This window comes from Levilactobacillus fuyuanensis, assembly GCF_003946395.1.
GTDB classification, from domain to species: domain Bacteria; phylum Bacillota; class Bacilli; order Lactobacillales; family Lactobacillaceae; genus Levilactobacillus; species Levilactobacillus fuyuanensis.
The window spans coordinates 1-57671 of the sequence record NZ_RHNZ01000001.1 but is presented as its reverse complement, the minus strand read 5'-3'; the positions used below and the strand labels follow the sequence as shown (position 1 = coordinate 57671).

Genomic DNA, 57671 nt, shown 5'->3' with positions numbered 1-57671 from the left:
AATCACGAGCCGCTTCTAGAATTTCTTGGCTGGTATCGCGGAGACTTTTGATTACGGCTGCGTAGCCACCACCCAGGCCTTGCGCGGAGAACTGGGTAATGTCAATGACGTGCAGGAGAATCAGTTTGGCATGCCAGTCCTGAGCCAAGTCAATCGCGGTCTTGAGCGCTTCATTAGCGTTACTGGAGCCATCGAGTGGAACGAGTAGGCGTTTATACATGGGTGTTACCTCCTTCGATATGGTTGGGGGCAGCAGGCAATATGTGGTGACACTAGTCGATTAACGCTAATTCACTGACGATGGAAATACCTGGGAGTTACGTCAGTGAATTAATTAACTAATGGATTAGATTAGTTAATGGTTATATTATGCATTAAAATGATTAACTTAGCAAGTAAAAAACAACCAAAAAATAAAAAAAGTCATTCCTGATAAGAAATGACTGGGTCGGTAAACAGCCGAACTTATTGATCGCGGCGGGAAAGGAAGTAACTGTAGAGTGCGATTCCTAGGGCAACGACGACAAGAATCAAGCCGATGAGTTTGAACATGGAAAGACTTCTTTCTAATTAGAAATATTACATTCAGTATAATATATTTTTTAAAATTACGCCTTACTCGATGCAGTTACTGCTGGATTCCTGAAATTTCTGTACGAGACTGTTGGAGAAGCTAGTTTGCAACAGCGCTTTTAGTTAGAGATCGCAACTGGTGCCAACAATTGTTGGAAATCATTGTAGGAAATTAGTTTGATTTTACCGCCGTCCTTTGCCAATGACAGAGCCTTAAGTTCACTGGTACTATGAATACCATCGGTCAGGCGACTGGATGTCTGAGTACCACAGATAAGATAATCGGTTAATCCGGAAACACTTGTAGTGTAGCGGCCACCATGGGTGGTGATGTCTTCAATCACTTCATCACGGTCGGCTTCCATAAACTCACCGGTAATACAGAATCGCTGTCCCACAAGTGTCTGCGGAAATTTCCGATTATCGGTAATAGCTGTGAGGTGGTTATCACGGAGATGTTGATAAACAATGGCGTTCGTCTCACAGTCATTGAGCGAGTTATGAGAACGGTTATGGATGGCAAAATACGATTTCAATGTTGGCAATTTATGGTTAGGCAAGTCAGGCAGCTTTTTTCGGGCCAGTGGCAGAGTATCCAGGGCAAAAATGTCTGGTCGGTAAAATCCTTTAGCCATTAAAAAGGGCAAATCAAATCCAAAAATGTAATGGCCAATCATAGGCAGGTCTTCGATGAAGGTCGTGAAGTTCGCGATAACTTCATCATTTTCAGGAGCATCAACAAGGTCGGTATCTGTGATGCCTGTCAGGAGTGAGATTTTTTGTGAAAGCGCCGTGTGGGGATTGATGAAACTATTAAAGGTCGCGACCTGCTGATCATTGCGGTACTTGATAGCTGAAAGTTGGATGATGTGGTCATCGATACGACTAAAGCCAGTCGTTTCGATATCGAAGACGACAAAGTCAGTAAGATTACGGCGAAGGTGGTGTAGCCGTGGTTGTGGCCGTGGGGAGGCGGGGGCAATTGGCGTCACGTCTGATAACGTGGTGGGGGTATGTTCTGCTTGAGAATCCTGTGACGTGACTTCGGATGTATCGGCAGAGGGTGCAGGCAAATCACTGACGGCGATTTCAGTCGAATCGTCGGTAGAAGTGATTTTACTTAGCTGTTCGGCGCCTGTGTCAGATGGTATTGCCGGTTTCTCTGATGTTCTTTTTCCGAGCCGGTATAGGACATAAATGATACCGGCAATGATGAGTGCCCCCAAAACAAAGGGCCAAAATTCAATAACTAGGGCAACAATAAAAATCAGAAATAAAATAACAAAAATGATTTCCAAAACGAATTCCTCCAAAGAATAATTAATTTTTGGCAGAAAAAAGAACTTCGGTTACATATCGAAGTTCCAAAGAAACGCCGTTCAATTAAGGAGAGTACAGGAATTGAACCTGCGCGCCGGTATTAGCCGGTTCGACGGATTTCGAGTCCGTTGCATTACCACTCTGCCAACTCTCCAAGTCACTACTCATATATTTTACCAATAATGACTATAATTGCAAGCGTATTTTTAAATTATACCATCTGTCAAAATCTTAGGATCAAATGGGTCAATCCATGCGGGGGCAATCTCTAATAGACTTAGCGGGGAGATATTAGTACTGTCCAGCTTGGCGGCCAAGACTTGCTTATCTTCTTGGCGAGCCGTAGCAATTTCCCAATCGGTCCATTCCGATTGCCAGGTTTCGCGACTAATGATGACGAGGAGCCGATGGGAATGTTTAATTTCTTTTCGGAGACGCCGCCTGATAGTCGTTGCGTGAAAGCCAGTGAATTTGATGGGCAAGCGCTGCTCATGAAAGCTGATTGTGGGGAAGTCCCAGTCACGCGCTGCCCATTCGCGGAGTTGCTCTTGAAATGAATGGGCTAAGGGATCGGCTGACTGGTAGCTGATAAATAGATCACTCATATGGCTAACTCCCTTTCTGATTACCAACAGTTTAGTCCGTTAAGAAGTCAAAACCATTACAGGTATGTTTATTTCTTATGAATCCTATATAACAATACTAATTTATGCCTAGTGGGGCTGTATCGGTTGAGGTGAAATTAAGTATAACTGGCTGAGGACAACAAGTTGGAAGGAAACACTTCGAAAGTTAATGTTCGTAAAGGCGGGTAGCAAATAGGCAAAGAAAAACGCTTGGCAAATTTTACCAAGCGTTTACATTAATCATTTAATTTTGAGTGCCTATTTAGCCCCAACTTTTTCCTTAGTCGCTACCTTTTGGTGAGCAGCGACGGCGAGTTCTGGGAACCAGATAGCAATCTCGTGGTGTGCGTTTTCTCGGCTATCAGCGGTATGCACGATGTTTCTCAGGATACCATCTGGATATTCGTGAGCGAAGTCGCCCCGAATCGTTCCAGGTTGGGCGTCATTAGGCCGCGTCTTACCCGCTAAATTGTGAACAGCTTTAACCACGTCAGTTCCGGTCACAATGATTGCAACGAGGGGACCTTCCTGCATGTAGGTCTCGATTTCTTTGAAGTAAGGCTTTTCAACTTGCTCCCTGTAGTGACGCTTTAATTGGTCAGTCGTTGCGTTGACCACCTTAAGCGCAGTAATTTGGTAGCGCTTACCTTCGAGCCGTGAAATAATATCTCCGATATGTCCTTCCGCAACACCATCCGGTTTAACTAAGACTAAAGTTTTTTCTGAATTTGCCATGGTAGAGAACCTCCTTGAGTTTTTAAAGCGTCCGTTATAACGGGTATAACGAGTTGTTAATTCAAATTGTAGACTAACCTTTCCGCAACGTCAATCGAATTGTGAATATTTTGATAGCGTTTTCATTATTTTATTTTTAAGCATGAAAAAAGTCCGATTTTACTCGGACTTGGGGCCGATTATTCGGGATCTCCCATGACCATCCACAGAATCAAGTAAACAATGATTCCGGGGAAGGGAGTGAGTGACAGTAAGAAGAAAATTAGACGGGCAATGCCGGGATTCCAGTCAAAGTGATCAGCAATTCCGCCAATAACCCCAGCGAAGACCCGATTATTTGTGGAACGATGGATATTTTTCATAGCGTAGTCCTCCTCCAGTTAATTTAGGATTGAAAATCAGTTTTGTTGAAGAAATCAACGTGAATATCATCATCGGTGATTTCTAGCTTGGTAATACTCCCGTTGATGGTGGCAATCCCTTCATCCAGATCAGGAGCGTAGCGGTCGATGATCGAGCGAATCGTCATCCCATGGGAAACGACCATGACCTGGTCGCCATCCTTGGTATTTTCCCGAAGCTTATTGAAGCCGCGGTCCAACCGTTCCCAGAACATGTCGTTGCTCTCAGCTTCGCCGTACAGGTCGGCTTGGTGAATCAGGTCTCGTGCTTTTTCCAAACCATAGGTGCCGAGCACCTTTGACTCAGAAGTTAGGCCAACCTGGGCCCCGACGAATTGCCACATTTGGTTCAAGTCATTACCTTCGAAGTAGCCGTGACACTGTTCGCGGAATTCGGGGTACTGGTAGGTCACAATATTCATATTATCCGGGTTTTCCTTGAGTGCGATTCGTGCTGTCTCAATAGCCCGGCCGGAGTCACTGCTATACGCAGCGGCGAGGGGAATGTTACTGAGCTGTTGACCAGCCCGCTTGGCATCGGCACGACCCTTTGCCGTGAGGGGAGAATCAATCCAGCCTTGGACCTTGTTATAGTGATTCAACATCGTTTGACCATGACGCACAAAATATGCCGTAAATTTCTTCATTTTTTTCGAGGCCTCCGTTGATCAAGTAAGTGTTTACATCCTCAGTATATCAAGCTTGAAAATAGAACGCGAAGATTTTGCCGCAACTTTTGTAAAAAGTGTGTATGTTCGCTGGAATCCGACTGGCAAGCATGCTATGGTGAAAGATATTAGGAGATGGTGTGCATGAGTACTGAGAGCAGTTATCGTTATACGGGTGAAAAATCAATTGATTTAGCACAGTTGGCAACGCGTGTTGAAAAAGGGCCGGACCAGGCCGTCATCAACAGTGCACTGGATGCCAACGTGGCAACCTTGAGCGACTTGCAGTCCCGACTATATTCCCAGAAGCAGCACGGGGTCATTGTAATCTTGCAGGGGATGGATACCGCCGGCAAGGATGGTCTGATTCGGCACGTCTTTAGTGGACTGAATCCATCTGGGACGAGTGTGGTCAGCTTTAAGGAACCGACGCACGTGCAATTAGCCCACGACTTTCTGTGGCGTGTCAATCAAGCCTTACCTTCACGAGGGGAGATTCGAATCTTTAACCGCTCCCAGTACGAGGACGTCTTGATCAGTCATGTCCATCCAGAAATGTTGACGACGCAAAATCTACCAGGAATCAATTCGGTGGCGGACGTCGATGATGAATTCTGGGATCACCGTTACCATGACTTGAAAAACTACGAAAAGTACTTGCGACACCAAGGCTTTGAAGTGGTTAAGATCTTCCTGCATCTGTCCAAAGATGAACAGACACATCGGTTCGAACGACGCATCGAAGTGCCTAGCAAAAACTGGAAGTTTGTGCCAAGCGATATGCAGGAGCGGGCCTTCTGGGACGACTACCTGGACGCGTACACCCAGATGCTGGAAAATACGGCAACCAAGAAGAGTCCATGGTATTTGATTCCAGCAGACGACAAGGGTGTGGCTCGGTTGATTGTCTCCAATATTATGATTGATCGATTACAGGCCTTGAACCCACAGTATCCTAAAGTGAGCTCGGAAACGAAGCAAAAGTTACGGTCTGTATTGCAAGAGTTGAAAGATCATAAATTGTAAGACATTGCTAGATACAAAAAGCTGCTTATAAAGGATTGTCGGACTACCGATGTCTCATGAATTGTAGCATACAAATACTGATATTTACTCTGGAGAACACCTGCATCTAGGTGGACACCAAGGTGAATATCAGTTTTTTTGGATTGGATAAATTAAGACTTTTTAGAGATTCAGTTGTCAACGGGTGACGGGCAAATGTAATGTAGTACAATGGTTAATAGTGAAATAACGGGATTGGTTTATTGCCCTGATGGTGTATGCAATGGGCACTTTGAAAAAATGAAGTCACACTAGAGTTGTACAATACATAAAGCCTAACGTAGGAGGAAGTAACTGATGACTGTAAGTGTTGGTATTGATAAAATCGGGTTCTATACGCCGAGTCTCTATTTAGATATGGCCGAGTTGGCCACTGCACGGGGAGAGGACCCCAACAAGTATTTGATTGGAATCGGGCAATCGAAACAAGCTGTGATCCCACCGACACAGGACATCGTGACAATGGCTGCCAATGCCGCTAGCCAGATCCTGACACCGGCATTGAAAGCCGAGGTAGCGATGGTTCTGTTTGGGACGGAATCTGGAATTGATAATTCTAAGGCCAGCGCCGTTTATCTCGCCCATCTGCTAGGCTTGTCCCCCAAAACACGGGCGATTGAGGTGAAGCAGGCTTGCTACGGGGCCACGGCTGGTCTTCAGTTGGCCGCTGATTATGTCCGCGTTCATCCGCAGGCTAAAGTGTTGGTCATTGGGGCAGATGTGGCTCGGTACGGTCTTCGGACGGCTGGGGAGGTTACCCAAGGCGGCGGCGCGGTTGCCATGTTAGTGACGGCTGATCCTCAAATCTTGACGTTGGATATGGTCAGCAGTTACCACACGGAAGACGTGATGGACTTCTGGCGGCCAACTTATCGGACTGAAGCCCTGGTTGATGGCAAGTACTCCACCAACGTTTACCTCGATTTCTTTAAGACTGTCTGGGCCGATTATCAGCAACAAACCAACCGCACCATTGTGGACTTTGACGCCTTCGTCTTCCATTTACCATTTACTAAGATGGGACGCAAGGGGCTTCGACAGATTCTACCAGAGGCCCAACCGGACCAACAGAAAAGCTTGAAAGCAGCTTTTGAGGCCAGCCAAGAGGATAACCGGAACGTGGGTAACCTCTATACGGGATCGCTGTACCTTAGTTTGCTGTCACTGCTCCGGCATGGACAACTGACTGCGGGTGCTCGCCTGGGCTTCTTCAGTTATGGTTCCGGTGCGGAAGGGGAGTTCTTTAGTGGCATACTCCAACCTAACTACCAACGCGGATTCGATGGCGCTGCTCTGACGACATTACTTGCACAACGCAAACGTGTGAGTGTAGCAGAGTATGAGGATATTTATCGTGCCCAGTTGAGCAACGACAGCCGCGATGTGCAATTACCCGTGGGTGAGGAGGTCGCCCAGTACTACCTCGCTGGTCGGCAAAACCAGCAACGCCAATACCGCGAACAATAACATTTTGTATAAGACAATTAAAAAACGCTCCCTACCTTTCCTGAGGTGGGAGCGTTTGGTCTATTCAAATTGATTTTTGACGACGTAACCATCCTTGAATACCAGGACGGGGGACTGCTTGCCCACTCTGATCTGTAGGGTGTAGCCTTTGCCGAGTGATTTTTCTAGCGAGCCACTGGTCTTGGTGAAGTTCGTGACGAAACGGGGCCACTTGGCTTGTTTGGCCAAGCTGGGCTTCTTGTTTAGCGCTGCGATAGTTTGTTTCAGATCACTGTTGGTGACCGTCAGCGTGTAAGTTTTGCTGGATTTGTCAAAAGTGACGTCCCCCAACTTTGTCAGTGCCTTGGCTAACTGCTGTTTGACGCTCTGCTCGTTGTCGGCCTGGGTCACGCCACTCGAACTGGCTGAGAAGGCTTGGCCGGATTGCGAACTAATCTGACTCTGCTTGGCCGTATGGCTTGCTGGCGTATTGTCCTGAGACCAGTAGGGTAACTTCCAAATAGCAAAGATGGTTCCCAACAGCGCCAGTGTCATGAGAACAATCGAGCCGACCTTTGAGTCACCGTGTTGAATCGCTGTGGCAAGTGAAAATGCTGCAATTATTGTGATTAGACCGCCCATGATGGCAAATCCAAGAATCATAGTGAATCCCCCCAAAAAATTCTGTTGTTTTCAGTATAGCATGAAATAATTATATCGTGAAAGGGGTTACCTGGAACCGTTAAACTCGAATAATATTAACAAATTGATTAAATTAGGAACCCACAACGTTTTATAACCGAATATTAATTAAAATAGTGTCGCTAAAAGTTAACGTTTCCGGTATAATATAAAACACATAAGAGAGAAATGAGGAGATTAGTGTGACGAACGTTTATTTAGCAGGACCATTCTTTGATGATGAGCAAATTTCACGGATTGAACGGGTGGAACGTGCCTTAACCGCTAACCCCCGCGTGACAAATTTTTTTAGCCCCCGAAAGAGTGAAATTCCTGGGTTAACGATGGGTACGCCTGAATGGGCAACACAAACGTTCCAGATGGACGTGAGTCAAATCGACCAAGCAGACGTTGTGGTTGGCATGGTCGACTTTGTTGATGATCAGGTTGATTCTGGGACAGCTTTCGAAATTGGTTATGCCTTTCACAGTAAGAAACCCGTTGTTGTTCTTCACGAGAAGGATACAACGTTGAACTTGATGATTGCTGAGGGCCTGCACGCCTACGTTCAGGAAGCCGAAGCTCTAGCAGCTTACGACTTCTCAACGTTGCCTGAAAGTCATTATCACGGTAAAGTTATCTAAAATGCGTACAAAAAATTAGTCAATCAAAAACGGCTCCTCGTCAGTGACGGGGAGCCGTTTTAGGTCCAAGACTAGTGAACGTCATCGCGGAACAGGCCAACGACCTTACCTAAGATACTGACGTTGTTGAGGATGATTGGTGCCATGGTGTCGTTTTCCGGTTGCAGTCGGAAATGATCGGCTTCCTTGAAGAAACGTTTGCAGGTTGCTTCATTTTCTTCCGTCATTGCGATGACGATATCACCGTTATCGGCATTTTGTTGCCGGCGGACGATGACTTGGTCGCCATTAAGGATACCAATGTTAATCATACTTTCACCGCGAATCGTCAACATGAAGAGTTGATCATCATCGCGTTCAAATTCAGGTGGGACTGGGAAGTAGTCGGTTGCTTCCTGAACGGCTAAGATAGGTTCTCCGGCTGTAACGGTTCCCAAAACGGGAATTCGCGTCTGTTGTTCGTGGACGCCTAGTTCTTCTAAACCGGCAGGAGTGACTTCCAAAGCTCGTGGCTTGGTTGGGTCCTTCGTCAGCAGGCCCTTCTTTTCTAGGCGGGCGATGTGGCCGTGCACCGTAGAGGTTGAGGAGAGAGAGACGGCTTCGCCAATCTCACGGACAGTCGGCGGATACCCTTTTTCGTTGACCCGTTCCCAAATGAAGCGTAGGACGGCTAACTGTTTACTTTCTGAAGCTTTGCTCATTTTTTCTGCCACCTCGTTCGTCATTCGTAGTATAGTTTAGTCATAGTGTAGCATAGGTTTCCAGCGTTTTCAAACAGATGTTCGGTTAAATCTAGACATTAATATATTTATGATGGGCTGGGTTTGCAAGACAGACGATATAATTGTCCCGTAAACGTTGTTAATTCAGGATTCATAACCGGTTGACAGTCACTGGCGACCCGGCGAACAGAAGTGCTGGCTAGCGCTAATTATTTTAGCTGTCAGTCAATCTTGTGACGTAATCGGTCGAAAGACACTAAAATTAGGTCATTTACGGTCTGATAATTGAAATTTGAAATTAACCCTGATATGATAGGGCTTGTCTTGAAATGGCGATGGCAGTAGTTGTCAAAGTTTCATTTGGAATGTGACGTGGGCGTCACGCGACCGTTCGGTGTTAAAACTGCGGGCGTGTGATGACTCAAATTCAAAAATAAACTTAAAGGAGGATTGTTCATGGCTGAAGAAACGATGGACACCTTATTAGTTCGTATCAACGAACTGGCCCACAAGGCCAAAACAAGTGAAGGCCTCACCCCTGCTGAAACGGCAGAACGGGCAACCTTACGGAAGAAGTACCTCAAGTTATTCCGGGCCAGCTTTAAGAGCCAGGTCGAAATGATGCAGGTTTACGACAAAAGCGGTAAGGAAGTTACGCCAGAAAAAGTCCGTGATATCCAGCGTGAAAAGGGTTTACGGGACAATTAATTGCGAGGGCGGGTCTTTTTAATGGATTCGCTCTTTTATTTTGCGTTAAATTTGTGTAAAATTGTAAACTGAATGACTTTATAAAGGAGGGGAATACCTTGTCAACTTGGATCTGGATCATTATCGTCATCGTTGTCGGCCTTGGCTGTGCTGCTGGAGGCTTCTTCGGTGCCCGTAAGTACATGGAAAACTACCTGAAAGACAATCCGCCAATTAACGAAGATCAACTGCGTGCTATGATGTTGCAAATGGGACAAAAACCATCTCAACGGAAGTTACATCAAATGATGAATGCGATGCAACAACAATCACACAACAAAAAGTAGATCTGGTTTTACTGACGACTCGCTTCCAGTTTCCGTGGGGGCGAGTTTTTTTGTTTGCATTTTTATTTAATTTCTGTAAAATTGGAAAGTCTGTTACAATTTAATCATATTTTAATCTTAAAGGAGGGACGTTCGTGAGTATCTTTCGTAAATTGGCTTGGTATTTTCGCCTGGAGTGGCGGACTTACCTGGCCGGCATCATTGGTCTGATCTTAACGGCCATCATTGCTATTATTCCGCCGCGAATCATTGGGAACATGGTTGACGGCATTCACGGGCAGACCATGACCGGACGGCTCTTAGCCATCGACTTGGGTTTGGTCACCCTGGCGGCTTTGGGGCAATATGCCACGCGTTATATGTGGCGTAACGCCATCTGGGGGGGCGCTGCTCACCTAGAACAACTTTTGCGGAATCGGCTATTCAGTCACTTCATGGTGATGGATCGCGAATTCTACCAACATTATCGGACCGGTGACTTGATGGCCCACGCGACCAATGACTTGGAAGCCGTACAACGGGTGGCCGGCGGGGGGATTCTCCAGTTTGCCGATGCCATCATCACTGGGGGGACGACCCTGATCGCCATGATGACGTTGATTGACTGGCGGCTTACGCTGATTGCAATTATTCCCTTTCCGTTTCTCGCCGTCATCTCGTGGTTTCTTGGTCAACGGATTCACCAGGCCTTCGGGGCATCACAGGCGGCCTTCTCACGCCTGAATAATAAGGCGCAGGAAAGTATCAGCGGGATCAAAGTCATCAAAGCACTCGGCCAAGAAGACGCCGATGTGGCCGACTTCGACAGCCAGGTTGCACGGACGATTAAGATCAACCGGCGTGTGAACCGGCTAGATTCGTTGTTTGATCCGGCGATTACGCTGGTTATCTCGCTGTCCTACGTGGCAACCATCGTGCTCGGGGGTCTGTTCGTGACCCACAACGTCATCACCATTGGGAACCTGGTCTCTTTTATCAGCTACTTAGCGATGATGGTTTGGCCAATGTTTGCCGTGGGAATGCTGTTCAACACCATGGAACGGGGGAATGCCAGTTATGACCGGGTCATGGAACTGTTGAATCAGAAGACCCACATCATCGACCGGGTTAATGGGTTGAAGACGCGTCCAACTGGGACCTTGAGCTATCACATTAACCGCTTCGACTATCCCGATGACGCCGGAGCCAGCCTCCAACGGATCGATTTTGATCTGCAGGCGGGCAAGACCCTCGGTATCGTTGGTCGCGTCGGTGCTGGGAAATCTACCATTATGAAATTAATTCTGCGGGAGTTTGACGCCTACGATGGTGAGATTCAATTCGGTGGACATCCCATTAAGGATTATGCACTGGACAGTTATTTACCAGCTATCGGTTACGTACCACAGGAGAGCTTCCTGTTCTCCTCAAATATTTTCGAAAACATTCGCTTTGCGCGACCAGAAGCAACGCAAGCTGAGGTCGAAGCAGCCGCGGCTAAGAGTGATCTGTCTGGGCAAATTGCGCAGTTGCCCGAGGGTTATGATACCCAAGTGGGTGAGGAAGGGATTTCCTTGTCCGGTGGGCAACGGCAACGGATGGCCATTGCACGGGCCCTTCTGATCAACCCTGAACTGTTGATCTTGGATGATGCCTTATCTGCCGTCGATGCCGAGACCGAGGCCGAAATCCTGGCCAACCTGAAGGCCGAACGGGCCAACAAGACAACTATTATTTCTGCACACCGGTTGAGCTCCGTGATGGGGGCCGATGAAATCCTGGTACTCGATCACGGTGAGGTCGTCGAACGGGGGACCCACGCCCAATTGATGGCTGCTCACGGCTGGTACCAACGAATGTTTGATCAACAACAATTAGAGACGCAAGTGAAGGGAGGCGTTAGTGATGACTGATAAGCACGAATCCGCATGGGCGCATAGCATGACGACCAAGGAACAGTGGACGGTCATCAAACGCCTGCTGAAGTTTGCGGCACCGTACAAGTGGTTCTTCATTGGCTCGATTATTCTGTCGGCGGTCATCAGTGGGATCAACGTGTTCCTGCCATGGTTGTTGCAGACCTATATGGACCGTTACCTACGGACCAGTAATGCGACAATCGCCATCATGTGGATGTTCGCCGGGCTATACTTCTTTGGTATGGTGACGCGGGCCCTCATGCAGTTCTGGCAGAACTATACCAGTACCATGGGTGCGGAGTACATGCTGGAAAATGTTCGGCGAAAACTCTTTAGTCAGCTACACCAAAAGGGGATGCGTTACTTCGACCAGACGCCGGGGGGCTCGATTCTCTCACGGTTGATGAATGATACGATGACGTTCTCCAACTTCTGGGCGTTGCTCAACACGCTGATCTTAGCCATCTTTGCGGTCATTTCGTCCTTTACGGCGATGTACTTCACGGATGTGACGGTTGCGTTATGGACGCTGGTGTTGGTGCCATTCCTGGGCGTGACGATCTGGTATTACCAGCGTTACAGTTCCAAAGTGTATCGGCGGATGCGGGAACGGCTGAGTGAGCTGAACACCAAGCTGGCCGAGGCCATCACGGGGATCAGCGTTATTCAGGAATTCCGGCAAGAGCGGCGGACATCGGCTAACTTTGAGACGACCAACCAAGCCTATTACGACACGCGTAAGGCCATGATTCGGACGAACTCCTTACTGTTGAGTCCCATCATTAATCTGTTCTACGCATTGGGCACCGTCATTGTGTTGGGGATGTTCGGGATGCGTGGACTCCATGAGGTCGTTGCGGCCGGGGTTATTTATGCCTTCATTACGTACCTGAACAACTTCTACAGTCCAATGAGTAATATGATGGATAGCCTGAGTGACTTCCAAAACGGGATGGTTGCCGGTTCACGGGTCTTGCGAGTGGTCGATGACCAAACGTTGGCTCCCGCGCAACATCCCGTGGCGGATGCCAAAATTACTCGTGGTAAGGTTGAATTCCGTCACGTGACCTTTGCTTACGATGAAGAACATCCTGTCCTGAGAGACGTGTCCTTCGTCGTTGAGCCGGGGCAAACGGTGGCATTGGTCGGTCAGACCGGTTCTGGGAAAACATCGACGATCAACGTGTTGATGCGCTTCTACGAGTTCCAATCCGGCCAAGTTCTGATTGATGACCGGGACATTCGTGAGTATCCCGCTGAAGAGTTGCGGACAAAATTGGGGCTGGTGCTCCAGGAACCACAACTATTCTACGGGGATATTCAGACCAATATTCGGATGTTCAATCCGGATATCTCGGACGATCAGGTGCAACGCGCAGCCCACTTTGTGCAGGCCGATGAGTTCATTGATCAGTTGCCACAAGGCTATGCGACGCCGGTATTGGAACGGGGAACGGAATACTCCGCCGGACAACGGCAGTTGATTACCTTTGCGCGTACGGTGGTGACTGATCCGAAAATTCTGATTCTGGATGAGGCCACGGCCAACGTGGATACTGAAACGGAAACCATGATTCAGACTGGACTGTCCCGGATTCAGGAAAACCGGACGACGATTGCGATTGCCCACCGGTTATCGACAATTCAAAATGCCGACCTGATTCTGGTGTTGAACCGCGGTAAGATTGTGGAACGTGGGACCAACGATTCGCTGATGCAACAGCACGGGTACTACTACGATATGATTCAGCTGCAGAACGCGGCACACGTCGACTAGTTTTCGGTAATTTATTGATAAATATTTGATTTTGGCATCCAATTCGATTCTGAGTTGGATGCCTTTTTTTTGCTTATGAGGCTAAAGGGTGAAAGATGAAATACTTGCCTTGTCCCGGTATTGATAAGAATTCACGCCGTTAAATTAGTCAAAATTGGCACTCCGGCTGTCAGAGATTCCGCCTGCTGTGGGGACGCTTCAGACTGGAAGAACACCAGTCTTCTCGCTCGCTTTGAAGCCACGAAGAACACGTGTCTCCGAAGCCGCCCGTGGTCTAAGCTGGCTGAAAAATCGCCAGCTAACCCCACTTTCACGGCTGTCTCCATCCCTGACCTCCTCCGGCTCTAATTGGGTTTATCACGAAAACGGTTGGAAAACTTAGACATTTAGTGTTTTCAGCCTAATTGATAATGATTGTTACAGTCATTATCCAGTCGTCTAAGAACACCGTGTAAGCCGAGAGGTCGGCAGATATGGGCTCAGGCGCGTCGTTCTACTTAGTCAGTAAGTAAATTTCTTACTGGCTTAGTAGAAAACCAAGCTTGTAGACTCGGTTCTTTCGAGGCTTCAAGTTACGTTCGCACTGTTCCAGTCCATATCTTCCGACCGGTAAGGCGAAGAAATCACCAGGTTACCTAACTTTAGTTCCACCGTTGTTGTCAGAACAGTTGTGGCCGGGGCTTCAGAGCTTTTAACCTTTAGCTGTTCGGAATAGACCGATAGAAAAAGGCCCTCACTTAGTACTAATGTAATTTTTCCGGAATTTGTCTCATGATTTTGAGAAATAAGTCAAATATTCGTTTTAACTAGCGATTAGTTTCGTGGATGATTCAAAATTTAGGGCTTGGAGCAGCCTAGCTCTTAAATGGCAGTAGTAAAAGGGCCATCATCACCAGCGGTGTGCTAGTAATGATGGCCTTCAATTTAATCTTGATGGTCTTCTTTTTTCTTCTCGCCGGTGACATCCACGTACTCGAAGCTCGGGTTGATTTGCTTGTCTAGTGCGTTGAAGGCGGCTTGCATCTGTTGTTCGATGTCGGCTTGACCGGCTTCATCCAGCTTTAGCTTGCGGTCAATGGTGATCGGATCACCAAAGGCAACGGTCACGCGCTTTCTGGAGAATAGACGCTTGAAGGTCAGGGGACCTTGATAGACAGCGGGCACCAGTGGCACCTTAGCCATCTTGGCGATGACGGCCGCGCCGCCCTTGAGTTCCTGCGAATGGCGGGAACCCGAGGGAAACATGATTAAGGACAGGTCGCCCTTCCGCAGAATCCGGACTGGCGTTTTGATCGCCGATGGGCCCGGATGATCACGATTTACCGAAAAACCATTGACATGGTAGAGCAGCCATCGGAAAATGGAGTTTTGGAACAACTCTTCCTTGGCCATGAAACTAAACTTCCGGGGACTGGCGGCCAGCGCAAAGTAGACGGGGTCAAACCAAGTCCGGTGAGGCCCCACTAGAACGTAGGGGCCATCTGGTAATTTTTCACGGTTGAGATATTTAGCTTTTCCATTTACGATGAATAAGATAACGCGGATGACGTTCCGCAGAAACGAATAAAACATGAGTCGTGCTCCTCTCGCAGCGAATCTAATGAATCTAGTATGCAAAAAAACTGCCGGGGTTGCAAGTAATCTTAACCAAAAATGAAAGAAGGTGGTGGCCGTGACCACTCCAGATTTACAAGCTGGCGAACGAATCGACCAGCTTTATAGCCAAGATATTCAAATTATCCAGAGCCCAGAGGTCTTTGCCTTTTCGTTGGATGCGGTGCTCCTGGCCGACTTTGCCAAGTTGCCGTCCCGCCAATCCAGCCAGACCGTGGACCTGTGTGCCGGCAACGGGGCCGTGGGGCTGTTCATGAGTAGTAAGACCCGAGGAAAAATTGCCGAGGTCGAGATCCAGCCACGACTTGCGGATATGGCGCGGCGTAGCGTGGCGTTGAACGACCTGACGGAACGGGTTACCGTGTATGAAGGTGATTTGGCCCAGGTCAATCAATGGATTCCTAAGGATTCGGTGGACGTGGTGACCTGCAATCCACCGTATTTTGAAGATCTGCCAGATAGTCAGAAGAATCCCAATCAGTATCTGGCAATCGCCCGCCACGAGATCACCACGGATCTGGCCACGGTGGTCCAGACAACCAGCGGCCTGCTGAAAATGAATGGCAAGGCCTATTTCGTCCATCGACCAGACCGCTTGCTCCAGCTCTTGGACTTGATGACGGCCAACCGGTTGGCGCCGAAGCGGATTCGCCTGGTCCATCCCAAGCCAGGTAAGGAAGCCAACATGGTCTTGGTCGAAGCTATCAAGGATGGTAAGCCAGGGGGGTTACGCTTCTTAGACCCCCTGATCGTGTATGACGGGCACGGCGAATATTCTCCAGAAGTGAAGGCGTTACTCTATGGAAACAGCTAAGGAATCAATTGAAGAACCGACAAAAAAATATTACTTTTACGTGCTGCTCTGTGCCGATAATTCTCTGTATGGTGGGTTTACCACCGACGTTGCCAAACGCTTCGCCACTCACGTTGCTGGTAAGGGAGCTAAGTATACAAAGGTCCACCGACCAGTGAAGGTGTTATTCAGCCAATCTTTCGACAACAAGCACGATGCGCTCCACGCTGAGTGGGCCTTCAAACACCAGTCCCGACAACGGAAGTTAACGTTCTTAAAGGCACAGGGAGTTTCCGTCGAAAAGTAGGCGTATTCGTCCTTTAATGATAAGGACTATGGTACACTTGTGGCGGGTAGTAGATGTTATTTTTCAGACAAGCGAAGGAGGAACTTACTGTGAAAATTATTGCTTATGGCATCCGTGACGATGAACGACCTTACTTAGAAGAATGGTCTCAGGACCAGGGTATCGAAGTTAAAGCCGTGAGTGAATTACTTGATGAATCAACGGTTGATTTAGCCAAGGGTTATGACGGGGCAGTGGTTTATCAACAAAAGCCTTACACGGCGACGGTCTTGGATCAATTAGCCGCCGATGGGATCACAAACTTATCTTTGCGAAATGTCGGAGTCGACAACGTCGATGCCGATGCTGTTAAACGCAACGGGTTCAAGGTGACCAACGTGCCGGCATACTCACCAGAAGCCATTGCTGAATTTACCGTATCACAACTGATGCAGTTATTGCGGCGGACACCAACGTTTGCGCGGAAGCAAGCCCATGGTGACTTGCGTTGGGCACCAGACATTGCCGATGAACTGAATTCGATGACCGTCGGGATTGTGGCGACGGGTCGAATCGGTCGGGCCGCTATGAAAATCTATCAAGGGTTTGGTGCTAAGGTCATCGCCTACGATGTCTTCCACAATCCAGAGTTGGAAAAGCAGGGCATCTATGTCGATACTTTAGATGAACTGTACGCTCAAGCCGACGTGATTTCCCTACATGCACCAGCTACCAAGGAAAACAACCACATGCTGAACGATGAAAGTTTTGGCAAGATGAAGGACGGCGTGTGGATCTTGAACCCAGCTCGTGGTGCGCTGATCGATACGGACGCGCTGATTCGGGCCCTCGACAGTGGTAAAGTTGCTGGGGCAGCTTTGGACGTTTATGAAGATGAAGTTGGTATTTTTAACGCCGACTTTGGGAGCTTTGATGCCATTCCAGACGAACGGCTGAAGAATTTGCTGAAACGGGAGAACGTTCTGGTTAGTCCGCACATCGCGTTCTACACCCGGACAGCCGTTAAGAACATGGTCCAATTCGCATTGAACAACAATAAACAATTGATTGAAACGGGTAAGGCGGAAAACGAAGTTGCCTTCTAGACTTACCGGACGAAAAAAGCGTCACGCAATTTGCGCGACGCTTTTATAATGGAAACGTTTAGGCTTCCGAGCAGGCAGCGGTGAGTGCCAGGAGTAAATCCTGTAGCTCGAATGAATCCGTCACCGTTTGGTCCGGAATCCACTGTCCGTCTGGAATCTCTAAGTTACGATGATTAAACCAGAAGGCATGCCAGCCAGCCTGTTTGGCGGCTTTGACATCCATGCTGTAATTATCGCCAACGTAGGCAACTTCACTCGCCCGCAGGTTAAGCTTGCGGTTCATCAACGTGAAGATTTGGGGATCAGGCTTGGCAAAACCAGCTTCCTCCGAGGTGATGATGGCGTCCCTAGTCAACCATCGGTGCATCTGGAGTTGCATGACTTTGGCAAGCTGAGCATCCGTATTGCCATTCGTAATAATCCCCAATTGGTACTGCTCACTGAGTTGATCAAGGGCTGTTTCCAGTCCGGGGAACAACTCGATTTGGCGAAGACCAGTGGTATAGGCGCGTTGAAAATCAAGCGCTGACTGGACATCGACTGCGGGCAACTGTTGGGCTAAAAGCGCGGTGTTGAGCCGCTTAACGGCCATTTCCTGTTGCGACCACCGGCCATCAGCGACTTGGGCATAAGCCTGGTCACTCTGTTGGCGGTAAGTCTGGAAGGTCACATTAAGATCAAAATCTTGCGGCAGATTTAAAATCGGCGCAAGGGCGGCCTCGAAGGGCGCTTTTTGATCATAGAGCGTGTCATCGACATCGAAGACGACCGCTTTAATCATATTCGTTTCCTCCTCAGTTATGCCTAAGAAGTTTACCATACCTGGAAATAAAAGCAACGTAAGGTCTCAGATTGATCCTTGCAAGCGCCTTGCCGGATAGGAAAAATAGGCCGTGACGCTGTGGGCGGACACCCGGGGCCAAAGGGCGGTCTCCAGGCTTGACCTTGAACCTCTGAGAAACGAGTTTCAAAGTCACCAATTGCCTAAGCGGCAGGAATCGCCACTAAGGCAATTCCCACGGCTAGACCTATTTTTCCTATCCTCACGGCTGTTGTAGATGAGCCTGATACCTTGGTGGCATTGATGGCAATCCATTATAACCAGTGGGATGGTGGTCACTTATAGGCATGAGGACGTTCTTGTGGGGGAAGAGTTTAGAAATTGATTTTAGTGCCATTGTCACAGCTGGCGCCACCCCTGGCGGCCTCCGGTTACCAAGCATTTCTGGTCACACTGAGCTTCTTATTTTCAGCAAGTGGTATGTTCTTACGACCAGTTTACAAACCGATTAAGTACCCAGACTTCATTGCAGGCGGAAGAAAAAGGAATATTCAAAACTGCAACAATTATTCGGACTCACAATTGTGCAGAACAGAGAAGATAACGTGGGCTAAACCAATGTCAGCCGTGAGGGAGGAGAAAATCGGCTCAGCCGTGGGACTTACCTTAGCGGCTTGGACCCAAGCCTAAAGACCGCTCTTTGGCTTTAGGCGTCCGCCCACCGCGTCCCGGCCGATTTGCTCTTCCCGGTAAGGCGCTGCCGCCATCGGTGTAGCCCATCGAGGAGGAAATCGCAGGAATTGTTAACTTTTGCTTGTGTTAGCGCCAGTAGTTTTGTATAATTACTTTCGGTGCGTATGCGCCAATTCACACCTCGCGTGATGACCGGAGGGGTGCTCGCTTGCGAGTTCTCTAGTCAATTGATCGTGGGGGAGGAAATCAAAAACTATTTGGAGGCATTTTATCATGGCTGTTATTTCAATGAAACAACTGCTCGAAGCCGGTGTCCACTTTGGTCACCAAACCCGTCGTTGGAACCCAAAGATGAAGCAATACATCTTTACGGAACGTAACGGTATCTACATCATCGACTTACAAAAGACGGTGAAGTTGATTGACGCTGCTTACAACTACATGAAGGACGAAGCTGCTAAAGGCGCCGTTGTTCTGTTTGTTGGGACTAAGAAGCAAGCTCAAGATTCTATCGAAGAAGAAGCTACCCGTGCTGGTCAATACTACGTTAACCACCGTTGGTTAGGTGGGACTTTGACTAACTGGGAAACCATCCAAACTCGGATCAAGCGTCTTAAGTCTTTGAAGAAGATGGCTACTGACGGTACTTTTGATGTTCTTCCTAAGAAGGAAGTTTCCTTACTTAAGAAGTCTCAAGACAAGTTGGAACGGTTCTTAGGCGGTATCGAAGATATGCCTAAGTTGCCTGACGTTATGTTCATCGTTGACCCTCGCAAGGAACAAATCGCTGTTCACGAAGCACAAAAGTTGAACATTCCGATCGTTGCTATGGTTGACACGAACACTGACCCAGACGAAATTGACGTGGTTATCCCATCTAACGATGACGCTATCCGTGCCGTTCGTCTGATCACTTCTAAGATGGCTGACGCTATCGTTGAAGGCCGTCAAGGTGAAGACCAAGTCAACGAAAAGACGTTCGAAGGTAAGAAGTCAGCTGACAAGAAGGGCGACAAGCCTGCTTCTGACAACTCGATGGAAGACATCGTTAACGCCGTTGAAGGCGACAACAAGTAATTAAATGCAAGGTGTCATTCTGACACTTTCCAAATATAAGATTTAAAGCACCTTAGGCTGGCTTAATGTTTAGGACCGATAATGGCCTGAGATTGAGTCAGTCTTTTTTGCTGAATTAGATGAATTCAAAAGGAGGCCATTACACATGGCAAGCAAAATCACTGCAGCACAAGTTAAAGAATTACGGGACAAGACCCAAGTTGGGATGATGGATGCTAAGAAGGCCCTCGTTGCTTCCGAAGGCGACATGGACAAAGCCATCGATTTCCTGCGTGAAAAGGGTATCGCTAAGGCAAAGAAGAAGAGTGGCAACGTTGCTGCTAACGGTTTAGCTCGTGTGAAGGTTAGTGGGAACACCGCTGCCATCATCGAAGTTAACTCTGAAACCGACTTCGTGGCAACTAACGACACGTTCAACGCTTTAGTTGACACTGTTGCTGACACGATTGCCGCACAACAACCAGCTGACTTGGATGCTGCTTTAGCATTGAAGACGACTGATGGCGACACGTTAAACGATGCTATCGTAAAGACCACGCAAATCACCAGTGAAAACGTTCAATTACGTCGTTTCGCTGTTGTTAAGAAGACTGACGGTCAAGTATTCGGTTCATACTTACACCAAGGTGGCCAAATCGCTGCTGTTGTTGTCTTGGAAGGCGCTGACGAAGCCACTGCCAAGGACGTTGCCATGCACGTTGCTGCGATCAACCCAGAATTCGTTTCTAAGGACGACATTCCAGCTGATCGTTTAGCTCACGAACGTGAAGTCTTGAAGCAAGAAGCCTTGAACGAAGGCAAGCCTGAAAAGATCGTTGAAAAGATGGTCGAAGGCCGTCTGCACAAGTTCTTATCCGAAATCAGCTTAGCTGACCAACCATTCGTTAAGGATGGCGACCAAACTGTCAGCCAATTTGTTGCCAGCAAGGGTGGCAAGTTAGTTAACTTTGTTCGTTACGAAGTTGGCGAAGGTATCGAAAAGCCTAAGAGTGACTTGGCCAAGGAAGTTAACGACCAAATCAACGGCTAATTTCAGTAAAAAAGCGTAGATTCCGGTTGGAGGCTACGCTTTTTTCATATATTTTTAGCGAAATGTGGTAATTCGTAACCCCTGACTATCACTAGCCCGGGGAATATGATAGAATTATTGTCAGAATACAATAGGAGGAAACACAATGGCGGACGTAAAGTATAAACGGATTATGCTAAAACTGAGTGGCGAGGCCTTGGCCGGCGACAAGGGTTTTGGGATTAATCCGCCTGTGATTAAAACCGTAGCGGAAGAGGTTAAGAGTGTCTATAATTTGGGCATTCAAATCGCTATTGTGGTTGGTGGCGGTAACATGTGGCGTGGTGTCTCTGGTGAGCAAATGGGCATGGAACGCGCCCAAGCCGACTACATCGGCATGCTGGCGACCATCATGAACGCGTTAGCCTTACAAGACAACCTAGAGTCGATTGGCGTCCCAACGCGGGTTCAAACTTCTATTGAGATGCGGCAGATTGCCGAGCCGTACATTCGGCGTAAGGCCATCCGGCACTTGGAGAAGGAACGCGTTGTTATCTTTGCTGGGGGTACGGGGAGTCCGTACTTCTCCACGGATACGACGGCTGCTTTACGGGCGGCGGAAATCAACGCTGATGCTATCTTAATGGCAAAGAACGGGGTCGATGGAATCTACTCCGCCGATCCTAACAAGGATCCAGATGCCGTTAAGTTTGACCAATTAACGCAATTGGACATCATCAACAAGGGCCTGCACGTCATGGATACGACGGCTAGTTCACTTTCGATGGATAATGACATCCCATTTGTCGTGTTCAACCTCAATGAGACTGGTAACATTCGCAAGGTCGTTGAAGGCGAGAATATCGGGACTACAGTTAGGGGAAAATAGATATGGCAGATCAGATTATTACAGATGCACAGAGTCGGATGAAAAAGGCCGAAGAAGCTTTGAAACGGGAACTCGGGACGATTCGTGCCGGCCGTGCCAATGCTAGCATTTTGAACCGGGTCACTGTGGATTATTACGGTGCTCAAACACCATTGAACCAAGTGGCCTCCATCACCATTCCTGAACCACGGGTACTGATGGTGACGCCTTATGACAAGTCCGCCCTCGAAGATATCGAAAAGGGTATCTTGGAATCTGACGTGGGAATCACGCCAGCTAACGATGGGACTGCACTGCGGTTAGTGATTCCACAACTGACCGAAGAACGCCGTAAGGAAATTGCCAAGCAAGTTAAGGCTACCGCTGAACAAGGCAAGGTCGCTGTCCGGAACGTCCGGCGCGATGCTATGGACAGCGTTAAGAAGGGCCACAAGAATGGCGACTACACCGATGATGACTTACACAACTTGGAGGACCAAGTCCAAAAAGCAACGGATAAGGCCATCAAGGGTGTTGACGCAATTGCGGCAGACAAAGAAAAAGAAGTCTTAACGGACTAATCCAATTGAGTAAGGAGCGTTTAAGAATGGCAGAAGATAACCAAAATAACCAAGATAACGTTGAAATTACCCCTGGTACTGAGCAATTTGGGAAGATGGTTTTCCGTCTGAACAACCCAGTTAACGCTGAAAATATTTCCGTGTTGAACTACAACGGGGCAGAATTGGAACAGATTCAGGATGGCGTTTATGCACAACCTGCATACGTTAGTGACGATTTCAACTTATTCTTCGTCGTTACCCAATTAATTGGGGACGACTGGATCGTGGCGTTCTCTAAGGCTACTATCGAGAATGGTAACGAAATTACTGATCTCTCAGATCCACTGCCAACTGGTGAAGGCTTGAACCTCTTGGGCCAAACGAGTGCTGACGATGCCAACAATCTTCTGAGCTACTTCGGAACGTTGGTTGACGCTAAACGCGGTGAATGGCGGTTAATCGAGTAATTCCGGTCAAAAGCTAAAGATTTGCTCAATTTGGGGGCCGGGATAGTTTCCCGGCCCTTTTTTTGTTATGATGAGAGGTTGTAGAGATGAACCTAGAAAACAACGGAGGTGCGCAGTGTTTTCATTTTTAAATAAAGATCAAGCCACGGGCGAGGTCACGGAGCGCCAGTTGGACGAGCAAAATATTCCCGCCCATATCGCGATTATCATGGATGGCAATGGACGGTGGGCCCAGCAGCGGCATTTACCCCGCATTGCTGGTCACAAGCAGGGGATGAATACGGTGAAGACGGTTGCCAAGGCAGCCAGCCACTTAGGCGTTAAGGTGCTCACCCTGTATGCTTTCTCCACGGAGAATTGGAAGCGGCCATCTACTGAGGTCAACTACCTCATGAAGTTGCCGGTCGACTTCTTTGGGACGTTTGTCCCCGATTTGGTTAAGAACAATATTCGGGTGAAGGTCATGGGTTACACTGACCAATTACCAGCCGCCACCCAAAAAGCGGTTCGTGACGCAATTGCAGATACAGCAGACTGTACCGGTATGGTGTTGAACTTCGCGTTGAACTATGGTGGCCGGGCCGAACTGGTCACGGCAACGCAACGGCTGGCTGCTCAGGTGCAGGCCGGTCAATTGGCGCCAGCAGACATTACCGCGGACATGCTTGGCCAGCAGTTGATGACCGGAGACTTGGCCGAGTTAGCCGATCCCGATCTGTTAATTCGGACCAGTGGCGAAGAACGGCTGTCGAATTTCATGCTCTGGCAGGTCGCGTACAGCGAGTTTGTCTTCATGCAAGAACATTGGCCGGACTTCGATCAAGCAACGCTAGAACAAGCTATTTACACGTATCAGCAGCGTCATCGGCGCTTTGGTGGGCTTAATCCTGCGACTGATACAACCAAAAATTGAGAACATTGAGGAGTTTGTAATATGAAACAACGGGTTATAACGGCTGTCGTTGCCCTGATTATCTTTATCCCCATTATTGTTGAAGGGGGTATCTGGGTCGACATCGCCGCCTTTGCACTGGGCCTGGTGGCCTTGTCAGAAGTTTTAATTATGCGGAAGAAATTATTAGTGAGTCCTGAAGCCTTTATCTCGGGTATCGGGATCTTACTGGTCATTGCACCGCAGGGTTGGTGGGCAGATCTGCCTCATTTCCTGGATTCTTGGTACATCGTTTATTTGTTTGTCCTGCTCTTATTATTGCGGACGGTGGTCTCCAAGAACCGTTTCTCATTTGATGATGCCGGGATGATTACCCTGAGTATGCTGTATATCGGGATTGGGTTTCACTTCTTCATTGCAGCACGGGCTGTTAGTCTCGTGGCTTTATTGTATGCGTTGTTTATCGTGTGGACCACGGATTCCGGCGCCTACATGATTGGTCGAAAGATTGGAAAACACAAGCTGGCACCGCACATCAGTCCCAACAAGACTTGGGAAGGGTCCATCGGGGGCTCACTGGTGGCTACAATTGTCGGCAGTGTCTTCTGGTACTTCTTCCCAATTGGGCACTACAGTCTAATTGTCATGATCATCTTGACGCTGATCTTCTCCGTTGTGGGTCAGTTCGGTGACTTGGTTGAATCTGCCCTCAAACGTTATTACGGCGTCAAAGATTCCGGGAAGATTTTGCCGGGGCACGGTGGCATCTTGGACCGGTTTGATAGCTTACTGTTAGTTCTGCCAGTCATTCATTTGTTTGGCCTGATTTAAGCGTTAATAACTGATAAATTCATACTATCCTTAACTATTGCAGAGTTGGGTAGATTGATTACCGCTTAGCTAAGTCTGACTAAGCTATGACTTATGGTTCAAAGTTAGCTTAGCCGGAGGAGGACAGGGGTGGCACCAGCCGTGATAGTGATGTTAGATCAGGTGGTCGGTTCTTCCCGACCTTACATCACGGGGCGTGTTTGGAAACTCACGGGTTTAAGTGAGGTTTCAAACCGAGCTGGAAGCCCACGTCTCTCGGGCAGCAGGCGTTCCCCACAGCGGCAGAACCCCTGGCAGCCGTAGGCGATGATTTTTAACCTTTAGTTTTGCTGTTCGCTTGCGCCCTTTGGGGTGGTTAAGGTATGCTATACAGCAGTTAAAAAAACGTAGGATCAAGTCGAACAGTAGAAGGGACGACAGCTGTGATTACAACGATTATTACCTTTATTATCGTCTTTGGGATTCTGGTCATAGTCCACGAGTTTGGGCATTTTTACTTTGCCAAGCGTGGTGGTATCTTGGTTCGAGAATTCTCTATCGGGATGGGCCCCAAGCTGTTTTACCGGCGTGGGAAGGACGGCACGACTTATACGCTCCGTCTGTTGCCTGTCGGGGGATACGTCCGCATGGCGGGCGCCGAAGACGACGAGGATGAGATTAAGCCCGGGACGCCGGTCAGCCTGTATCTAGGTAAGGATGACCAGGTCGAACGGATCAATGCTAGCAAGAAATCGACGTTATTTAACGGAATTCCGGTTGAAATCACTGGCTCCGATCTGGAGGATGAACTCTGGATCGAGGGTTATGAGAATGGTGATGAGTCCGAGGTCAAGCGTTACCCGGTTGCGCACAATGCGACCATTATTGAGACTGATGGGACCGAACTGCAGATTGCGCCTAAGGATGTGCAATTTCAAGCGGCTTCGTTAGGCCGGCGTCTCATGACCAACTTCGCGGGGCCGATGAACAATATCATCTTGGCCATCGTGACGTTCATGTTGATGTCGTTCGTGCAAGGTGGGGTCGCCATGGGGACCAATCAGGTTCAAGTGGCGAGTGCACCGGTATCCATTGCCAAGAAGGCTGGCATTCAGAATAACGACAAGATCTTGTCGGTGAATGGCCAAAAGACCAAGGACTGGACAGCGTTGAGTACGGCTATCCAGCCGCGCGCCAACAAGGCCACCAAGGTTGTCATTCAACGTGGTAACACCAAGAAGACATTGACGTTGACGCCTAAGGGCGAGCAATCCAATGGTAAGACGGTCGGGATGATCGGGATTACCCAGGCGCAGAACAAGCACATCGGGCCCATTCTGGCTTCCGGGTTCACGCAGACCTGGACCATGACCAAGGCACTCTTCGGGGCGCTTTGGAATATGGTTTCCGGTCACTTTAGTCTAAACGATTTGGGTGGGCCAGTTGCTATCTTTGCGACGACCTCTCAAGCTACTAAATTTGGATTGGTCGGCGTGCTTAACTTCCTGGCTTTCCTGTCGATCAACTTGGCAATTGTCAATTTAATACCAATTCCAGCCTTAGATGGTGGTAAAATATTATTGAACTTTATTGAAGCTATCCGGCGCAAGCCCCTTTCTGAAAATGTGGAAGCGGGAATTACGCTGGTCGGTGTCGGTTTCTTAGTCATCTTGATGTTACTGGTGACCTGGAACGACATCGAACGCTACTTTATTCACTAGCAAAATAGGGATGTAACGAGAAGGGAATATTTGACTATGAAACAATCGAAATTACTCATTCCAACTTTGAAAGAGGTGCCGAATGACGCTGAGGCCCTGAGCCATCAAATGATGTTGCGGGCCGGCTACATTCGCCAAGTGACTGCAGGGGTATACGCCTACTTGCCACTGGCCTACCGGGTCTTAGAAAATATCGAAAAGATCATCCGTGAGGAAATGGAAAAGATTGACGCGGTTGAAACCTTGATGCCAGCCATCTTACCTGCCTCACTGTGGGAAGAATCCGGCCGTTACGAAACGTATGGTCCAAACTTATTCAAGCTGAAGAACCGTCATGACAGTGACTTTATTCTGGGGCCAACCCATGAAGAAACGTTTACGATGCTGGTTCGCGACGCGGTTAAGTCCTACAAGCGGTTGCCATTAGTGATGTACCAAATCCAACCGAAGTACCGGGATGAAGATCGTCCCCGTTATGGGTTGTTGCGTGGCCGTGAATTTATCATGGAGGATGGGTATTCCTTTACCATCAACGATGAAGATCTCGACCGGATTTACTCACAAATGGAACACGCCTATGAAAATATTTTTGACCGCGTTGGCTTGAACTACCGGGCTATCGTTGGTGACGGTGGTGCCATGGGTGGTAAGGATTCCAAGGAATTCTCCGCTATTGCGCCAGTGGGTGAAGACACGATTGTTTACTCCGACTCTTCTGACTACGCGGCTAACCTAGAAATGGCACGGAGCCTCTTCATTAGCAAGAAGTCCCACGCCCAACCGGAAGAAATGGAAAAGATTGCGACGCCAGGGGCCAAGACAATTGATGAAGTTGCCGAATTCTTGGATGTTAAGCCATCCACATTGGTCAAGAGCATGCTCTACGTGGCCAACAAGGAACAACCTGTGATGGTACTGGTTCGTGGCGATCATGAAGTTAATGAAACCAAGCTGAAAAACTACTTGGACGCTGACTTCTTAGATCCCGCAACGCCAGATCAAGCCAAGCAGTTCCTGGGGGCCAACTTTGGTTCCCTGGGTCCTGTAGGTGTGGGGGAAGATGTTAAAATCTTGGCCGACCAATACGTGGGCGACATGGTCAACGTGACCGTGGGTGCCGATGAAGATGGTCATCATTACATCAACGCCAACGCTGGTCGTGACTTCCGGGTCGATGCCTATGCTGACTTCCGTGAAGTGCAACCGGGCGATCTGTCACCAGATGGTGCCGGTGTGCTGAAGTTCACCAAGGGAATTGAAATTGGTCACATCTTCAAGCTGGGGACGCGTTACTCCGATGCTTTGGGCGCGACTGTTCTGGACGAGGGCGGTCGTCAAAAGCCCGTTGTCATGGGGTCTTACGGTATCGGTGTGAGTCGGTTGCTGTCAGCCATTGCCGAACAACAAGCCGACGAAAATGGTCTGGTATGGCCACGGAACATTGCGCCATTTGACATTCACTTGGTCCCCGTCAACCTGAAGAAGGAAGACCAAGCCAACCTGACCGCTGAACTGGAAGAACAGTTAACGGCTAAGGGCTACCGTGTGCTGACTGATGACCGGAAGGAACGTCCCGGTGTGAAGTTTGCTGATTCTGATTTGATGGGGATTCCGGTTCGCATCACGATCGGTAAGAAGGCCGGCGAAGGTATCGTTGAAATCAAGATCAGAAAGACTGGTGAAACGGTCGAAGTTATTAAGGATGAAGTCGCAAGTACTGTGGAAATCCTCTTTAAAGACATCGACTAGCTTACCGAAAGACCAGCTAGCGGCTGGTCTTTTTAGTCTTTTGACTAACCGGTTAAAGTTAGGTTGGGGCTGTTCGCCTGTGGCTGTCAGGAGCTGCGCCTGCTGTGGGGACCGGTGAAATCCTGAGAAGCGGTATTTCACCTCGACTTGAAACCTCGCTGAAGTGCGCGAGTTTCCAAGCTCGTCCCATGCCGTAAGAACGGGGAGAACCAAGCGCCCGTCCTAACGCCATCGACACGGCCGGCTACGCTCCTGACAGCCTGCGGCTAAGATGGGTCGTTGCCTTAAACTGTTAGTGGTCGATGCAAGACCAGCAGTTAGCTGATACTTTGCTGATGGCTGGTATGGAGCTTAAATTCAGCCAAGTTTTGGAAGGCAGATTTAATTCGATACTTTCAAACCAGTCAAAAGGTTGACCACTATTTCAAATGATAAAATGAGCTTTGATATTGAGTTAATGTCATGGTTAAGAGCAAGCCTAGCCGGAGGAGGTCAGGGATGGAGCCAGCCGTGTCGATGGTCTTGGCTGACGTCTTTTGTCAGCCTAGTCCATGGGACGAACTTGGAGACGCGTGGTTTTTACGCGGCTTCAAGTCGAGCCGGAAGCCCGTTCTTGGGCTGAAGGCGGCCCCACAGCAGGTGTAATCCCTGGCAACCGCAGGCGAAAGTTTCTCGCAACCATCAGTAACCAATGAAAAATAGAGATAAGAAGAGATTCAGACAGTGTGAAAGGAGTTCGCTTGTGGACGAAGATCGCCATGCATTATTTGAAAAATTATTACAACAACTAGATTTGTCCGGTGCGGCCAACCAGCCGTACTACCAAACGGCCACGATCGACCGGTTGACCGTTCACGAACAGTCACGGCGCTGGCACTTTTTCCTTAAAATGCCCAGTATTTTACCGCTGACAGCCTTTGTGGAATTTCACAATCACCTTCAGATTGCTTTTCGAGAGATTGCGACGGTGGAGGCTAGTATCGAAGTCGATCAGCCCGAACTGACCAACCGCCTCGTGGGTGATTACTGGGAATGGGTCGTGAAGAACAGTGGCCTGACCAGTAATCTAGTTCAGGAACTCTGCCAATCCCAGGTCCCACAACTCGATCCGGACGGCCGGGTTCTGTTATACGCTCAAAATGAAGTCGTGAAAAACTTCTTGGCCAACCAGGCGTTGGGGCCAATCGAGGATACTTACCGTCAGGCTGGTTTTCCGAAGTTTAACATCCACGTGATGGTCGACGAGTCCAAGTCACAGGCCAAGATCGACGAGTTCAAGGCACGACAGGAAAAGACCGACGCTCAGTTAGCCCAGCAGGCAGCGGTGGCGATTGAAAAGGCTAACCAGAAGCGTGCCAGTCAAAGCAATGGCGACGTTCAAGCTGCCAGTGGTCCCACCCAGATTGGGAAGGCCATCAAGGGCGATCAGCCAACGATGCGCATGGTCGATATCACCCAGGAAGAGCGATCCGTCATTGTTGAAGGATACATTTTCGACAAGGAAGTTCGGAAATTACGTTCCGGTCGGCAACTGCTGACCATCAAGATTACCGACTATACATCTTCTATCGTCGTGAAGAAGTTCTCGCGCGGTGCTGAAGACGAAGCCCAATTTGCCGGGGTTGAAGAGGGAAGCTGGGTCAAGGTTCGTGGGAGCGTCCAAGAAGACAGCTTCATGCGTGACCTGGCCCTGAACGCCTACGATATCAATGAAGTTAAGCATGCCAGTCGGCAAGACACGGCACCTGCCGACGAAAAACGAGTCGAATTACACCTGCACACCACGATGAGTCAGATGGACGCTACCAATCCAATCGGGGATTACGTCAGTCAGGCGAAAAAGTGGGGGATGCCGGCGCTGGCCATCACCGATCACTCTGACCTTCAAGGATTCCCTGCGGCGTTTAACGCGGGGGCCAAGGCGGGTATTAAGATGCTCTATGGGGTCGAAGCGAATCTCGTGGATGACGGGGTGCCTATCGGTTATAACAGTGAACACGTGCCATTAGACGGCGCCACTTACGTCGTCTTTGACGTGGAAACCACCGGGTTGTCTGCCATCTATGACAAGGTGATTGAACTATCTGCCGTCAAGATGGAACACAAGAACGTGATTGCTCAGTTCGAAGAGTTCATCGATCCCGGGTTCCCATTGTCCGAGCAGACGACGAACCTGACCAGTATCACCGATGATATGGTGGCGGGGTCCAAGTCCGAGGAAGAAGTCTTCAAACTGTTCCGCGAATTCTGTGGCGATGCAATCATCGTTGGGCATAACGTGACCTTCGATGTGGGGTTCATGAACACTGGCTACAAGCATCACGGCATGTCAGAGATCAGCAATCCAATCATCGATACCTTGACGTTGGCGCGTTTCCTGTACCCAACGCTGAAGAGTTACCGGTTGAACACGCTGGCTAAACGGTTCCACGTCAGCCTGGAGCACCATCACCGGGCCGTCTACGATGCCGAGTCCACGGGTCACTTGAACTACCTGTTCTTGAAGGACGCAGAGGACCGCTATGACATTCAGTATCACGATCAGCTCAACGATCACATGACCGATAACGATGCGTATAAACACGCGCGACCGAGCCATGCCATCCTGATTGCGAAGACCCAGGCCGGGTTGAAGAATATGTTCAAATTAGTCTCAGCGTCCAACGTGGATTACTTCTACCGGGTGCCACGAGTACCACGGAGCGTGCTCGACCACTATCGCGAGGGGATTATCGTCGGGTCGGCCTGTTCATCCGGTGAAGTTTTCACCGCGATGATGCAAAAGGGTCAGGTCGAAGCTGCGGCGAAGGCCAAATACTACGACTACCTCGAAGTTCAACCTAAGGCGGCCTATCAACCGTTGATTGACTCGGGCCTGATTGCTGACGAATCCAATTTGGAAGAAATCGTGGGTAACATGGTGCAACTCGGTCACGACCTGAACAAGCCGGTCGTCGCTACCGGGGATGTGCACTATTTGAACCCCGAGGACTATATTTACCGTAAAATTTTAATTCATTCCCAAGGTGGGGCCAACCCACTCAACCGTCAGGAGTTACCCGATGCGCACTTCATGACGACCAACGAAATGCTGGACGACTTTGCCTATCTTGGTGAAGACACGGCCAAGGAAATCGTGGTCACCAATACGCAGAAGATTGCGAACGACGTTGATGAGGTTCACCCGTTAAAGGACAAGCTGTACACACCACGGATGGAAGGGGCCGAAGACGAAATTCGTCAACGGACCATGGACACTGCACACGCGTGGTACGGTAATCCGCTACCGGAACTAGTCCAACACCGAGTTGACCGAGAGCTGAAATCGATCATTGGGAACGGGTTCTCCGTAATTTACTTGATTGCCCAACGGCTGGTAGCCAAGTCCAATAAGGACGGGTACTTAGTTGGGTCCCGGGGGTCCGTTGGGTCCAGTGTGGTCGCGACGTTTACTGGGATTACCGAAGTGAACCCGCTGCCGCCACATTACCGTTGCCCAAACTGTCAGTATTCCAAGTTCTACACCAAGGGTGAGTACAGTTCCGGCTATGATTTACCGGAAAAGAATTGCCCAAAGTGTGGTACCTTGATGATCGGTGACGGTCATAACATTCCGTTCGAAACTTTCTTAGGATTCAAGGGAAACAAGGTCCCCGATATTGATTTGAACTTCTCTGGGGACTACCAACCAATCGCCCATAACTACACCAAGGTGTTGTTCGGCGAGAAGAATGTGTATCGGGCCGGAACGATTGGGACGGTTGCCGACAAGACGGCTTACGGGTACGTGAAGGCCTACGAACGGGATACGGAGCAGACCTTTAGAGGTGCCGAGATTGATCGTTTGGCTAAGGGTGCCACCGGGGTCAAACGGACCACTGGGCAACATCCAGCCGGGATTATCGTTGTGCCGGACTACATGGATATTTACGACTTTACGCCGATCCAGTACCCAGCCGATGATCAAAACGCTGCTTGGCAAACGACCCACTTTGATTTCCATTCGATTCACGATAACATTTTGAAGATCGATATTCTGGGACATGATGATCCAACCATGATCCGGACGTTACAAGATTTGTCCGGGGTTGACCCGCAGACCATTCCAATGGACGATCCGGGTGTCATGGCACTGTTCTCCGGAACAGATTCACTGGGCGTCACGCCGGAACAGATTCAGTCCAAGACCGGGACGCTGGGTGTGCCCGAATTTGGGACGCGCTTTGTCCGGGGGATGCTGGAAGAAACACATCCGAAGAACTACTCACAACTGCTTCAAATTTCCGGCCTGTCTCACGGGACCGATGTGTGGTTGGGGAACGCCGAAGAGTTGATCAAGGCCGGAACCGCCACCATCGCCAACGTGATTGGGTGTCGTGATAACATCATGACCGACTTGATCAACTTCGGCCTCGATTCCGAAACGTCCTTCCAAGTCATGGAACACGTGCGGAAGGGCCGGGGAATCCCGGACGAATGGCAGGAAAAGATGAAGGCAACGGACTGTCCCGACTGGTACATTGATTCTTGTTTGAAGATCAAGTACATGTTCCCACGGGCCCATGCCGCTGCCTACGTGCTGATGGCATTGCGGGTGGCTTACTTCAAGGTCTACTTCCCAATCATCTACTATTCAGCGTACTTCTCCGTACGGGCTGACGACTTCGATGTCGTGGCCATGTCACAGGGAAAATCCGCGGTCAAGGCGGCCATGAAGGCCATCAATGACCAGGGGATGGACGCTTCCACCAAGGATAAGAACCTCTTGACGGTGCTCGAACTCGCCAACGAGATGTTGGAACGGGGCTACGAATTCAAGATGATCGACCTCGAAAAGTCCGATGCTGCGGAATGGATCATCGACGGTAACACGTTGATCGCACCATTCAAGGCGGCTCCTGGACTGGGGTTGAACGTGGCCAAGCAGATTGTGGCAGCCCGGAACGACCGGCCGTTTATTTCCAAGGAAGACCTCGCTAAGCGGGGGAAGGTCTCGAAGACCTTGATCGACTTCATGACGGAAAACGGTGTGCTCGCTGGGTTACCAGACGAGAACCAACTCAGCCTATTCGATGACATGATGTAACCTGCAACTATTGGGCACTGATTGTGCCTCCGGGCCGGTGAAAATCGGGCCGTGACGCTGAGGGCGGACGTCCAGAGCCGAGAAGCGGTCTCTGGACTTGCTTTGAACCTCTGAAAACCGAGTTTCAAAGGCACCAATTCTCTAAGCGGCATAGCCGCCAAGAGAATTCCCACAGCTGAGCCCATTTTCACCGGCCCTGCGGCTGGAATTGCGGTAGCTCAAGGTTGATGGTGACATCAAGAGTGGTCATTTAGCTGATTGGCGATGCTAAGAAGCGTGCTTTGTTAGGAAATGTTAAAAATATGAGGTCCATCACTTTAGTTAAATGGCTAGGTGATGGACCTTTTTGTAATTTGTACCCGTGTTCAGTGGAAAGGTCCCCTTACTTATTACTAATGTAATTTTGGAGGAATTTGTCTCATTCTTTTGGTAATTAATTGAAATTTCGTTTTAGTCATGAATTTGTTGTGGGGAGTGAGACTGCTGAGTGTTTTTCGGGAGGACGTTAGTAAACAGAAACTAGTCTAGCCAGAGGAAGACACGCTTAGAGCTTCAAAATTGTAGAATCCCTGGCAGCCGCAGACGTTGGTTTCACAACTAACCTGCCTAATTAGGAACTCCGGTGAACGAACGCCACGCAAAACCCGCGTTTATCAGGATTAATAACGTGGTAAGCGCTTACAAAAACGCTAAATTATGGTACAATAATGGTGAGGAATCAGTGAACCATTACTAAACTTTAACGAAAGCGGGTGTTCACCATGCTACAGCGGTTTGCACGATTACCAGACGGTTGGATGTTTCTGGCAGGCTATTGTTTGATTGGTTTAGGTTATGTGTTGTTTGGCTTGGTATCAACTGTCGCGGCGGTGCCATTCTTGGCAGTCGTCATTGGTTATTTCCTGATTGCGTTTATTCTGACCATAGTCAAAGCAATCAGCTTGAAGGAAATGGCATTGAATCGGTTAAACTTATTGGTTTTTGAATTCATTACGATTGCGGGATTCATTTTGCTCCTGTTCACCTGCGAACAGTAGATGGCACAATGGTTGCAATCCCGCGTGAACTGTAGTAAAGTAAGCTTTGTAGTTAAACTCGTTTTTTAAATGAGTGAGCAGTCCATGCTCACTCTTTTTAATGGAAAAATGTAGGAGGCGGAATTCTTTGAGTACAGTCGTTGAGACCGTGACGGACCTGGCCCGGCCAATCGTGGCGCAACATCAGTTTGAATTAGTAGACGTTGAATTTGTCAAGGAAGGTAAAGGCTGGTACCTGCGGGTCTACATTGACAAGCCCGGTGGTATTAACATTGAAGAATGTGCGATGGTGAGTGATGAGCTGTCCGAACAACTGGACGCGATCGATCCAGATCCCATTCCCCAAGCCTACTTCCTCGAAGTTTCTTCACCTGGTGCAGAACGCCCATTGAAGAAGCCGGAAGATTTTGAACGGGCCGTGGGAGATTACATCCACGTTTCCCTATACCAAAAGATTGGTCAAAGTAAAGTTTACGAAGGCACGTTGGAAGAGTTACGTGACGATGCTTTGGACTTAACCGTTAATTTAAAGGGACGCATCAAGACGTTGACCATTCCACGCGATGCGATTGCCCAAGCCCGGTTAGCCATCAAGTTCTAACTAAATAAGGAGCGAAACACAACATGAGTAAAGAATTATTAGGTGCCCTTGACGTCCTTGAGACGGAGAAGGGTATCCAGAAATCAGTCGTTATCGACGCCTTGGAAGCAGCCCTAGTTTCTGCTTACAAGCGCAATTACGACCAAGCCCAAAACGTTGAAGTGCAATTCGACCAAAAGAAGGGTGACATTCACGTCTTTGCCGTGAAGAAGGTCGTTGACCAAGTCTATGATTCACGCTTGGAAGTTGGCTTAGATGACGCTTTAGCCATCAGCAAGGGCTACGAAATTGGTGATGACATCAAGTTCGAAGTGACCCCTAAGAACTTTGGCCGGATCGCCGCTCAAACCGCTAAGCAAGTTATCTTGCAACGGGTTCGTGAAGCCGAACGGAACATCATCTACGATCAATACAGCCAGTATGAGAATGAAATCATCACCGGTGAAGTTGAACGCCAAGATTCCCGTTTCGTTTACGTGAGCTTAGGTAAGGTCGAAGCCGTTATGGGCCACCAAGACCAGATGCCTAACGAAACGTATCGGATTCATGACCGGATCAAGGTCTACGTGACGCGGGTGGAAAATGCCACGAAGGGTCCTCAGGTCTTTGTTAGCCGGACGAACGCTGACTTGTTGAAGCGTCTGTTCGAACAAGAAGTTCCTGAAATCTTTGATGGCACCGTTGAAATCATGGCTATCGCGCGTGAAGCCGGTGACCGGGCCAAGGTGGCTGTTCGTTCGAACAACCCCGACATTGATCCCGTGGGGACTAGTGTTGGTCCTCGTGGGCAACGGGTTCAAACCATCGTCAATGAACTTGGCGGTGAAAACATGGATATCGTGGAATGGACGGATGACGAAGCGAAGTTTATCGCCAACGCCCTGAACCCTGCCGAAGTTCTGGATGTCATCTTTGATCCAAACAACGAACGGGCTTGTCAAGTCATCGTGCCAGACTATCAACTGTCCTTGGCCATCGGTAAGCGGGGTCAAAATGCCCGGTTAGCCGCTAAGTTGACCGGTTACAAGATCGATATTAAATCAGAATCCGAAGCATCTGCTATAATGGAAGCTGATCAGACTGCTGATGCACAACCAGCAGCTGACGATGATGCGCCCATTGCCACTGACGACACCGCAGCAGATACGTCTGTTGACGACGCCCCAGTGACGGAAGACGCACCAGTTAGCGATGAAGTCGCTGACGACGCGACCGATGTAGCTGCTAACGATGATGACGCCACAGATTCAGCAGCTAGCGAGTCAACTACTGACGATTCTTCGTCAGCTGAATAGCACCCATCTAAAGGAGGTTTGGTCCCATGAAACAACGGAAAGTCCCTATGCGCAAGGATATTGTGACTGGGGAAATGGCGCCTAAGAAGCAACTGGTTCGGGTTGTTCGAAACCAGGAACAGGAAGTTAGCGTTGACCCTACCGGTAAGCAATCCGGTCGTGGTGCCTACATTGCTTTAGATGTGGACATTGCGAAGCGGGCCAAGAAGGAACGGACCTTCGATCGCGTCTTTGACGTGAAGGTTCCAGATGACTTCTACGATGACTTAATTGCTTACGTAGATCATCAACAAGCTCGACGGGAATTATTCGACAATGACTAATCCCGATCGCGCTTTACAACTTTTAGGATTGGTTCGGCGGGCAGGTAAACTGGTCACCGGCGAATCCTTCGTTATGGCAGCGGTCAGAGACGGCTCAGCTAAGCTGGTTTTAATGGCAAATGATGCCGGCAAGACCAGTCAGAAGCAGTTCCGGGATAAGACGGCGAGCTATGACGTCCAATTAAACGAGGACTTTACGAAGGACCAGTTGAGCACGGCCATTGGGTCGGCGCGCACGGTCATCGCAATCACCGATCCGGGGTTCGTCCGGAAGTTACAACAATTACTTGCTAAGTAGCCGCCTGACGTTCTCGTGATCGGCAGAATACAAAGGAGTGTGAAGATATGGGGAAAAAGCGAATTTATGAACTCGCCAAAGAAATTAATGTCTCCAGTAAACAGATCATTGCGAAAGCCGAATCAAAGGGCTTTCCGGTGAAAAACCACATGTCAACGCTCGGCGAGAACGAAGAACGTCAGCTCCGCGAAGCATTTAGCAAGAAGTCTGCTGGCAAGGCAACGACACCTAGTGCTAAGCCTGCTAAGCAACCTGCGACGATGCAAGCGGCTCGGCCTGCAGGTCAGAAGAGTGATCATCCCAAGACGACTAGTCAGAAGTCTGCTTCACAGAGCAATGGCAATCGGTCGAATGGGGGCAACCGTCCAACCAACAATGGCAACCACAGCAATAATGGTGGTAACCAATCGGCTAATGGCGGCAATCACACCTCTAACCAGCGGTCCAATAGTGGCAACAACAGTAATCGTAGCCAACAACGTACGACGAATAACAATAAAAAAAATAATAATGGCCAGTCCGGAAGTAATCACACTGAGCAACACAATTCCGGGACCGGCAGATTTGGTGGAAGCTTGAATAATAATACAAATAATAGCAATGGCCGGCGTGGCAGCAGCAACGGAAATAGTCGTGGGGGCCGGAATAACCGGAACAACCGCAACAATCGCCGCCGTAATAATAACAATAACAACCGTTACAAGAAGAACCAACGGATCAAAGACACGAACCAGCACAAGGGCGCTCCAGAACGGAAGAACAAGGCTTTACCAGATGTATTAGTCTATACGGACGGCATGAACGCTCAAGACTTAGCCAAGATCTTACACCGTTCTTCAGCTGAAATCGTGAAGAAGCTCTTCATGTTGGGTGTTATGGTCAACCAGAACCAATCCTTGGACAAGGACACCATTGAAATCTTAGCCGATGACTATGGCATCCAAGCACAAGAAAAGGTTCAAGTTGACGTGACCGACATCGATAAGTTCTTCGATGCTGAAATGGCGAATACGGATCACTTGGAAACTCGTGCACCAGTTGTAACCATCATGGGACACGTTGACCATGGGAAGACGACGTTGTTGGATCACCTGCGTCACTCTCACATTACCGAGGGTGAAGCCGGTGGGATCACGCAGGCCATTGGTGCCTACCAAGTCCATTACAACGACAAGTCCATTACTTTCTTAGATACACCAGGGCATGCGGCCTTTACTGAAATGCGTGCGCGTGGTGCTGAAATCACCGATATTACGGTCTTGGTAGTTGCCGCTGATGATGGTGTGATGCCACAAACCATCGAAGCCATTCACCATGCGAAGGCTGCCGGCACGCCAATCATCGTGGCTGTCAACAAGATTGATAAGCCAGGCGCTAACCCGAACCACGTCATGGAACAATTGACGGAATACGAATTGATTCCAGAAGACTGGGGTGGCGATACCATCTTCGTTGAAATCTCTGCGAAGTTTGGGAAGAACATCGACGAATTGCTCGACATGATTCTCCTGCAATCCGAAGTGTTGGAATTAAAGGCTAATCCAGAACAAAACGGGGTTGGTTCCGTCATCGAAGCTAGTTTGGACCAGGGACGTGGCTCTGTCGCTTCCTTACTGGTTCAACAAGGAACTTTACGCGTGGGTGACCCAATCGTTGTTGGGAATACCTTTGGTAAGGTTCGGACGATGACCAACGAACGTGGCCGTCGGATCAAGGAAGCTAAGCCATCAACACCAGTTGAAATCACTGGGTTGAGCGATGTACCAGAAGCTGGGGATCGTTTCGTGGTCTTTGACGACGAAAAGACGGCTCGGGCCGCTGGTGAAGAACGGGCTAAGGAAGCCTTGGTTCAAGAACGTAAGAACACCAGTCACGTTACGTTAGACAACCTCTTCGACTCCCTCAAGGAAGGCGAAATGAAGGAAGTTGACGTGATCATCAAGGCTGACGTTCAAGGTTCCGTTGAAGCCTTGGCAGGTAGCTTGCAAAAGATCGACGTCTCCGGTGTACGGGTGAACATCATTCACTCCGCCGTTGGTGCGATTAACGAAAGTGATGTTACCTTAGCTGAAGCCTCAGACGCCATCATCATTGGGTTCAACGTGCGGCCTACGCCACAAGCACGGGCTCAAGCCGATAGCGACAAGGTCGACATCCGCTTACACAACGTCATCTACAACGCCATCGATGAAATCGAAACGGCGATGAAGGGGATGCTGGAACCTACCTACGAAGAAGAAGTTACTGGCCAAATCGAAGTTAAGAACATTTTCCATGCTTCCAAGGTTGGGACAATCGTCGGTGGGATGGTTACTGAAGGTTACGTGACGGCTGACGCCGACGTCCGGTTAATCCGTGACGGCGTGGTCATCTACGAAGGTAAGCTTGGTAGCTTGAAGCGTTTCAAGGATGACGTCAAGCAAGTTAAGATGGGTTATGAATTAGGATTAACTATCGAGAACTTCAATGATATTAAGGTGGACGATGTGATCGAAGCCTACATCATGAAGGAAGTTCCCGTTAAATAAAAATCGGAGGCAAACGTCATGGCACAATATCGAGTTGGCCGGTTGGAACAAGAAATCCAGCGGGAAGTTACGGATATTCTCCTAAAACGTGTCCGCGATCCCCGGGTCGAGGGCGTCACCGTTACCGGCGTGGAAGTCACAGGTGACTTGCAGCAGGCAACGATTTACTACAGTATTTTATCGGACAAGGCTTCTTCAGCGGAAAAGACGCAACAAGGTCTGAACAAGGCTACGGGTCTGATTCGGTCTGAACTGGGTTCACGCTTAAGCATCTACAAGACGCCTGAGTTGAACTTTGAACAGGACTCTTCCGTGCGTTACGGAAGTCATATCGATGAACTGCTGAATGATCTACACCGCCGCGAGTAGTTGCTCACGGTGTTTGAGGGAGGCGTTGATCCAAGCGGATCAGCGCCTCTTTTTCGTTACTACCGGCAAATGCTGAAAGTGAGACGCCTGCGGATGTCAGAGATTCTGCCGCTGTGTGGACCGGAACAAGCCAAAGAGCGGTCTTGCTCCTCGACTTGAAGCTTCGTACAAAGCAACGAATCTTCAAATCGTCCTGTCAGATAAATTGGCCCAATGCGCCAATTTATCTGACAACCACGGCTGGCGCCATCTCTGACATCCTCCGGCTATGGTACTGGCAATATTTGCCGGGTTTTGATTAGAGCTTGAATATGCCATCATTTAGTGTGTAATCAACTATTGTGGATGGTTACTGTCGTCTTAACGATGTTGGAATCAATTTTATTGGCAAAAGATAGTCGTAACCGGAGGAGGCCAGAGGTGGAGGCAGCTGTGACGACGGTGTTAGCTGAGAATCAGCTTACAGCGTGGGACGTGTTTGGAGATCGACGATTTTTGTCGGGCTTCAAACCGAGCCGGAGGACCGTTTCTCAGGCCGCAGGCGGTCCCCACAGACACCGGAATCTCTGGCAGCCGCAGGTGATTGGATACGACTACCTTACTGTTAGAATTCAATTTTAGCTTTTACCAAGTAACGATTAATTAGGGCAACACGAAACGGAGGAAACGAAGATGGATGGGATTATCCCACTTTATAAGGAACGCGGCCTCACGAGTTTTGACTGTGTGGCGAAGTTGCGCCATATTCTGCATACGAAGAAGGTCGGCCACAGTGGCACGTTAGACCCGAGTGTGGATGGGGTCCTACCCATCTGTATTGGGAGTGCAACGAAGGTCGTCCCGTACCTTATGGCCTCTGGAAAGGTCTACAAGGGGACGGTCACGCTGGGTCTGGCAACGACTACGGAGGATTTGGACGGTGAGGTCATTGACCGCCAACCTTTGACAAGGCCATTTGATCGCGCTAAACTGCTTCAAGCAGCTGCAACGCTGACTGGCACCATCCAGCAGACACCACCGATGTTTTCCGCAGTGAAGGTGAACGGTCGCCGGCTCTATGAGTACGCGCGCGCCGGAGAGACCGTTGAGCGGCCAACGCGGACGATTACCGTATTGGCCTTTGATTTGGTCGATGACGGTCAGTTTGATGCCGAACAGGGTACCCAGACGATTGCATTTGAGATTGCTTGTTCTAAAGGGACTTACGTGCGGACGCTCGCCGTCGACCTCGGTCGGCAGCTGGGCGTACCCGCCGTGATGGCCTCGTTAACGCGGCTCAAGAGTGGTGGCTTTGACCTGGACCAGACGGTGACGTTGGACCAGGTGGCCGCTGCGATGGCCGCTGAGGACCTTTCCGAAATTCTACGGCCCATCGACTACGCTTTGCGAGATTACCCGCACGTGGCGTTGTCAGAGCGGCTCTGGGGTCTCGTAAAGAACGGCGTGTTCCTGGATGAAGAGCAGGTTGGCAGTACGGCACCTATCGTGGCTCTGACGTATCAGGACCAGACGAAGTGCCTGTACCAGTATCTTCCCGAAAAAAAGCAATACAAGCCGTTGAAAATGTTTACGGTGAATTAAGCGTTAAGAAAGAGGCGTCTCGTAATGGAAGTTATTCGTATACATCACCCGTTGGATCCCCGTCAGATTCCGGCGGACCCGGTCGTTTTGGCCATGGGATTCTTTGATGGTGTTCACCGGGGGCACCAAGCGGTCATCAGACGGGCTAAGACGCTCGCTACGGCTAAACACGTCAAACTGGCGGTGTTGACCTATGATCACCATCCTTCGCTGGTTTACCGGCCCCTAGAGGGCGATGACCGCAAGTACCTGAGTACCCCCGAACGCAAGCTACAACAGCTCGATCGCTTGGGTGTTGACCGGGTCTTCTTGGTCAGTTACACGGGTGAATTCGCGGCACAGAAGCCTCAGGAATTCGTTGACAACTACTTAGTGGCCTTTCACACGGTAACAGCGGTGGCTGGATTTGACCACACTTACGGTAAGAAAGACGTCGCCACGATGGATCTGTTGCCTGCCTACGCGCAGGGACGTTTCGATGTTGAGACGGTGGCTGAGGAGACCGGCGATGAGAAAAAAATCAGTTCGACCCGGATTCGAGCAGCCATGAAGGCGGGCGATGTCGATACGGCGAATGCCCTGCTGGGTTACCTGTACCGGTCGACCGGAGTCGTTGTTCATGGTGAGGCACGGGGCCGAACCATTGGCTATCCGACGGCCAACGTCCTGACACCAGAGAACGAATGGCTGCCAGGTATTGGGGTCTACACGGCACGCTTAAAAGTTGGGGCCATCTGGTATCCCGGCATGATTTCCGTGGGACGTAACGATACTTTCGGCGACAATCGGCCAATCACGGTGGAGATGAATCTTCTGGACTATCAGGGGAACCTCTACGGCGAAAACGTTGAAGTTGAGTGGCATCACCGTTTGCGGGGGCAAGTGAAGTTTGATTCCGCAGAGGGGCTGATCGTCCAACTCAAGAAGGACGAAACAGCCACGCGGGATTATTTCTCCCAGGTTGCCGCGGATTAGGTCATTTAAGCACAGCATAAATCAGGAGCTTGGATAATTTTATCCGGGCTCTTTTGTTTTGAGAAGATAATTGCAACTCGGGTAATTTTTGTTAAGCTAGGGACTGGTTAACAGGTATTTTGAATGAAAATATTGTGGTCATGATATATTATCTGTAGCTATTCAGCATATTAAAAGTGAAATCAAATTTTTTAGCTGATGGGTAGATGATACCGACAATCGTAGCCGGAGGAGGCCAAGGGTGGCGCCGGCCGTGGAGGTGGTGTTAACTGGCGGTTTTTGCCAGTTTACAGCACGGGCAATCTTGAAGACACGTGTTTTCCGTGGCTTCAAGTTGAGTCGGAAGCCCGTTCCGCAGGCTGGAGCGTCCCCACAGCAGGCAGAACCCTTGGCAGCCGCAGGCGGAAATTGCGGAAATTATCAGCAATCATCACAGAAAACAAGAAAATTAGCACTTAATTGCAGAGATTGCTAAAAATCCTGTCAGATTTCTTGACTTCAAAACCCGGTTTTGCTACATTATATATGTGTCTTAGCACTTGATTAGTTTGAGTGCTAAAAAAGGGGTGATTGTGATGCTTTCAGAAAGACAAATGATGATTCTGCGAGCCGTTGTCCGCGACTTCACCAATACCGGTGTTCCGGTGGGGTCCAAGGCATTAGCCAAGCAGTTACCCATCCACGTAAGCTCAGCGACAATTCGTAACGAGATGGCAGCCTTAGAAGAGCAGGGCCTGATTAAGAAGACCCACTCGTCTTCCGGCCGAATTCCTTCGGTCGAAGGTTACCGGTATTACGTTGATCATCTGGTTAAGCCCGATCCTCTACGGCCGAACGATATTGATGTGATTCAGTCATCACTAGGTGGCGATTTTCATAAGATTGACGAAATTATTTCGCAATCCGCGACAATCTTATCTAACCTGACGAGTTACACGGCGTTCACGTTGAAGCCGGAGTTAAAGGATAGTCGTCTCAGCGGTTTTCGGTTAGTGCCTTTAGGCAAGCGGCAAATTATGGCGATTCTGGTCACCGATAGTGGTGACGTGGAGAACCAAACGTTTGACGTGGCCGGCGACGTTGATGGCGAGCAGCTCGAAGCTGTGGTCCGTTTGATCAATGACCAATTAGTGGGACTGACTTTACCGGAAGTCTTACGAAAGCTGCAGGCTGATATTCCCGTCAAGATCGGGCAGTATCTACAGAGTCCTCAAGGATTCTTGGATATCTTTGGCGATGTGCTGACGCGGGCCGCTCAAGAGCGGTTCTACGTTGGTGGGCGGCTCAACCTACTGAACTTTTCTCAGGATAGCGACGTTGATTCACTGAAGTCCTTGTATTCATTGATCGATAAGACCGATGACATTGCGAGTGTGCTGGGGCAACCTAGCGATAAGATCTCCGTACGCATTGGTAATGAAATGACCAACGATGCGTTGCAAAACTTCAGTCTGATCACGGCGACCTATGACGTTGACCAACATGGTCAGGGGATGATCGCGATTCTGGGACCCACGCGGATGCCATATTCTCGAATGCTCGGTATCGTTGGCGCATTTCGTGAAGAGCTCGCGAAGAAACTATTAGATTACTACCGGTTTTATGACGAGTAAAGAAAGGGAGGGTTTTTATCGTGGCTGACAAGCAACAAGCGTCCACCGATGACCAAACTGCGGCAAAGGCCGCCACGACTAAGCCAGATTCAACGACTGAATCGGCCGAAAAGGCAGCACCAAAGAAGCCAAAGTTATTTAAGAAGGTTGCGACCGCGGCTGAAGTCGATGAACTCAAGCGCAAGGCCAGTGACTTTGAAGATAAGTATTTACGTGCGGAGGCGGAAGTCCAAAACATGCAAGCGCGGTTCCAAAAGGAACAGGCAACGCTTATCAAGTACGATGGCCAACAGCTGGCTAAGGACGTGCTCCCCGTCATTGACAATTTGGAGCGCGCTCTAGCAGTCGAAGCAGCGGACGAGGCGGGTCAACAGCTGAAGAAGGGTGTCCAGATGACTTATGATCATTTGGAAGATGCTCTGAAGCGGAACCACGTCACGGAGATTGAAGCCATTGGGAAGACATTCGACCCAACGTTGCATCAGGCGGTTCAATCAGTACCCGCAGAGGATGGACAGGCGGCCGAAACGGTCGTTAAGGTTCTCCAAAAGGGTTACCAACTGAAGGATCGCGTTCTGCGGCCAGCAATGGTTGTCGTTGCACAATAAAGCAAATTAAAAAAAACTAACAAAGAGGGAATTTTTGATGGCAAGTAACAAGATTATCGGAATTGACTTAGGGACGACCAACTCAGCCGTTGCCGTTCTTGAAGGTAGTACCCCGAAGATTATTGCGAACAAGGAAGGCGCTCGGACGACGCCATCAGTTGTTGCATTTAAAGACGGCGAAACGCAAGTCGGTGAAGTTGCCAAGCGGCAAGCAATCACCAACCCTAACACTATTTCATCCATTAAGAGTCACATGGGTGAAGCAGGTTACAAGGTCTCCGTTGATGGCAAGGATTACACGCCACAACAAATCTCAGCAATGATCTTACAACACTTGAAGTCATTCGCTGAAGACTACATTGGTGACACGGTTGAAAAGGCCGTTATCACGGTGCCAGCTTACTTCAACGATGCCCAACGTCAAGCGACTAAAGATGCTGGTAAGATTGCCGGCTTGAACGTTGAACGGATCATCAACGAACCTACGGCTGCTGCCTTAGCTTATGGCTTGGACAAGCAAGACAAAGACGAAAAGATCATGGTTTACGACCTTGGTGGTGGGACCTTTGATGTTTCCGTATTGGACTTAGGTGACGGTGTCTTTGATGTTCTCTCAACGAACGGTGATACCCATTTAGGTGGGGATGACTTCGATAAGAAGATCATGGATTGGTTAATCGCCGACTTCAAGCAAGAAAACGGTGTCGACTTATCCAAGGATAAGATGGCTTTACAACGTTTAAAGGATGCTGCTGAAAAGGCTAAGAAGGACCTCTCTGGGGTTACCGAAGCACAAATCAGCTTGCCATTTATTTCTGCTGGCGACAATGGCCCACTTCACTTGGAAAAGTCATTGAGCCGTGCTAAGTTCAACGAATTGACGGCCGACCTGGTTGAAAAGACCCGGATCCCTGTTGAAAATGCGTTGAAGGATGCCGACTTAAAGGCTGGCGACATTGACGTTGTTATCTTAAACGGTGGGTCTACTCGGATTCCAGCCGTTCAAGAAGCCGTTGAAAAGTGGACGGGTAAGGAATCCAACCACTCCATCAACCCTGATGAAGCCGTTGCTTTAGGTGCCGCCGTTCAAGGTGGGGTTATCACCGGTGATGTGAAGGACGTTGTTTTACTTGATGTGACACCATTATCCTTGGGTATCGAAACCATGGGTGGGGTCTTCACCAAGTTGATCGACCGGAACACCACGATTCCTACCAGCAAGTCCCAAGTCTTCTCAACCGCTGCTGATAACCAACCAGCCGTTGATATCCATGTCTTACAAGGTGAACGGCCAATGGCTGCTGACAACAAGACGTTGGGTAACTTCCAACTCGCTGACATTCCAGCCGCACCTCGTGGGGTTCCTCAAATCCAAGTCACGTTCGATATCGATAAGAACGGGATCGTTAATGTTTCCGCTAAGGATATGGGAACGAACAAGGAACAGAAGATTACCATCAAGAGTTCCGGTGGTCTTTCCGACGAAGAAGTCGAAAAGATGATGAAGGAAGCTAAGGAAAACGAAGCTGCCGACAAGAAGCGTAAGGAAGAAGTCGATACCAAGAACGAAGTCGACCAATTACTCTTCCAGACCGACAAGACGTTGAAGGACGTTAAGGGTAAGGTCTCCGATGATGAAATCAAGAAGGCTGAAGATGCTCGTGACGCCTTAAAGAAGGCCCAAGAATCCAACGACCTGGACGACATGAAGGCTAAGAAGGATGACTTGAACAAGATCATCCAAGACCTTTCCGTTAAGTTATACCAACAAGCACAACAAGCTCAAGGCGACGCTAATGGCGCTGCTGGCCAAGCTGCCGGTGCCGATGGTGCCAAGGCTGACGGTAAAGATGGCGACACCGTTGACGGTGACTTCCATGAAGTTCACGATGACGACGATAAGGACAAGAAGTAAAGACTGATTGTCTAATCGCAAATTGTCATGGCAAAAAGTCAGAGTCCGTGGGGCTTTGGCTTTTTGTTTCGAGTATGCTATTCTTACTAGTAGCGAAAAATTTCGGAATGGATTGGGAGGAAAACGATGGCGCAATCGGACTTATATGGCGTTTTAGGTGTCTCAAAGGATGCCAGCCAAGATGAAATTAAAAAGGCCTACCGGAAGTTATCTAAGAAGTATCATCCAGATTTAAACAAGGCCCCCGACGCGGCGGACAAGTTTAAAGAGGTTCAGGATGCTTACGATGTTTTAGGTGACAAGGATAAACGGGCTAACTACGACCAGTACGGTTCAGCCGACGGTCCTCAAGGCTTTGGTGGCTTTGGCGGCGGTAATGCCGGCGGTGGTTTCGGCGGTTTTGGTGGCGGAGGCGGCTTCGACGACATCTTCAATCAATTCTTTGGTGGTGGCGGAGGCGGTCAACGCAATCCCAACGCGCCACGGCCAGGTCGTGATCTTCAGTACCAGATGGACTTGAAGTTTGAAGAGGCTATCTTTGGGAAGAAGACCAAGATCAAGTACACGCGTGAAGCCCAATGTCATACCTGTGGTGGGAACGGTGCTAAGCCTGGGACTTCACCAGTAACCTGTCACCAATGTGGCGGTTCTGGTTACGTCACGACGGAGACCAACACGCCACTGGGCCGGATGCGGAGCCAACAACCATGTCCTGTCTGCCACGGTACGGGTCAAGAAATTAAGGAAAAGTGCCCAACCTGTGGTGGTTCTGGTCACGAAGAAGAACAGCACGAAGTTGAAGTTTCTATCCCAGCTGGGGTCGATGACGGTCAACAAATGCGGTTACAGGGTCAAGGTGAAGCCGGCTTAAATGGCGGTGGTTACGGCGATCTGTTCATTATCTTCCAAGTGACGCCAAGCAAGGACTTCCGGCGTGACGGTACGGAAATCTACTTTGACCAACCAATTTCATTCGTCCAGGCAACCCTGGGTGATGATGTGACGGTCAAAACCGTTCATGGTGATGTCAAATTAAAGGTGCCAGCCGGTACGCAAGCTGGGACGACTTTCCGGCTACGAGGCAAGGGTGCACCGCGCCTGCGTGGTAACGGGAATGGTGATGAACACGTCACTGTGAAGGTCATGACGCCAAAGAACCTGAACAAGGGACAACGGGATGCACTCCGTGACTTTGCAAAGGCTAGTGGTGAGACCGTTACAGGTACGGGCAAAGGTAACTTATTTAACAAAATGCGCGACAAATTTAACGAAAATTAACTTGCGGGCCGACGTGCTCAAATAGCTAATCTATCAAGGCTGCTGAAGATTTCGGCAGTCTTTTTATTTGTTTCAAAATATAAGAATAATTATAAATGCAAAAGAAACACTTAAGCTTGAGTAAGGTTAATTGCAATCCGGTTTTGGCAATGATACTCTCAGAACATAAGGAGCGCGGCTTTAGCTGCGGAACTCCTCACCAATTAGCGCGGATTCGTCGGGGAAAATACACGCTAATTGGTTGCGAACGGAAGCTGGTTTGGGGGACGAATCGACCAGCAAAACTTGGGGGTGTATTTCATGAGAGCAAAGTGGCTGGCGTTATGGCATCAGCCGGTGGTGGCTTTCATTGGTTGGACCGCGTTTTACTTTGTGATTTTGATGATTTTGGTTTATTTGTATGGTTACAGTGGTTTGAATAACTCGACGTTTATTTACAACGAGTTTTAGTTGCGGGGTCAACTAACCACTAGCCATGATTTCTTCGGGGGGGATATAGAATGATAGAAAACATGATCACAGCGATTGATCAGTTTGCCACCAGTGATCCAGATCGTATCGCTTACGATGATTTGGGGCACACGAACACGTACGGTGAGTTGAAACAGCGCTCGGATGCTTTGGCCGCTCATTTGGATGCCATGCAGTTACCAGCGCACGCGCCCATCCTAGTGTATGGGGGCCAAACGTTTGACATGATGGCGACCTTCTTAGGAATCGTCAAGAGTGGGCACGCTTATGCGCCAATCGATACGCATTCGCCGCTCGAACGGATTACCACCATTAATGAGATTGCCCAACCCGCCGCAGCCATCGCTGTGAGTGCGTTACCCACGACTTTAGGTGAGACACCGGTGCTTACGCCGGACAACCTGCAGACCATCTTCAGCAGTCCCGTTGTGGACTACCAGGTGGACCATGCCGTGAGTGGGGATGAGAATTACTATATTATCTTCACGTCCGGAACGACGGGGAAACCCAAGGGTGTGCAGATTTCACACAAAAATTTATTGAGCTACGTTAACTGGATGCTAAGTGCCGACTTCGTGTTGCCAACCGCACCACGGACGTTATCGCAAGCACCATATTCGTTTGACCTGTCCGTCATGGACTGGGGGCCAACGTTGGCCAGTGGTGGGACACTCGTTGCGTTGCCAAAGACGGTGACGGATAACTTCAAACAATTGTTTGAGACGTTGCCGCAAATGGATCTGGACGTCTGGGTTTCTACGCCGTCCTTTATGGACATTTGCTTGTTGGAGCCCACTTTTGATGCCGCACATTATCCACGGCTGAGTCGCTTCCTCTTCTGTGGGGAAGAGTTGACCCACGCCACGGCACAGAACTTACACCAACGCTTCCCAGATGCCCGGATCTTCAATACGTATGGGCCAACGGAAACCACGGTGGCGGTCACACAAGTGGAAATTACGGCGGAAATCTTAGCCAACTACCCACGGTTGCCCATTGGGTATGCCAAGGGTGATACCGAGATTACGGTCGTTGATGACCAATTACGGCCGGTACCAGCGGAAACTGAGGGCGAGATTCTGATCAGTGGGCCGTCGATGTCGAAGGGGTACCTGAATAACCCGGAGAAGACGGCCAAGGCCTTCGTTACCTTGAACGGCAAGACGGTTTACCGGTCTGGTGACTTAGGTGTTGCCATGGCGGATGACCTAATCATGTACCGTGGGCGGACCGACTTTCAAATTAAGCTCCACGGTTACCGAATCGAATTAGAAGAGGTCAACCACTACTTGTCACAAGAAGACCACATTCAGGTTGGGGTTGCTGTGCCGCGGTATGACCGGAATCACAAGGTCAGCCAACTGATTGCTTGGGTGGTCCCAAGTGGTCACAATTTTGCCAGCGAGTTAGACCTGACCAAGGCGATCAAGGATAATTTGCAAGGTGGCGACATGATGGAATATATGATTCCACAACGCTTTGTGTACAAGGATAGCCTACCGATGACCCCCAACGGCAAGGTTGATATTAAATCTATTATTGCTGAGGTCAATCAATAATGTTGACTTTTGAACCGTACGGCAACCCAACGTATTTCGCCTTGTTGGGAGTGGCATTACTGCCACTGATGATTGGTCTTCTGTACGGCAAACGGTCGCGTCTCTACGAAACGTTAGTGTCAATCTTCTTTCTGGTCTTAACCTTTGGGGGTTCCAAATGGACCCAAGGGGTGGCCTTGATAATCTACATTTTGTACGAGGTGGTCTTGACCTGGGGGTATGCCGTTTACCGGAGGAACCATAATTCGGGGCCGTTGTTTTACCTGATGGTGATTCTTGCCATCGCACCCTTAACCATCGTCAAGGTGACGCCGGCTGTCGAGAACGGTCAAGCCTCACTGATTGGATTTTTGGGGGTCAGTTACCTGACCTTCAGAGCCGTGCAGACGATGATGGAAACACGGGATGGCACACTGAAGAACTATAACATCATGACGTTCTTACAATTCATGTTGTTCTTCCCAACTATCTCTTCTGGTCCCATTGACCGGTATCGGCGATTCGAAGCCGATTATCGGTCGGTGCCGGATCGTGACAAGTATCTGGGCATGCTGCAAAAGGGAATTCGTTACCTGTTTGTCGGCTTTATGTACAAGTTTATCCTGGCGTACTATTTCGGGACGATCTTGATGCCGAAGTTACAGCTGATGGCGATGCACTCGCGCGGTGGCTTCCTGGATATCTCGTGGCCGCTTATCGGCTACATGTACTGTTACAGTGCAGATTTGTTCTTTGACTTCGCCGGGTACAGTTTGTTCGCCGTGGGGACTTCCTATATTATGGGAATTGCCACACCAATGAACTTCAATCAACCCTGGCGGTCACCGAACATCAAGGATTTCTGGAATCGTTGGCACATTACGTTATCGTTCTGGTTCCGAGACTTTATCTACATGCGACTGGTCTTCTGGTTCATGAAGCACAAGGTCTTCAAGAAGCCGACGACGACCGCCAACGTCACGTATATCATCAACATGCTGATCATGGGTTTCTGGCATGGGGTGACCTGGTATTACATCACGTACGGCCTGTTCCACGGGGTCGCGCTGGTGGTCAACGATACCTGGTTACGTTACAAGAAGAAGCACCGGCAGAGCATTCCGCATAACAAATTTACGCAGGTCTTTGCCATCTTCTTAACGGCCAACTTGGTCTGCTTTAGTTTCTTGATCTTCTCAGGGATTCTGGATAAAATTTGGTTTTTGAAGTAAGTAAGCAGTAGAGGATGACTTTCATCGAGGGGGAAATAAAAATGGATATCAAAGCAACTGTATTAGACATTTTAAACGATTTAACGGGTAATGATGTAAGTGGTGCAATGGATGACAATCTGTTCGACAGTGGCATCATGGACTCCATGGCTTCCGTTCAACTGTTATTATCACTGCAAAGCGAATTGGGCGTTAACGTGCCCGTTTCCGAATTTGAGCGGTCAGAGTGGGACACGCCCAACAAAATCATTGCGAAAGTGGAAGCTCTGGCTTAGCCAATGGCAAAGCGATTACTACGGATCTTTGGTCCGTTAATTCTCGCAGCTATTCTGGTTTTTGCGGTACTCGCTTCGCCGGTCACTTTCGGGTTTAAGCACATCAGTACCACCCGAGAACGGCAGGCAGCGGTGTCGCTGTCACCCAACGTTTTACGTGGTAAGCACATCAAGGAAGCGGCCCTCAGTGACGGTTACGTGCCATTCTTTGGGTCATCGGAGTGGTCACGGATCGATCCGATGCATCCCTCAGTTTTGGCGCAGAAGTATCACCGGGACTACCGGCCCTTTCTGTTAGGTGCGCGAGGAACCCAGTCGTTAACGCAGTTCTTCGTGATGCAAAACATCCAGGGCGAATTGCGGAACAAGAAGGCTGTCTTCTTCGTTTCACCACAGTGGTTCGTGAAGGGCGGGACGCGTAAGGATGCCTTTGGTTTCTACTACTCACAATTACAGACGGCGGAGTGGTTGACCCACTACCGGCACGATGCAATTGATCAGTACGCAGCCAAGCGTCTCCTGCAAATGCCCGCCGCAAAGTCCGACCATTTCATCTATGCCGCACTACAACGGGTGGCGGCCGGTAAATCATTGACCAAGGATCAACGGTTCTATCTGCAAACCAGAAAGAACATGTTGACCCAGGAAGATCAATTCTTCTCCGGCATTAATTTACCATCGCAGAACTTGAGTCGTGTCAACCGGCAAGCCAAGAAGTTACCCACTCAATACTCCTATTCGGCGCTGGATCGACTCGGCGGTCAGTTAGGGAAGCAAGCAACGGGCAATAATCCGTTCCAAATCAGCGATAAGTTCTATAATCATGGTTTGAAGCAGGAGATTAAGACGGGGAACTTGAAGGATTTCCAAAAGAATCTGTCTTACCTGCAATCGCCAGAATATAGTGACTTCCAGCTGTGTCTGGATCAATTCGCCCGGCTGCATACCGACGTCCTGTTCATCATTCCACCAATCAATCAACGTTGGCAGAAATACACCGGCTTATCTGAAACGATGCTGAAGCAATTCGACCAAAAGATTCATTATCAATTGCAGTCGCAAGGCTTCAACAATATCGTTGATTTATCGGATAAGGGGAACGTGCCATACTTTATGACTGACACGATTCATCCGGGCTGGCGTGGCTGGTTGGCAATCGATAAGCGTGTGGACCCATTCTTAACCAAGAAGCAGGCCCAACCGCGTTATCATACCAGTGACAAATTCTATGAGAAGCAATGGCAACAGTTGGAACCATCTCAACTGAGCCAGTACGAAAATAACAAGTAATCTGAGAGGTCCGGGTTGATGCCCGGACCTTTTGTCATCTTCAATGGCGCAAAAGAGCTGAGGCGAGCCGGAGATTGGCACCGACCTGCCTTTTAGTTTGTGATTAACGCTGATGGTTGGTATAATTGTCTGGACATGGTGTTTAAGAAAGTAGGAAATCAACATGGATCTTGAGAAATTAAAAAACCATCAAAAATATATTCGCAACTTTTCCATTGTGGCCCATATCGACCACGGGAAATCCACGATTGCGGACCGAATCTTGGAGTTAACGGATACCATCTCCAAGCGTGACATGCAAGATCAAGTGTTGGATAGCATGGATCTTGAACGCGAACGCGGAATTACGATTAAGCTGAACGCGGTTGAATTGACGTATCACGCCAAGGACGGCCACGACTATGAATTTCATTTGATTGATACTCCAGGACACGTGGACTTCTCTTATGAGGTCTCACGGAGCCTGGCTGCCTGTGAAGGGGCCGTTCTGGTCGTTGATGCGGCACAAGGGGTCGAAGCCCAGACGCTGGCTAACGTGTACTTGGCGTTGGACGACGACTTGGAAATCGTGCCGGTCGTGAACAAGATTGACTTGCCAGCGGCGGACCCAGAGAAGGTCAAACAAGAAATCGAAGACGTCATTGGCTTGGATGCCTCAGATGCCGTGCTGGCCAGTGCCAAGCAAGGGGTCGGTATTCCAGAATTATTGGAACAGATCGTCCACAAGGTGCCAGCACCAACCGGTGATTTGGACGCGCCGCTGAAGGCCTTGGTCTTTGACTCCGTTTACGATGATTACCGTGGAGTCGTCATGAGTGTGCGGGTGTTCGAAGGAACGGTTCAACCGGGCGACAAGATTTTACTGATGAACAGCGGTAGTGAATACGAAGTGACCGAGGTTGGGGTTAACTCGCCAAAGCCAATTTCACGCGACTACTTGATTGCCGGTGATGTGGGTTACATTACCGCCAGCATCAAGGATATTGCCGATACCCGAGTGGGTGATACGGTGACCAATGCCGCCAAGCCTGCTGAAAAGGCACTGCCAGGCTACCGGGAAATGAACCCGATGGTCTACGCCGGGCTGTACCCGACTGACAATGCCAAGTTGAATGATTTACGGGAAGCTTTGGAAAAGTTGAAACTGAACGATGCTGCGTTGGAATTCGAACCAGAAGCCTCACAGGCGCTGGGCTTTGGGTTCCGGTGTGGGTTCCTGGGGATGCTCCACATGGATGTCATTCAGGAACGGCTGGAACGTGAATTCAATCTGGACCTGATTACGACGGCACCATCCGTTACGTACCACGCGTACTTGACGGACGGCACCATGAAGACGGTCGAGAACCCAGCAGAAATGCCGGAAGCCTCAGCTATTAAGCGGATTGAAGAACCGATCGTGAAGGCCACGATTATGGCACCTAACGAGTATGTTGGGGCGGTCATGGACTTGTGCCAACACCGGCGAGGCCAATTCCTGACGATGGAATACTTGGATGACTATCGTGTGAATATCATCTATAACATGCCGTTGTCAGAAATCATCTTTGACTTCTTTGATAAGTTGAAGTCAAGCACGCGGGGTTACGCTTCGCTGGATTACGAACGGAGCGGGTACCAAGAGGCCGACTTGGTCAAAATTGATATCCTGTTGAACGCGGATAAGGTCGATGCGCTGAGCTTCATTGCCCACCGGACGTTCGCTGCCCAACGGGGTCGTGAGATTGCATCACGGCTGAAGAATATCATTCCACGCCAAAACTTTGAAATTCCTGTGCAAGCCGCCATCGGTGCTAAGATCATTGCGAGAACGACGATCAAGGCCTACCGGAAGGACGTGACCGCCAAGCTCTATGGTGGTGACCGTACTCGGCGGATGAAGCTGTTGGAAAAGCAAAAGGTCGGGAAGAAACGGATGAAGGCTGTGGGGAAGGTTGATATTCCTCAAGAGGCGTTCATGGCCGTTCTCAAAACCGATGAGGATGAAACCAAGTAGCAAGAAACATCAGCAGTCCGCGTTAGGTGCGATATTACCTGATGGGGACTGCTTTATTGATAATAATAGAAGATTTTTAAAGTAAACAAGTGCGGAATAAGCATATTTGATATGTACCGCGAAATATTAAATGTGCGCACAAAAAGGGGGTAGAAAAGATGAAATACTTCCAAGCAAGAATATCCAGAGAAACAGCACAGATTTTTCAGACGTTAAAGGATACCTATGAGCAAGCTGATGGTAAAAGTTTAACGCAAACGATGGTAATTTCTAAGGCCGTGGATGATGTATCGGTTTTAAATCAATGGGATAAAGTTATTAATGATAATTCAGTTAAAGGCAAAGAGTTGGCAAAGATTACGGATAAGGATTTAAGAATTAGGGTACAATTGAGTCCGCAAACTCAGGAAAAAATTCAAAATTATAAATATTTCTTCCCCCAACTTGTTGGAACGAGGAGCGTTACATTAGGCGTAGCATTAAAATTTATTTTCAAAGGTGCAATCTTAATGCGAGATGACTCGACTTTGGTCGATTTCCAATCGAGAGATATTAGTAGTATTATAGATAGCTGTAAATCCAAGTTGGCGGAGTTAATTGCCCCGACAAACAGGGTCACCTTTGAAGCTATTTTCAGTGAGATGAAAAACGAAGTTACAAGCTTAAAAAAATAAGAACATATCAAGAAAAGTTGATGTCATCCAATTAGATGACATCAATTTTTTTGTGTTACGCGTTTAAAAGTGATAAAACGGTATTAGTGTCCATGGACATTGATCTCTTGCAGAGAAACTAAGAACCTGTTATCATAAGATATATGGAGACGGGCGGGAAAGGTCGACTGGATAATCTGAAAGTAATTGGCTAAAACCGAGCTTCAACTATTGGATGCTAGAAAAGGAGTAAATAATGCTTGAACCCAATGATTTCATGCGTGTCGATATTACAAAACAAAAAGATTTTGCGATGAAGGAAATGTATAGATGCCCGGCTGTGGAGAACTCACTAGCAGCCACTGAATTTTTATGGATCACGTATCGCAATGTTCACTGGGAGTTTTCGCAGAATGTTAAATTCTTTCACGGTGACGTAAATATTCCAACGGGCTGGGCTTTCCAATTTGAGCATGATTCGCGGTATTATCAGCTACTTGGCGAGGATACTTTAGTGACAGGAAGTTTGGATTTTAATTTTGGCGAATTACCAGCAGTGTTCCTCAGTCAACAGGAACCGTCGATTCAAACGCAGAAATTAATTAAAAATTGGCATGATTGTGTCAGTCGTAGCTCGAGCTATATTAACGTCAGCCTGACACCTACAATTATGGGTGGAAAACTACCTAGGTCACCATGGCTACCAGTTTTTCTCTTTGAGCTCAATCAATACTATACAGAGAATTCTCAACAGTTTTTTAAGCAATATACTAATCGTGAACGGGAAATGTTCAAATTGTATTTGGACAACGCTTTTGAGCTTTCAACTTTCAGAGGTCAACCGAATCGAATTGTTAATTATTGTCGTGAAGTTTTGTTTCTCGAAGATCCATGGTTGCTTGGTGCCCTGATTGATTATGGGGAACGATTCCAGCGTGCTAAAAATTCAGGACATTCGTTGCTAGACGATATAGACGAGGTACGTAAGCTAATTCATTTGGCCCGATGGTACTGGGCTGAAAAACAGGCCAACACGACGTTTTACTAGTGAACCAGTCATTAAAGTTACCTTTGGTTCAGAAACCATGTTATTTAAAAAAATTGATAGGAGACTGTATGGGACTATTTGAAAGCATAAAATCCCGCTATGCTGGCTTTATTGTGAGAAAAATCGAAAAAAAGTATGAAGGCGTCATGAGACCATTGTACTTGTCAAAGCCTGATATATGGGTCGTAGATACAAAATATCAACAAAAACAGCGTATGTCCCCGGAAGTGGCCGCATTCAATAAAAAAATGAAGGGAGGTGGCATACCGACCGGAGCAGTTTCAGGTGATCTGCTTTGGGTTATGGGAGAATTTAGTAATACCGGCCTTTTTTATAGGTTTTGGACGATGCGCTCACGTGAGGATGGACATCCCGAGCATGCGCATTCGTTTGAGAGCGTGCTTTCTTTCTTAGCTGATGATCCGAATAACTTTGAAATTGTTGAGTTTAAAGAGGATTATTCTGAGCAAGAGTTGGCATTTATTAAGGCTATTCAAAAAAGGTATGCTGAGCTTGATTCTAAGAAACTTTAGTTGGAACGTCTAAAGTAAATTAAGGATATCGTGAGGAAATTTTTTGATATCACTATGGTATTGGAGCCGGATGATAGGGCCTAATTTGAATCGTTCAAGAGGGGGTTGGCCATTTGCAACCGGTAATAGCACTTTCCGACATCCACGGCCAGATGTTAGTTTTTCCAGCATTGGCGAAGTTACGAGATAAATACCCAGAGGCACCGGTTGTTTTTTTAGGTGATTACCAGGATTCAGCCCATCACCACTCTGGGTTTAGAGTTGCGCAGACAATAAAAGATATGCAGGAAGCTGAGCCAGATAAAATATTTGTCATCCAGGGGAATCACGATGCTTCTGCGTACGAAAGCTTAATTGGTGAGAATAGTTATTGGTTGGAAATAGATGGCGAAGATGTCATCATGGAAGCTGCTTTAGCGGCTGGAAAATTACCAGTTGATATGAATGATGCGTTGGCGGTCGTTAAGCGGGCGGATGCTGACCTGATTAATTGGCTGGGAGCATTACCGTTAGATTTGCAAATTGGTAAGTTGGTATTCGTTCATGCCGGACTGGATCTTACACTATCTGATCCGGTAGCTGATACGCTGCCACATGATAAATACTGGTTGCGTGAAGATTATTGGTATGAGAAACTCTACCCCAATTATGCACATAATCCATTAGATAGCGCCATTGTAACGGGGCATACACCAACAAGTCTAATCACTGGAATTTATGATAGACCAGCTGAAGTAACCACTTTACGGAATCGAACGTCTAGTTCACACGGTATATTAACGGTTCAGTACGTTGGAGAATACGCACGCTTTTTTATTGATGGTGGTAATCATTCGAGGCCTGCCGCAGCCATTGGAAATATAGCCGTTTTTGATGCTGATTGTGGTGTCTTAGTTGATGGAATCGAGGATGGATGAGTTGGAAAAAGTGAGGCAACAGATTGGCGGTCAATAATTGATTACGGATGTTCATAGTACTAATGCACACTGATTGTGTCCTCAGGCAACCAATGAAAGTGGGAAAATTATGGAGGGGAGTGTCAAATTTTTTGTGTAAATGGAAGTCCTCTCCCATTAGCTAGCTTCTAATACATGGATTCTAACGTATCT

The 57671-nt window shown here is 48.8% G+C and carries 53 protein-coding genes and 1 tRNA gene (1 of these 54 running past the window's edge); 43 read left to right on the top strand and 11 right to left on the bottom strand.

Features of this window, described 5'->3' with window-relative positions:
- The 7 genes from EKM73_RS00275 to EKM73_RS00245 form a co-directional block, all read right to left on the bottom strand.
- Positions 1-220, bottom strand: the beginning of a protein-coding gene (locus tag EKM73_RS00275; protein WP_125700024.1) for a universal stress protein. It extends 233 nt beyond the left edge of the window; 220 of the gene's 453 nt are visible here — the first part of the coding sequence; the start codon lies at positions 218-220; its stop codon lies beyond the left edge, outside the window.
- Between the two features lie 472 nt (positions 221-692).
- A complete protein-coding gene (locus EKM73_RS00270) occupies positions 693-1871 on the bottom strand; it encodes an exonuclease domain-containing protein (RefSeq protein WP_125700023.1) in 1179 nt (392 codons plus the stop codon).
- 88 nt (positions 1872-1959) lie between these two features.
- Positions 1960-2047, bottom strand: a tRNA-Ser gene (locus EKM73_RS00265).
- A 52-nt stretch (positions 2048-2099) separates the two neighbouring features.
- The gene (locus EKM73_RS00260) at positions 2100-2498 is read right to left on the bottom strand and encodes a TIR domain-containing protein (protein ID WP_125700022.1); all 399 of its coding nucleotides are present in this window, start codon (positions 2496-2498) and stop codon (positions 2100-2102) included.
- A 279-nt stretch (positions 2499-2777) separates the two neighbouring features.
- Positions 2778-3254 carry a nucleoside-diphosphate kinase gene (gene ndk, locus EKM73_RS00255; RefSeq protein WP_125700021.1) on the bottom strand — a complete coding sequence of 159 codons (477 nt, stop codon included), beginning with the start codon at positions 3252-3254 and terminating at the stop codon, positions 2778-2780.
- Positions 3255-3433: 179 nt separating this feature from the next.
- A complete protein-coding gene (locus EKM73_RS00250; protein ID WP_125700020.1) occupies positions 3434-3616 on the bottom strand; it encodes a PspC domain-containing protein in 183 nt (60 codons plus the stop codon).
- Between the two features lie 23 nt (positions 3617-3639).
- Entirely contained in the window at positions 3640-4302 is a 663-nt protein-coding gene (locus EKM73_RS00245; protein WP_125700019.1) for a histidine phosphatase family protein, read from the bottom strand.
- A gap of 165 nt (positions 4303-4467) precedes the next feature.
- Here EKM73_RS00245 and EKM73_RS00240 point away from each other — a divergent pair, with 165 nt between their 5' ends.
- Together EKM73_RS00240 and EKM73_RS00235 are read left to right on the top strand one after the other, a co-directional pair.
- A complete protein-coding gene (locus tag EKM73_RS00240) occupies positions 4468-5349 on the top strand; it encodes a PPK2 family polyphosphate kinase (RefSeq protein WP_125700018.1) in 882 nt (293 codons plus the stop codon).
- Positions 5350-5685: 336 nt separating this feature from the next.
- A complete protein-coding gene (locus EKM73_RS00235; protein ID WP_125700017.1) occupies positions 5686-6855 on the top strand; it encodes a hydroxymethylglutaryl-CoA synthase in 1170 nt (389 codons plus the stop codon).
- A gap of 60 nt (positions 6856-6915) precedes the next feature.
- Here EKM73_RS00235 and EKM73_RS00230 read toward each other — a convergent pair whose 3' ends face one another.
- Positions 6916-7497, bottom strand: a complete 582-nt coding sequence (locus EKM73_RS00230) for a hypothetical protein (RefSeq protein ID WP_125700016.1) — start codon at positions 7495-7497, stop codon at positions 6916-6918.
- 221 nt (positions 7498-7718) lie between these two features.
- On the opposite strand from EKM73_RS00230, the gene EKM73_RS00225 reads away from it, so the two are divergent.
- Positions 7719-8159, top strand: coding sequence for a nucleoside 2-deoxyribosyltransferase (locus tag EKM73_RS00225; protein WP_125700015.1), 441 nt, complete (start codon positions 7719-7721; stop codon positions 8157-8159).
- 71 nt (positions 8160-8230) lie between these two features.
- On the opposite strand, the gene lexA is transcribed toward EKM73_RS00225, so the two are convergent.
- Complete coding sequence (gene lexA / locus EKM73_RS00220; RefSeq protein ID WP_020088607.1) at positions 8231-8860, bottom strand: transcriptional repressor LexA; 630 nt, start codon at positions 8858-8860, stop codon at positions 8231-8233.
- Between the two features lie 477 nt (positions 8861-9337).
- Between lexA and EKM73_RS00215 the strand changes: the two genes are divergently transcribed.
- The 4 genes from EKM73_RS00215 to EKM73_RS00200 all read left to right on the top strand — a co-directional run bounded on the left by EKM73_RS00215 (position 9338) and on the right by EKM73_RS00200 (position 13590).
- A complete protein-coding gene (locus EKM73_RS00215; RefSeq protein WP_125700014.1) occupies positions 9338-9589 on the top strand; it encodes a DUF896 domain-containing protein in 252 nt (83 codons plus the stop codon).
- Positions 9590-9687: 98 nt separating this feature from the next.
- Positions 9688-9915 carry a YneF family protein gene (locus EKM73_RS00210; RefSeq protein WP_020088605.1) on the top strand — a complete coding sequence of 76 codons (228 nt, stop codon included), beginning with the start codon at positions 9688-9690 and terminating at the stop codon, positions 9913-9915.
- Between the two features lie 134 nt (positions 9916-10049).
- Positions 10050-11807 carry an ABC transporter ATP-binding protein gene (locus tag EKM73_RS00205; RefSeq protein WP_125700013.1) on the top strand — a complete coding sequence of 586 codons (1758 nt, stop codon included), beginning with the start codon at positions 10050-10052 and terminating at the stop codon, positions 11805-11807.
- Positions 11800-13590, top strand: coding sequence for an ABC transporter ATP-binding protein (locus tag EKM73_RS00200; RefSeq protein WP_125700012.1), 1791 nt, complete (start codon positions 11800-11802; stop codon positions 13588-13590). Before EKM73_RS00205 ends, EKM73_RS00200 begins: the two co-directional genes overlap by 8 nt.
- A 924-nt stretch (positions 13591-14514) precedes the next feature.
- Here the strand turns inward: EKM73_RS00200 and EKM73_RS00195 are convergent.
- On the bottom strand, positions 14515-15162 hold the full coding sequence (locus tag EKM73_RS00195) for a lysophospholipid acyltransferase family protein (protein ID WP_125700011.1): 648 nt from the start codon (positions 15160-15162) through the stop codon (positions 14515-14517).
- Between the two features lie 100 nt (positions 15163-15262).
- On the opposite strand from EKM73_RS00195, the gene EKM73_RS00190 reads away from it, so the two are divergent.
- The 3 genes from EKM73_RS00190 (at position 15263) to EKM73_RS00180 (ending at position 17389) form a co-directional block, all read left to right on the top strand.
- Positions 15263-16018 (top strand): tRNA1(Val) (adenine(37)-N6)-methyltransferase, encoded by a 756-nt coding sequence (locus EKM73_RS00190; RefSeq protein ID WP_125700010.1) that lies wholly within the window; start codon positions 15263-15265, stop codon positions 16016-16018.
- Positions 16005-16304 (top strand): GIY-YIG nuclease family protein, encoded by a 300-nt coding sequence (locus EKM73_RS00185; protein ID WP_125700009.1) that lies wholly within the window; start codon positions 16005-16007, stop codon positions 16302-16304. Before EKM73_RS00190 ends, EKM73_RS00185 begins: the two co-directional genes overlap by 14 nt.
- Positions 16305-16393: 89 nt before the next feature.
- Positions 16394-17389, top strand: coding sequence for a D-2-hydroxyacid dehydrogenase (locus EKM73_RS00180; protein ID WP_125700008.1), 996 nt, complete (start codon positions 16394-16396; stop codon positions 17387-17389).
- A 58-nt stretch (positions 17390-17447) separates the two neighbouring features.
- On the opposite strand, the gene EKM73_RS00175 is transcribed toward EKM73_RS00180, so the two are convergent.
- A complete protein-coding gene (locus tag EKM73_RS00175; RefSeq protein WP_125700007.1) occupies positions 17448-18170 on the bottom strand; it encodes an HAD family hydrolase in 723 nt (240 codons plus the stop codon).
- Between the two features lie 966 nt (positions 18171-19136).
- Between EKM73_RS00175 and rpsB the strand changes: the two genes are divergently transcribed.
- The 33 genes from rpsB (at position 19137) to EKM73_RS00005 (ending at position 57479) form a co-directional block, all read left to right on the top strand.
- Positions 19137-19940: a 30S ribosomal protein S2 gene (gene rpsB, locus EKM73_RS00170; RefSeq protein WP_125700006.1), complete on the top strand. Its 804-nt coding sequence runs from the start codon at positions 19137-19139 to the stop codon at positions 19938-19940.
- A 145-nt stretch (positions 19941-20085) separates the two neighbouring features.
- Complete coding sequence (gene tsf, locus EKM73_RS00165) at positions 20086-20970, top strand: translation elongation factor Ts (RefSeq protein WP_020088595.1); 885 nt, start codon at positions 20086-20088, stop codon at positions 20968-20970.
- A gap of 145 nt (positions 20971-21115) precedes the next feature.
- Entirely contained in the window at positions 21116-21838 is a 723-nt protein-coding gene (gene pyrH / locus EKM73_RS00160) for a UMP kinase (protein ID WP_125700005.1), read from the top strand.
- Positions 21839-21840: 2 nt separating this feature from the next.
- A complete protein-coding gene (gene frr, locus EKM73_RS00155; protein WP_020088593.1) occupies positions 21841-22398 on the top strand; it encodes a ribosome recycling factor in 558 nt (185 codons plus the stop codon).
- Positions 22399-22424: 26 nt separating this feature from the next.
- The gene (locus EKM73_RS00150) at positions 22425-22847 is read left to right on the top strand and encodes a hypothetical protein (RefSeq protein ID WP_125700004.1); all 423 of its coding nucleotides are present in this window, start codon (positions 22425-22427) and stop codon (positions 22845-22847) included.
- 115 nt (positions 22848-22962) lie between these two features.
- Positions 22963-23760, top strand: a complete 798-nt coding sequence (locus EKM73_RS00145; protein WP_125700003.1) for an isoprenyl transferase — start codon at positions 22963-22965, stop codon at positions 23758-23760.
- Positions 23761-23781: 21 nt separating this feature from the next.
- Positions 23782-24570 (top strand): phosphatidate cytidylyltransferase, encoded by a 789-nt coding sequence (locus EKM73_RS00140; protein ID WP_125700002.1) that lies wholly within the window; start codon positions 23782-23784, stop codon positions 24568-24570.
- A 422-nt stretch (positions 24571-24992) separates the two neighbouring features.
- Positions 24993-26270: an RIP metalloprotease RseP gene (gene rseP, locus EKM73_RS00130; protein ID WP_125700001.1), complete on the top strand. Its 1278-nt coding sequence runs from the start codon at positions 24993-24995 to the stop codon at positions 26268-26270.
- A 36-nt stretch (positions 26271-26306) separates the two neighbouring features.
- Positions 26307-28019, top strand: a complete 1713-nt coding sequence (locus EKM73_RS00125) for a proline--tRNA ligase (protein ID WP_125700000.1) — start codon at positions 26307-26309, stop codon at positions 28017-28019.
- A gap of 742 nt (positions 28020-28761) precedes the next feature.
- On the top strand, positions 28762-33105 hold the full coding sequence (locus tag EKM73_RS00120; RefSeq protein WP_125699999.1) for a PolC-type DNA polymerase III: 4344 nt from the start codon (positions 28762-28764) through the stop codon (positions 33103-33105).
- Between the two features lie 761 nt (positions 33106-33866).
- On the top strand, positions 33867-34142 hold the full coding sequence (locus EKM73_RS00115) for a hypothetical protein (RefSeq protein WP_125699998.1): 276 nt from the start codon (positions 33867-33869) through the stop codon (positions 34140-34142).
- Between the two features lie 127 nt (positions 34143-34269).
- Entirely contained in the window at positions 34270-34743 is a 474-nt protein-coding gene (gene rimP / locus EKM73_RS00110; RefSeq protein WP_125699997.1) for a ribosome maturation factor RimP, read from the top strand.
- Between the two features lie 23 nt (positions 34744-34766).
- Positions 34767-36038: a transcription termination factor NusA gene (nusA, locus tag EKM73_RS00105; RefSeq protein ID WP_125699996.1), complete on the top strand. Its 1272-nt coding sequence runs from the start codon at positions 34767-34769 to the stop codon at positions 36036-36038.
- A gap of 26 nt (positions 36039-36064) precedes the next feature.
- The gene (rnpM, locus tag EKM73_RS00100) at positions 36065-36361 is read left to right on the top strand and encodes an RNase P modulator RnpM (protein WP_125699995.1); all 297 of its coding nucleotides are present in this window, start codon (positions 36065-36067) and stop codon (positions 36359-36361) included.
- A complete protein-coding gene (locus tag EKM73_RS00095) occupies positions 36354-36659 on the top strand; it encodes a L7Ae/L30e/S12e/Gadd45 family ribosomal protein (RefSeq protein ID WP_125699994.1) in 306 nt (101 codons plus the stop codon). The genes rnpM and EKM73_RS00095 overlap by 8 nt, the downstream gene beginning before the upstream one ends.
- A 47-nt stretch (positions 36660-36706) precedes the next feature.
- On the top strand, positions 36707-39187 hold the full coding sequence (gene infB, locus EKM73_RS00090) for a translation initiation factor IF-2 (RefSeq protein WP_125699993.1): 2481 nt from the start codon (positions 36707-36709) through the stop codon (positions 39185-39187).
- Between the two features lie 18 nt (positions 39188-39205).
- Positions 39206-39556: a 30S ribosome-binding factor RbfA gene (rbfA, locus tag EKM73_RS00085; protein WP_020088579.1), complete on the top strand. Its 351-nt coding sequence runs from the start codon at positions 39206-39208 to the stop codon at positions 39554-39556.
- A gap of 672 nt (positions 39557-40228) precedes the next feature.
- Positions 40229-41137, top strand: a complete 909-nt coding sequence (gene truB, locus EKM73_RS00080) for a tRNA pseudouridine(55) synthase TruB (RefSeq protein ID WP_125699992.1) — start codon at positions 40229-40231, stop codon at positions 41135-41137.
- 24 nt (positions 41138-41161) lie between these two features.
- Positions 41162-42112, top strand: a complete 951-nt coding sequence (gene ribF, locus EKM73_RS00075; RefSeq protein ID WP_125699991.1) for a riboflavin biosynthesis protein RibF — start codon at positions 41162-41164, stop codon at positions 42110-42112.
- Positions 42113-42687: 575 nt separating this feature from the next.
- The gene (hrcA, locus tag EKM73_RS00070; protein ID WP_125699990.1) at positions 42688-43725 is read left to right on the top strand and encodes a heat-inducible transcriptional repressor HrcA; all 1038 of its coding nucleotides are present in this window, start codon (positions 42688-42690) and stop codon (positions 43723-43725) included.
- A gap of 20 nt (positions 43726-43745) precedes the next feature.
- Positions 43746-44333: a nucleotide exchange factor GrpE gene (gene grpE / locus EKM73_RS00065; RefSeq protein WP_125699989.1), complete on the top strand. Its 588-nt coding sequence runs from the start codon at positions 43746-43748 to the stop codon at positions 44331-44333.
- A gap of 37 nt (positions 44334-44370) precedes the next feature.
- Positions 44371-46248, top strand: coding sequence for a molecular chaperone DnaK (gene dnaK / locus EKM73_RS00060; protein WP_125699988.1), 1878 nt, complete (start codon positions 44371-44373; stop codon positions 46246-46248).
- 126 nt (positions 46249-46374) lie between these two features.
- Entirely contained in the window at positions 46375-47526 is a 1152-nt protein-coding gene (gene dnaJ, locus EKM73_RS00055; RefSeq protein WP_125699987.1) for a molecular chaperone DnaJ, read from the top strand.
- Between the two features lie 300 nt (positions 47527-47826).
- Positions 47827-47976: a teichoic acid D-Ala incorporation-associated protein DltX gene (locus EKM73_RS00050; RefSeq protein ID WP_125699986.1), complete on the top strand. Its 150-nt coding sequence runs from the start codon at positions 47827-47829 to the stop codon at positions 47974-47976.
- Between the two features lie 50 nt (positions 47977-48026).
- The gene (dltA, locus tag EKM73_RS00045) at positions 48027-49556 is read left to right on the top strand and encodes a D-alanine--poly(phosphoribitol) ligase subunit DltA (protein ID WP_125699985.1); all 1530 of its coding nucleotides are present in this window, start codon (positions 48027-48029) and stop codon (positions 49554-49556) included.
- Positions 49556-50767 carry a D-alanyl-lipoteichoic acid biosynthesis protein DltB gene (dltB, locus tag EKM73_RS00040; protein ID WP_125699984.1) on the top strand — a complete coding sequence of 404 codons (1212 nt, stop codon included), beginning with the start codon at positions 49556-49558 and terminating at the stop codon, positions 50765-50767. Before dltA ends, dltB begins: the two co-directional genes overlap by 1 nt.
- A gap of 41 nt (positions 50768-50808) precedes the next feature.
- Entirely contained in the window at positions 50809-51042 is a 234-nt protein-coding gene (dltC, locus tag EKM73_RS00035) for a D-alanine--poly(phosphoribitol) ligase subunit DltC (protein ID WP_125699983.1), read from the top strand.
- A gap of 3 nt (positions 51043-51045) precedes the next feature.
- Entirely contained in the window at positions 51046-52332 is a 1287-nt protein-coding gene (dltD, locus tag EKM73_RS00030; protein ID WP_125699982.1) for a D-alanyl-lipoteichoic acid biosynthesis protein DltD, read from the top strand.
- Between the two features lie 163 nt (positions 52333-52495).
- Positions 52496-54328: a translation elongation factor 4 gene (gene lepA, locus EKM73_RS00025; RefSeq protein WP_125699981.1), complete on the top strand. Its 1833-nt coding sequence runs from the start codon at positions 52496-52498 to the stop codon at positions 54326-54328.
- A 158-nt stretch (positions 54329-54486) separates the two neighbouring features.
- Positions 54487-55002 carry a hypothetical protein gene (locus EKM73_RS00020; protein ID WP_125699980.1) on the top strand — a complete coding sequence of 172 codons (516 nt, stop codon included), beginning with the start codon at positions 54487-54489 and terminating at the stop codon, positions 55000-55002.
- Positions 55003-55237: 235 nt separating this feature from the next.
- Positions 55238-56029, top strand: a complete 792-nt coding sequence (locus EKM73_RS00015) for a hypothetical protein (RefSeq protein ID WP_125699979.1) — start codon at positions 55238-55240, stop codon at positions 56027-56029.
- A gap of 68 nt (positions 56030-56097) precedes the next feature.
- Positions 56098-56562, top strand: a complete 465-nt coding sequence (locus EKM73_RS00010) for a hypothetical protein (protein WP_125699978.1) — start codon at positions 56098-56100, stop codon at positions 56560-56562.
- Between the two features lie 113 nt (positions 56563-56675).
- Complete coding sequence (locus EKM73_RS00005; RefSeq protein WP_125699977.1) at positions 56676-57479, top strand: metallophosphoesterase; 804 nt, start codon at positions 56676-56678, stop codon at positions 57477-57479.
- The last annotated feature ends 192 nt before the right edge of the window (positions 57480-57671 follow it).

Excerpts from the sequence above, each read along its gene's own strand:
- dnaK (WP_125699988.1), top strand. The coding sequence starts at position 44,371 with ATGGCAAGTAACAAGATTATCGGAATTGACTTAGGGACGACCAACTCA.
- dltC (WP_125699983.1), top strand. The coding sequence starts at position 50,809 with ATGGATATCAAAGCAACTGTATTAGACATTTTAAACGATTTAACGGGT.
- EKM73_RS00095 (WP_125699994.1), top strand. The coding sequence starts at position 36,354 with ATGACTAATCCCGATCGCGCTTTACAACTTTTAGGATTGGTTCGGCGG.
- EKM73_RS00125 (WP_125700000.1), top strand. The coding sequence starts at position 26,307 with ATGAAACAATCGAAATTACTCATTCCAACTTTGAAAGAGGTGCCGAAT.
- EKM73_RS00240 (WP_125700018.1), top strand. The coding sequence starts at position 4,468 with ATGAGTACTGAGAGCAGTTATCGTTATACGGGTGAAAAATCAATTGAT.
- ndk (WP_125700021.1), bottom strand. The coding sequence starts at position 3,254 with ATGGCAAATTCAGAAAAAACTTTAGTCTTAGTTAAACCGGATGGTGTT.
- dltD (WP_125699982.1), top strand. The coding sequence starts at position 51,046 with ATGGCAAAGCGATTACTACGGATCTTTGGTCCGTTAATTCTCGCAGCT.
- EKM73_RS00115 (WP_125699998.1), top strand. The coding sequence starts at position 33,867 with ATGCTACAGCGGTTTGCACGATTACCAGACGGTTGGATGTTTCTGGCA.
- truB (WP_125699992.1), top strand. The coding sequence starts at position 40,229 with ATGGATGGGATTATCCCACTTTATAAGGAACGCGGCCTCACGAGTTTT.
- EKM73_RS00175 (WP_125700007.1), bottom strand. The coding sequence starts at position 18,170 with ATGATTAAAGCGGTCGTCTTCGATGTCGATGACACGCTCTATGATCAA.
- EKM73_RS00020 (WP_125699980.1), top strand. The coding sequence starts at position 54,487 with ATGAAATACTTCCAAGCAAGAATATCCAGAGAAACAGCACAGATTTTT.
- nusA (WP_125699996.1), top strand. The coding sequence starts at position 34,767 with ATGAGTAAAGAATTATTAGGTGCCCTTGACGTCCTTGAGACGGAGAAG.
- EKM73_RS00215 (WP_125700014.1), top strand. The coding sequence starts at position 9,338 with ATGGCTGAAGAAACGATGGACACCTTATTAGTTCGTATCAACGAACTG.
- EKM73_RS00015 (WP_125699979.1), top strand. The coding sequence starts at position 55,238 with ATGCTTGAACCCAATGATTTCATGCGTGTCGATATTACAAAACAAAAA.
- dltA (WP_125699985.1), top strand. The coding sequence starts at position 48,027 with ATGATAGAAAACATGATCACAGCGATTGATCAGTTTGCCACCAGTGAT.
- ribF (WP_125699991.1), top strand. The coding sequence starts at position 41,162 with ATGGAAGTTATTCGTATACATCACCCGTTGGATCCCCGTCAGATTCCG.
- rpsB (WP_125700006.1), top strand. The coding sequence starts at position 19,137 with ATGGCTGTTATTTCAATGAAACAACTGCTCGAAGCCGGTGTCCACTTT.
- dnaJ (WP_125699987.1), top strand. The coding sequence starts at position 46,375 with ATGGCGCAATCGGACTTATATGGCGTTTTAGGTGTCTCAAAGGATGCC.
- tsf (WP_020088595.1), top strand. The coding sequence starts at position 20,086 with ATGGCAAGCAAAATCACTGCAGCACAAGTTAAAGAATTACGGGACAAG.
- EKM73_RS00010 (WP_125699978.1), top strand. The coding sequence starts at position 56,098 with ATGGGACTATTTGAAAGCATAAAATCCCGCTATGCTGGCTTTATTGTG.
- lepA (WP_125699981.1), top strand. The coding sequence starts at position 52,496 with ATGGATCTTGAGAAATTAAAAAACCATCAAAAATATATTCGCAACTTT.
- EKM73_RS00185 (WP_125700009.1), top strand. The coding sequence starts at position 16,005 with ATGGAAACAGCTAAGGAATCAATTGAAGAACCGACAAAAAAATATTAC.
- lexA (WP_020088607.1), bottom strand. The coding sequence starts at position 8,860 with ATGAGCAAAGCTTCAGAAAGTAAACAGTTAGCCGTCCTACGCTTCATT.
- EKM73_RS00230 (WP_125700016.1), bottom strand. The coding sequence starts at position 7,497 with ATGATTCTTGGATTTGCCATCATGGGCGGTCTAATCACAATAATTGCA.
- EKM73_RS00200 (WP_125700012.1), top strand. The coding sequence starts at position 11,800 with ATGACTGATAAGCACGAATCCGCATGGGCGCATAGCATGACGACCAAG.
- EKM73_RS00150 (WP_125700004.1), top strand. The coding sequence starts at position 22,425 with ATGGCAGAAGATAACCAAAATAACCAAGATAACGTTGAAATTACCCCT.
- EKM73_RS00050 (WP_125699986.1), top strand. The coding sequence starts at position 47,827 with ATGAGAGCAAAGTGGCTGGCGTTATGGCATCAGCCGGTGGTGGCTTTC.
- EKM73_RS00195 (WP_125700011.1), bottom strand. The coding sequence starts at position 15,162 with ATGTTTTATTCGTTTCTGCGGAACGTCATCCGCGTTATCTTATTCATC.
- hrcA (WP_125699990.1), top strand. The coding sequence starts at position 42,688 with ATGCTTTCAGAAAGACAAATGATGATTCTGCGAGCCGTTGTCCGCGAC.
- rnpM (WP_125699995.1), top strand. The coding sequence starts at position 36,065 with ATGAAACAACGGAAAGTCCCTATGCGCAAGGATATTGTGACTGGGGAA.
- EKM73_RS00250 (WP_125700020.1), bottom strand. The coding sequence starts at position 3,616 with ATGAAAAATATCCATCGTTCCACAAATAATCGGGTCTTCGCTGGGGTT.
- dltB (WP_125699984.1), top strand. The coding sequence starts at position 49,556 with ATGTTGACTTTTGAACCGTACGGCAACCCAACGTATTTCGCCTTGTTG.
- EKM73_RS00140 (WP_125700002.1), top strand. The coding sequence starts at position 23,782 with ATGAAACAACGGGTTATAACGGCTGTCGTTGCCCTGATTATCTTTATC.
- infB (WP_125699993.1), top strand. The coding sequence starts at position 36,707 with ATGGGGAAAAAGCGAATTTATGAACTCGCCAAAGAAATTAATGTCTCC.
- rbfA (WP_020088579.1), top strand. The coding sequence starts at position 39,206 with ATGGCACAATATCGAGTTGGCCGGTTGGAACAAGAAATCCAGCGGGAA.
- EKM73_RS00235 (WP_125700017.1), top strand. The coding sequence starts at position 5,686 with ATGACTGTAAGTGTTGGTATTGATAAAATCGGGTTCTATACGCCGAGT.
- EKM73_RS00245 (WP_125700019.1), bottom strand. The coding sequence starts at position 4,302 with ATGAAGAAATTTACGGCATATTTTGTGCGTCATGGTCAAACGATGTTG.
- EKM73_RS00260 (WP_125700022.1), bottom strand. The coding sequence starts at position 2,498 with ATGAGTGATCTATTTATCAGCTACCAGTCAGCCGATCCCTTAGCCCAT.
- frr (WP_020088593.1), top strand. The coding sequence starts at position 21,841 with ATGGCAGATCAGATTATTACAGATGCACAGAGTCGGATGAAAAAGGCC.
- pyrH (WP_125700005.1), top strand. The coding sequence starts at position 21,116 with ATGGCGGACGTAAAGTATAAACGGATTATGCTAAAACTGAGTGGCGAG.